At 68.9% G+C, this 57037-nt stretch carries 52 protein-coding genes and 1 pseudogene (1 of these 53 cut by a window edge); 37 read left to right on the forward strand and 16 right to left on the reverse strand.

Annotated features, from left to right (window positions below; all coding sequences use genetic code 11):
* Positions 1–287, forward strand: a pseudogene (locus E3O42_RS18335) (HNH endonuclease signature motif containing protein); the annotation flags it as partial.
* Positions 288–340: 53 nt separating this feature from the next.
* Here the strand turns inward: E3O42_RS18335 and E3O42_RS12230 are convergent.
* From E3O42_RS12230 to fdhA, 4 genes are all read right to left on the reverse strand, one after another.
* Positions 341–943 (reverse strand): NADPH-dependent FMN reductase, encoded by a 603-nt coding sequence (locus E3O42_RS12230; protein WP_134454208.1) that lies wholly within the window; start codon positions 941–943, stop codon positions 341–343.
* A 129-nt stretch (positions 944–1072) separates the two neighbouring features.
* Positions 1073–2266: a molybdopterin molybdotransferase MoeA gene (locus E3O42_RS12235; RefSeq protein ID WP_134454209.1), complete on the reverse strand. Its 1194-nt coding sequence runs from the start codon at positions 2264–2266 to the stop codon at positions 1073–1075.
* Positions 2267–2401: 135 nt separating this feature from the next.
* Entirely contained in the window at positions 2402–3145 is a 744-nt protein-coding gene (mobA, locus tag E3O42_RS12240) for a molybdenum cofactor guanylyltransferase (protein ID WP_134454210.1), read from the reverse strand.
* Between the two features lie 139 nt (positions 3146–3284).
* Complete coding sequence (gene fdhA / locus E3O42_RS12245; RefSeq protein WP_134454211.1) at positions 3285–4502, reverse strand: formaldehyde dehydrogenase, glutathione-independent; 1218 nt, start codon at positions 4500–4502, stop codon at positions 3285–3287.
* 281 nt (positions 4503–4783) lie between these two features.
* Between fdhA and E3O42_RS12250 the strand changes: the two genes are divergently transcribed.
* A complete protein-coding gene (locus E3O42_RS12250; protein WP_134454212.1) occupies positions 4784–5908 on the forward strand; it encodes an AI-2E family transporter in 1125 nt (374 codons plus the stop codon).
* Positions 5909–5931: 23 nt separating this feature from the next.
* Here E3O42_RS12250 and E3O42_RS12255 read toward each other — a convergent pair whose 3' ends face one another.
* Complete coding sequence (locus E3O42_RS12255) at positions 5932–7512, reverse strand: Na+/H+ antiporter (RefSeq protein ID WP_241984810.1); 1581 nt, start codon at positions 7510–7512, stop codon at positions 5932–5934.
* A gap of 128 nt (positions 7513–7640) precedes the next feature.
* Here E3O42_RS12255 and E3O42_RS12260 point away from each other — a divergent pair, with 128 nt between their 5' ends.
* The 5 genes from E3O42_RS12260 (at position 7641) to E3O42_RS12280 (ending at position 11863) form a co-directional block, all read left to right on the forward strand.
* On the forward strand, positions 7641–8498 hold the full coding sequence (locus E3O42_RS12260) for a class II fructose-bisphosphate aldolase (protein ID WP_134454213.1): 858 nt from the start codon (positions 7641–7643) through the stop codon (positions 8496–8498).
* 1 nt (position 8499) lies between these two features.
* Complete coding sequence (locus E3O42_RS12265) at positions 8500–9288, forward strand: HAD-IA family hydrolase (RefSeq protein WP_134454214.1); 789 nt, start codon at positions 8500–8502, stop codon at positions 9286–9288.
* Positions 9285–9974 carry a dihydroxyacetone kinase subunit DhaL gene (gene dhaL / locus E3O42_RS12270; RefSeq protein WP_134454215.1) on the forward strand — a complete coding sequence of 230 codons (690 nt, stop codon included), beginning with the start codon at positions 9285–9287 and terminating at the stop codon, positions 9972–9974. Before E3O42_RS12265 ends, dhaL begins: the two co-directional genes overlap by 4 nt.
* 71 nt (positions 9975–10045) lie before the next feature.
* Positions 10046–11041: a dihydroxyacetone kinase subunit DhaK gene (dhaK, locus tag E3O42_RS12275; RefSeq protein WP_134454216.1), complete on the forward strand. Its 996-nt coding sequence runs from the start codon at positions 10046–10048 to the stop codon at positions 11039–11041.
* A gap of 144 nt (positions 11042–11185) precedes the next feature.
* On the forward strand, positions 11186–11863 hold the full coding sequence (locus E3O42_RS12280) for a maleylpyruvate isomerase N-terminal domain-containing protein (protein ID WP_134454217.1): 678 nt from the start codon (positions 11186–11188) through the stop codon (positions 11861–11863).
* Positions 11864–12304: 441 nt separating this feature from the next.
* On the opposite strand, the gene E3O42_RS12285 is transcribed toward E3O42_RS12280, so the two are convergent.
* Positions 12305–17749 carry a DUF4011 domain-containing protein gene (locus tag E3O42_RS12285; protein WP_134454218.1) on the reverse strand — a complete coding sequence of 1815 codons (5445 nt, stop codon included), beginning with the start codon at positions 17747–17749 and terminating at the stop codon, positions 12305–12307.
* A gap of 213 nt (positions 17750–17962) precedes the next feature.
* Here E3O42_RS12285 and rpsO point away from each other — a divergent pair, with 213 nt between their 5' ends.
* From rpsO to E3O42_RS18760, 5 genes are all read left to right on the forward strand, one after another.
* On the forward strand, positions 17963–18232 hold the full coding sequence (gene rpsO, locus E3O42_RS12290; protein ID WP_066594293.1) for a 30S ribosomal protein S15: 270 nt from the start codon (positions 17963–17965) through the stop codon (positions 18230–18232).
* Positions 18233–18434: 202 nt separating this feature from the next.
* Positions 18435–19247 (forward strand): fructosamine kinase family protein, encoded by an 813-nt coding sequence (locus E3O42_RS12295; RefSeq protein WP_134454219.1) that lies wholly within the window; start codon positions 18435–18437, stop codon positions 19245–19247.
* A 137-nt stretch (positions 19248–19384) separates the two neighbouring features.
* On the forward strand, positions 19385–20923 hold the full coding sequence (locus E3O42_RS12300) for an amino acid permease (protein WP_134454220.1): 1539 nt from the start codon (positions 19385–19387) through the stop codon (positions 20921–20923).
* Between the two features lie 217 nt (positions 20924–21140).
* A complete protein-coding gene (locus tag E3O42_RS18055) occupies positions 21141–21302 on the forward strand; it encodes a hypothetical protein (protein ID WP_166787991.1) in 162 nt (53 codons plus the stop codon).
* Between the two features lie 67 nt (positions 21303–21369).
* A complete protein-coding gene (locus E3O42_RS18760) occupies positions 21370–21504 on the forward strand; it encodes a hypothetical protein (protein ID WP_255455075.1) in 135 nt (44 codons plus the stop codon).
* A 139-nt stretch (positions 21505–21643) separates the two neighbouring features.
* Here the strand turns inward: E3O42_RS18760 and E3O42_RS12305 are convergent, their stop codons facing one another.
* The gene (locus tag E3O42_RS12305) at positions 21644–23350 is read right to left on the reverse strand and encodes a glycoside hydrolase family 13 protein (protein ID WP_134454285.1); all 1707 of its coding nucleotides are present in this window, start codon (positions 23348–23350) and stop codon (positions 21644–21646) included.
* 279 nt (positions 23351–23629) lie between these two features.
* Here E3O42_RS12305 and E3O42_RS12310 point away from each other — a divergent pair, with 279 nt between their 5' ends.
* The 5 genes from E3O42_RS12310 to E3O42_RS12330 all read left to right on the forward strand — a co-directional run bounded on the left by E3O42_RS12310 (position 23630) and on the right by E3O42_RS12330 (position 30320).
* Positions 23630–24826: an LLM class flavin-dependent oxidoreductase gene (locus E3O42_RS12310; protein WP_134454221.1), complete on the forward strand. Its 1197-nt coding sequence runs from the start codon at positions 23630–23632 to the stop codon at positions 24824–24826.
* A 2-nt stretch (positions 24827–24828) separates the two neighbouring features.
* Positions 24829–25470, forward strand: coding sequence for an FMN reductase (locus E3O42_RS12315; RefSeq protein ID WP_134454222.1), 642 nt, complete (start codon positions 24829–24831; stop codon positions 25468–25470).
* Positions 25471–25638: 168 nt separating this feature from the next.
* The gene (locus E3O42_RS12320) at positions 25639–26640 is read left to right on the forward strand and encodes a dihydroorotate dehydrogenase (protein ID WP_198414135.1); all 1002 of its coding nucleotides are present in this window, start codon (positions 25639–25641) and stop codon (positions 26638–26640) included.
* 179 nt (positions 26641–26819) lie between these two features.
* Complete coding sequence (locus E3O42_RS12325) at positions 26820–27767, forward strand: iron-sulfur cluster-binding protein (RefSeq protein ID WP_134454223.1); 948 nt, start codon at positions 26820–26822, stop codon at positions 27765–27767.
* A gap of 264 nt (positions 27768–28031) precedes the next feature.
* Positions 28032–30320: a polyribonucleotide nucleotidyltransferase gene (locus E3O42_RS12330; RefSeq protein ID WP_134454224.1), complete on the forward strand. Its 2289-nt coding sequence runs from the start codon at positions 28032–28034 to the stop codon at positions 30318–30320.
* Positions 30321–30440: 120 nt separating this feature from the next.
* Here E3O42_RS12330 and E3O42_RS12335 read toward each other — a convergent pair whose 3' ends face one another.
* Entirely contained in the window at positions 30441–30920 is a 480-nt protein-coding gene (locus E3O42_RS12335; protein ID WP_134454225.1) for an Lrp/AsnC family transcriptional regulator, read from the reverse strand.
* Between the two features lie 161 nt (positions 30921–31081).
* Between E3O42_RS12335 and E3O42_RS12340 the strand changes: the two genes are divergently transcribed.
* Complete coding sequence (locus E3O42_RS12340; protein WP_134454226.1) at positions 31082–31744, forward strand: VOC family protein; 663 nt, start codon at positions 31082–31084, stop codon at positions 31742–31744.
* 29 nt (positions 31745–31773) lie between these two features.
* On the opposite strand, the gene E3O42_RS12345 is transcribed toward E3O42_RS12340, so the two are convergent.
* Positions 31774–32277 carry a glutathione peroxidase gene (locus E3O42_RS12345; protein ID WP_134454227.1) on the reverse strand — a complete coding sequence of 168 codons (504 nt, stop codon included), beginning with the start codon at positions 32275–32277 and terminating at the stop codon, positions 31774–31776.
* Positions 32278–32510: 233 nt separating this feature from the next.
* Here E3O42_RS12345 and E3O42_RS12350 point away from each other — a divergent pair, with 233 nt between their 5' ends.
* The 3 genes from E3O42_RS12350 to E3O42_RS12360 all read left to right on the forward strand — a co-directional run bounded on the left by E3O42_RS12350 (position 32511) and on the right by E3O42_RS12360 (position 35712).
* Positions 32511–33617 carry an aldo/keto reductase gene (locus tag E3O42_RS12350; protein WP_241984811.1) on the forward strand — a complete coding sequence of 369 codons (1107 nt, stop codon included), beginning with the start codon at positions 32511–32513 and terminating at the stop codon, positions 33615–33617.
* 65 nt (positions 33618–33682) lie between these two features.
* The gene (locus E3O42_RS12355) at positions 33683–35050 is read left to right on the forward strand and encodes a M16 family metallopeptidase (protein ID WP_134454229.1); all 1368 of its coding nucleotides are present in this window, start codon (positions 33683–33685) and stop codon (positions 35048–35050) included.
* A 59-nt stretch (positions 35051–35109) separates the two neighbouring features.
* On the forward strand, positions 35110–35712 hold the full coding sequence (locus tag E3O42_RS12360; protein WP_134454230.1) for a histidine phosphatase family protein: 603 nt from the start codon (positions 35110–35112) through the stop codon (positions 35710–35712).
* 31 nt (positions 35713–35743) lie between these two features.
* Here the strand turns inward: E3O42_RS12360 and E3O42_RS12365 are convergent, their stop codons facing one another.
* Together E3O42_RS12365 and E3O42_RS12370 are read right to left on the reverse strand one after the other, a co-directional pair.
* Positions 35744–36118, reverse strand: a complete 375-nt coding sequence (locus tag E3O42_RS12365; protein WP_134454231.1) for a nuclear transport factor 2 family protein — start codon at positions 36116–36118, stop codon at positions 35744–35746.
* A 62-nt stretch (positions 36119–36180) separates the two neighbouring features.
* The gene (locus E3O42_RS12370; RefSeq protein ID WP_134454232.1) at positions 36181–36672 is read right to left on the reverse strand and encodes a GNAT family N-acetyltransferase; all 492 of its coding nucleotides are present in this window, start codon (positions 36670–36672) and stop codon (positions 36181–36183) included.
* 60 nt (positions 36673–36732) lie between these two features.
* Here E3O42_RS12370 and dapB point away from each other — a divergent pair, with 60 nt between their 5' ends.
* Together dapB and E3O42_RS12380 are read left to right on the forward strand one after the other, a co-directional pair.
* Positions 36733–37548: a 4-hydroxy-tetrahydrodipicolinate reductase gene (gene dapB, locus E3O42_RS12375; protein WP_134454233.1), complete on the forward strand. Its 816-nt coding sequence runs from the start codon at positions 36733–36735 to the stop codon at positions 37546–37548.
* The gene (locus tag E3O42_RS12380; RefSeq protein ID WP_134454234.1) at positions 37545–37988 is read left to right on the forward strand and encodes a tetratricopeptide repeat protein; all 444 of its coding nucleotides are present in this window, start codon (positions 37545–37547) and stop codon (positions 37986–37988) included. Before dapB ends, E3O42_RS12380 begins: the two co-directional genes overlap by 4 nt.
* 243 nt (positions 37989–38231) lie before the next feature.
* Here E3O42_RS12380 and E3O42_RS12385 read toward each other — a convergent pair whose 3' ends face one another.
* The 5 genes from E3O42_RS12385 to E3O42_RS12405 all read right to left on the reverse strand — a co-directional run bounded on the left by E3O42_RS12385 (position 38232) and on the right by E3O42_RS12405 (position 41891).
* Entirely contained in the window at positions 38232–39212 is a 981-nt protein-coding gene (locus E3O42_RS12385) for a hypothetical protein (protein WP_134454235.1), read from the reverse strand.
* 296 nt (positions 39213–39508) lie between these two features.
* Positions 39509–40393, reverse strand: coding sequence for a TIGR01777 family oxidoreductase (locus tag E3O42_RS12390; protein ID WP_134454236.1), 885 nt, complete (start codon positions 40391–40393; stop codon positions 39509–39511).
* 18 nt (positions 40394–40411) lie between these two features.
* Positions 40412–40837 carry an OsmC family peroxiredoxin gene (locus E3O42_RS12395; RefSeq protein ID WP_134454237.1) on the reverse strand — a complete coding sequence of 142 codons (426 nt, stop codon included), beginning with the start codon at positions 40835–40837 and terminating at the stop codon, positions 40412–40414.
* Between the two features lie 98 nt (positions 40838–40935).
* Positions 40936–41421, reverse strand: coding sequence for a DUF4395 domain-containing protein (locus E3O42_RS12400; RefSeq protein ID WP_134454238.1), 486 nt, complete (start codon positions 41419–41421; stop codon positions 40936–40938).
* On the reverse strand, positions 41418–41891 hold the full coding sequence (locus tag E3O42_RS12405) for a TlpA family protein disulfide reductase (RefSeq protein WP_134454239.1): 474 nt from the start codon (positions 41889–41891) through the stop codon (positions 41418–41420). The genes E3O42_RS12400 and E3O42_RS12405 overlap by 4 nt, the downstream gene beginning before the upstream one ends.
* 113 nt (positions 41892–42004) lie before the next feature.
* Between E3O42_RS12405 and dapA the strand changes: the two genes are divergently transcribed.
* The 14 genes from dapA to miaA form a co-directional block, all read left to right on the forward strand.
* Positions 42005–42982, forward strand: coding sequence for a 4-hydroxy-tetrahydrodipicolinate synthase (gene dapA, locus E3O42_RS12410; RefSeq protein ID WP_134454240.1), 978 nt, complete (start codon positions 42005–42007; stop codon positions 42980–42982).
* An 85-nt stretch (positions 42983–43067) separates the two neighbouring features.
* Positions 43068–44744 (forward strand): ribonuclease J, encoded by a 1677-nt coding sequence (locus tag E3O42_RS12415; RefSeq protein WP_134454241.1) that lies wholly within the window; start codon positions 43068–43070, stop codon positions 44742–44744.
* 202 nt (positions 44745–44946) lie between these two features.
* Positions 44947–46011 (forward strand): permuted SH3 domain-containing protein, encoded by a 1065-nt coding sequence (locus E3O42_RS12420; RefSeq protein WP_241984812.1) that lies wholly within the window; start codon positions 44947–44949, stop codon positions 46009–46011.
* Positions 46008–46742, forward strand: a complete 735-nt coding sequence (locus tag E3O42_RS12425; RefSeq protein WP_134454243.1) for an ABC transporter ATP-binding protein — start codon at positions 46008–46010, stop codon at positions 46740–46742. The genes E3O42_RS12420 and E3O42_RS12425 overlap by 4 nt, the downstream gene beginning before the upstream one ends.
* Positions 46739–47965 carry an ABC transporter permease gene (locus tag E3O42_RS12430; RefSeq protein ID WP_134454244.1) on the forward strand — a complete coding sequence of 409 codons (1227 nt, stop codon included), beginning with the start codon at positions 46739–46741 and terminating at the stop codon, positions 47963–47965. The genes E3O42_RS12425 and E3O42_RS12430 overlap by 4 nt, the downstream gene beginning before the upstream one ends.
* Positions 47966–48109: 144 nt before the next feature.
* Positions 48110–51070 carry an FtsK/SpoIIIE family DNA translocase gene (locus E3O42_RS12435; protein WP_134454245.1) on the forward strand — a complete coding sequence of 987 codons (2961 nt, stop codon included), beginning with the start codon at positions 48110–48112 and terminating at the stop codon, positions 51068–51070.
* A gap of 3 nt (positions 51071–51073) precedes the next feature.
* A complete protein-coding gene (gene pgsA, locus E3O42_RS12440) occupies positions 51074–51676 on the forward strand; it encodes a CDP-diacylglycerol--glycerol-3-phosphate 3-phosphatidyltransferase (RefSeq protein ID WP_134454246.1) in 603 nt (200 codons plus the stop codon).
* A 56-nt stretch (positions 51677–51732) separates the two neighbouring features.
* Positions 51733–52257 (forward strand): CinA family protein, encoded by a 525-nt coding sequence (locus E3O42_RS12445; RefSeq protein WP_174844263.1) that lies wholly within the window; start codon positions 51733–51735, stop codon positions 52255–52257.
* 165 nt (positions 52258–52422) lie between these two features.
* Positions 52423–52731: a helix-turn-helix domain-containing protein gene (locus E3O42_RS12450; RefSeq protein ID WP_088455722.1), complete on the forward strand. Its 309-nt coding sequence runs from the start codon at positions 52423–52425 to the stop codon at positions 52729–52731.
* Positions 52732–52798: 67 nt separating this feature from the next.
* Positions 52799–53020 carry a DUF3046 domain-containing protein gene (locus E3O42_RS12455; protein WP_104162463.1) on the forward strand — a complete coding sequence of 74 codons (222 nt, stop codon included), beginning with the start codon at positions 52799–52801 and terminating at the stop codon, positions 53018–53020.
* A 336-nt stretch (positions 53021–53356) separates the two neighbouring features.
* A complete protein-coding gene (recA, locus tag E3O42_RS12460) occupies positions 53357–54499 on the forward strand; it encodes a recombinase RecA (RefSeq protein WP_134454247.1) in 1143 nt (380 codons plus the stop codon).
* A gap of 5 nt (positions 54500–54504) precedes the next feature.
* Complete coding sequence (locus tag E3O42_RS12465) at positions 54505–55134, forward strand: regulatory protein RecX (protein ID WP_134454248.1); 630 nt, start codon at positions 54505–54507, stop codon at positions 55132–55134.
* A gap of 59 nt (positions 55135–55193) precedes the next feature.
* Positions 55194–56873 carry a tRNA (N6-isopentenyl adenosine(37)-C2)-methylthiotransferase MiaB gene (gene miaB / locus E3O42_RS12470; protein WP_134454249.1) on the forward strand — a complete coding sequence of 560 codons (1680 nt, stop codon included), beginning with the start codon at positions 55194–55196 and terminating at the stop codon, positions 56871–56873.
* 6 nt (positions 56874–56879) lie between these two features.
* A protein-coding gene (miaA, locus tag E3O42_RS12475; RefSeq protein ID WP_134454250.1) for a tRNA (adenosine(37)-N6)-dimethylallyltransferase MiaA crosses the window boundary here: on the forward strand, positions 56880–57037 show its beginning. The gene runs 751 nt beyond the window's last position; 158 of the gene's 909 nt are visible here — the first part of the coding sequence; the start codon lies at positions 56880–56882; its stop codon lies off the right edge, out of view.

A 57037-nucleotide genomic window follows, 5' to 3' on the forward strand; every position in this document is an offset into this window, starting at 1 on the left:
ACATCGACCACACCACCGCATGGGAGCACGACGGACCCACCGATCACGACAACCTGGCCCACCTCTGCGCCTCCCACCACCGCCTCAAACACCAAACACTGTGGGACGTAGTCCAAGAACCGGGCGGGGTCCTGCGCTGGACCTCACCGGCCGGCCAAACCCACCGCACCAACCCCGAAACCACCCTCGGACCACCACCCACACTGACCCCGATCACACAGCCGCCGGCTCCGCCCGTGACACCGGCGGTGTCACAGGATCGGTCCGATGAACAGCCACCTTTCTAGGCGGTTTGCAGTCACCGGACCGTCTAGGAGTCACACGTTGGGACGGTGCTGGGTCACTTTCTGGAGTTGGGATCGTCGTCACCGATGTGTCCCGGCGCGTTTGCGGTGAGCACCCGTTGCACGAAAGCCGAATACTCCTCCATGTAGTGGCGAAGGAATGACCTGGTGGACTCGTCGGTGACCTCGCCGTTAGGACCGTATGCGGCAGCGTCGAAGTGGATATATGCCTCGGGTGAGTTGAGCTGAGGGGCATCGAGGAAGCTCAGGACACTGCGCATCGACGACTGCATGACTGCGGTGCCGATGCCGCCGGGGGACGCGCCGATAATGCCGGTGGGCTTGCGCGCGAAGGAGTTGCTTCCCCACGGCCTGGACCCCCAGTCGATCGCATTCTTCAGAGCGCCGGGGATCGAACGATTGTATTCAGGGGAGACGAAGAGGATGCCGTCCGAGGAGTCGATGGCCTCTTTGAGAGTGCGGCCAGCCGGCGGGAAGTCCGCGTCGAAGTCCGGGTTGTACAGTGGCAGGTTCCTGATCGGTATCTCGGTGAATTCGAGTTCCTCGGGGGCGAGAGCGATCAGCGCCGTGGAGAGGGTGCGGTTGATGGAGGTACTGCTCAGGCTGCCAACGAAGTAGCCGATCGTGTAGGTCGCCATGTCTATCCTCTTTCCCGAATATGTCGACAGGAAATCTGAAGTTGACGCAGTGGACCCACGGCCTCGATATCTGTCGATCCCTTTCGGTTTAGCACTCCGGCCCGGTGACCGACAGGGTCAGCACACCGGCTACCAGGGCAGCGGAAGCGTGGCGACGGGCTCGGGGGAGCACGCACCGCCGGGCGGCACCACGGCCACCCCGTCCGCCTCGGCGAGCCCGCGCAACATGCCGGAACCCTGACGTGCCGTGGGCACCGCGCCCTCGTCCGTGAACCGGTACGCCACCAGACGGGTCGACCCGCTCAGGTTGGCGATGTCGTGTGCGAGGGCCACCCGGCCCAGCGGCACCAGTGGGCGGCCGAGCATCCCGTCGATCAGTGGCATGCCGAGGCTGGCCAGGACCAGCATTGCGGCCAGGGGATTGCCGGGCAGGCAGAGCATCAGTCGCCCGTCGGCCAGCCGGGCGAGCATCACGGGATGGCCGGGACGCATCCGTACGCCGTCGATGAGCACAGTGGCCCGGAGCGCGGTGAGCGCGGCGCGCAGGTGGTCGGCCGGACCGCGGGCACTGCCACCGGTGCTGATCACCAGCTCGGCGGTGCTCGACCGGATGGCGTCGATGGTCTGCTCGAGGTCGTCGGGCAGCCGCCGCAGGTCGCTCAGCCGCACACCCAAACCCCTCAGCAGGGCCGGGAACTCGGGGGAGTATGCGTCACGCACCTGTCCGGGACCGGGGATGCCGGACTCGATCACCTCGGTGCCGAGCAGCAACAGCTCCACGGCCGGCGGTGTCGTCACGGTGAGGGTGTCGTGGCCAGTCACCGCCGCCAGCGCGACGCGCGGAACGGTGAGCACGCAGCCGGGCTCGAGCATCCTCTCGTCGAGCCCGCACTCCTCGCCGCGGGCGCGCACGTGCTCGCCGAGTGCCGGCTCGTGCGCGCCGGTGTGCGCCGAGCGGATGAGCGTGGGCACGGTGACGGCCGCAGACGCCGACACGAGCTCACCCTTTTCAGAGCGCAGGATGCCGTGGGTGCCGGCCGGCACGCAGGCGCCGGTGGCGATGGGCCGCGCGGTCCCGGGCGCGAGGACCGTCATCGTCGGAGGGTCGCCCGCCAGGATCGGTTCGCCAAGGATCCACGGCTCATCGCCGCTGACGGCCCAGCCGTCCATAGCGGATGATGCGAAGCTCGGCAGCGCGGTCAGCGAGCGCACTGTGGTGGCGAGGGTGCGGCCGACGGCGTCCGTGAGTGCCACGAATTCGGTGGCACGCGGCATCTCCGCGCCCCGTCGATGCACGGTGGCCCTGGCCTCCAGCCACTCCATCAGAGGACCACGCGGATGGCCGCGTCGCTGATGCCGCGCGACCCGAATCGGACCGTTCGGCCGGTGTGGATCATGGGCATAGCGGGCTCCTCGAGGATCGTCGACGACAGTGTCGCCTGAGTCAAGGCTAGCCAGTCACGGTTCTTGCTGCGGGGTGCCCGGCGGTGCGGCGGAAGCGGGGATGACGATGCCGAGCCTGGCCGCGTCGGCCGGGGTGTCGACGTCGTCGCCGAGAGCGTCGGGAAGCCGCAGCTCCACGAGGGTGAGGGCGCCGATCAGGCTCGTCACCGAGAGGTTCTCCGCCGGCCGCATCGCCGCGGCGGAGACGAGCGCCGCACGCCGGTAGACGGCGAGCAGCGGCTGGCGCCGGCCGCCCGCATCGACGCTGATCAGGCCGTCGACGTCCGGGGAGGTCGAGAGTCGGTCGAGTTCGGCCAGAAGGAGAGGCACAGCGTTCTCCGCTCGGATGAGGTCGCCGGCGAGTACAACTATCCAGTCCGTGCCTGTGGCTGCGCCGCCGGATTCGCGGGCCAATGCCTCGAGGCCGGCCACGATCGCCGCGGCCGGGCCGCCCCATCGCGGTTGTTCAACGGCACGCAACACGCCAGCGGGGAGGCTTCTGTCCGATCCCACCACGCAGGTTCGCCGGGCGCCGGAAGCGGCGGCCAGTACTCCGTCGAGCAGGCTGCGGCCCCGCCAGACCAGAGCGGTTTTGTCGATACCGTCCAGCCGCCTGGCCCGGCCGCCGGCGACGATGATCGCGTCCCACTGGCGACCTGCACCCTCCCGACCGGCACCGCCCTGACCGGCACCGCCCTGACCGGCACCGCCCTGACCGGCGGCCGAAGCCGGCGTGGGATCGGTGTCGTGACGGGGCATCCTGCTGAGTCCTTGCGCTCGGGTCGCGAACAGGCGACCAGATCAGGCTACCCGGGCGTGGCGCAACAAACCGGGACCGGGCCGCATGATGCCGCCCGATCCCGGTTGCTGCCTACAGGCTGTCCAGGTCTGAGCTCAGTCAGTCCTTGAGGTAGCCGTTCGGGTTGAGCACGTACTTTGTTGCCGCACCGGCGTCGAATTCGGCGTACCCGCGGGGGGCATCCTCGAGGCTGATCGGCTGCGCGTGCACGGCCTTGGCGATCTGCACCTTGTCGTGCAGAATCGCCATCATCAGCTGACGGTTGTACTTCATCACCGGGCACTGGCCAGTGGTGAACGACAGCGATTTGGCCCAACCGGTTCCGAGGCTGAGTGACAACGAACCCACCTTGGCGGCTTCCGTCGCAGCTCCCGGGTCACCTGTGACGTACAGCCCGGGAATGCCGAGCGCACCGCCGGCCGCAGTGATGCTCATGAGCGAGTTCAGCACGGTTGCCGGCTTCTCAGTACCGGCATCCTTGCCGTGGCCGTGCGCCTCGAATCCGACGGCGTCGACCGCCGCATCCACCTCGGGCACACCCAGGATCTGTTCGATCTGATCCTGCGGCTCACCCTTGGTGAGGTCTACGGTCTCGCAGCCGAAGCTGCGGGCCTGCGCCAGCCGCTCCGGGTTGAGGTCGCCCACGATCACCACGGCGGCACCCAACAGCTGCGCCGAAACGGCGGCGGCGAGTCCCACCGGTCCAGCGCCGGCGATGTAGGCCGTGGAGCCCACGCCGATGCCGGCGGTGAAGGCGCCGTGGAACCCGGTCGGGAAGATGTCCGACAGCATGGTGAGGTCGAGGATCTTCTCCAGTGCCTGCTCGCGGTCCGGGAACTTCAGCAGGTTCCAATCCGCGTAGGGCACGAGCACGTACTGCGACTGCCCGCCGACCCAGCCACCCATGTCGACGTACCCGTACGCGCTACCCGGACGGTCCGGGTTCACGTTCAGGCAGACACCGGTCTTGCGTTCCTTGCAGTTGCGACAGCGACCGCAGGAGATGTTGAACGGGACGGACACGATGTCGCCGACCTTGATGAACTCGACGTCGCGGCCGACTTCGACAACCTCGCCGGTGATCTCGTGGCCGAGGACCAGGCCCATCGGAGCCGTCGTGCGTCCACGCACCATGTGCTGGTCGGAGCCACAGATGTTCGTGGTGATGGTTCTCAGGATGACGCCGTGCTGAACCTGGCGGCCGATATTCGCCGGGTTGACGCCGGGTCCGTCTTTCAGTTCAAAGGTGGGGTAGTCGATGTCGATAACGTCGACCTTGCCCGGACCTTCGTAAGCAACTGCTCTGTTTCCTGCCATTATTTGTATCCTCCTTGATACCTGTCGTGACACCTGAACCGGTTCGGTTCGCGCTTGTGGCGCCCGGCATCCCCAGTCGTGTTTCTCGGTGGTTCGCTCTCAGCAACAGAACGCGCTGGAACACCACCCATGGCACTCCACCACACTGGGAATTTCAAGGGTGTCGGCGAACGAAAACGTGTGTATCGTGTCAGTGTCGAACCCCAAAATTCGCCTAAGGCTGAGCACGAACTCACGTGTTTTATCGAGCTCTATCGTGAAACCTTGTTTAGGGTGGTCACATGCGAATTCCCGACAACACCGGCGCCCGCACGGCCGTGCCCCGCACCGACGGTCCTACGACGTTGCGCACCCTGCTGACCGACAAGCTGGGCTGGCTCGGCCTACGCAGTGCGCAGATCCTCCTCGCGCTCGCGCTGGTCGCGGTGGTCATCTTCGTCCTCGTGCAGGTGAAGCTCGTGGTGATCCCGCTGCTGATCGCGATCATTCTGGCGTCAGCGCTGAGCCCGGTGGTCGGATGGCTGCGCCGCCGGGGGCTCTCGCCCCTTGTGGCCACCTGGGTCACCCTGCTGACCGCCATCATCGTGTTCGGCGGCATCGTGACCCTGATCGTCGTCGCCGTCGAAAACCAGTGGAGCGAGCTGGCGACGAGCGCATCCGACGGTATCGACCAGTTGTCCACCTTCCTCACCGAGGGTCCGCTGGCCGTCGACGCCGCCCAGATCGAGGATGCCCGCAACGCCGGCATCGACTTCCTCACCAGCAGCCAGTTCGGCTCCGGCGCCCTCGCAGGGGTGTCGGTGGCGACGGAGATCATCACCGGCGCCGTGCTCGTCGTCGTGATCCTGTTCTTCTTCCTCAAGGACGGCGATGTCATCTGGAAGTTCTTCCTGCGTCCTTTCCGCGGCGAGCGCCTACAGCGCGGTCGCCGCATCGGCACCACCTCGGTGCGGGTGCTCGGCGGGTACGTGCGCGGAACGGCGGTCATCGCCTTCGTCGATGCCGCCGCGATCGGCATCGGCCTCGCCATCCTCGGGGTGCCGTTGGCGCTGCCGCTGGCGGTCATCGTCTTCCTCACGGCGTTCATCCCGCTGATCGGTGCGACAGTGGCCGGCATCCTGGCCGCCCTCGTGGCGCTGGTCGCCACCGACTGGATCACCGCCTTGATCGTCGTGGGCATCGTGGTGGTGGTCAACCAGCTCGAGGGCAACTTCCTGCAGCCCGTCGTGATGGCACAGTCGCTCAAGCTGCACCCGCTGGTGATCCTCGTCGCCCTGACCGCCGGCACGATCCTGGCCGGCATCATCGGTGCCGTGCTCGCCGTGCCCATCGCCGCCGTCGGCTGGGCCATCGTCAAGACCTGGGACGCCCCGCCGGAGCTCACCGGCCAGCCCAAGCTGGCCTAGCCGCTCCAGCGCTCCGGGCAGCCTCAGCCGTCGTGGTGCTTGGGCGATCCGGCCTTGAGCGCGGACTCCTCCACATCGATGAACGCCAGCGCCGAACGGATGGCCGGCTCCTGGTAGCGGCCCTCCACCCGGGCGGCCAGCACCGCCGCGCGCTCGGCCTCGATCATGGCCCGCCGCAGCCGGTTGTACGCGGCCGGCAGCGGCTCGGCGTCATCCGGAGCGGGGTTGTCCAGCGCGTTGGCGAGGAAGTGGGCGTTGGTGCGCAACCGGCCGATCACGCGGTCCTCGTCGGCGTCGGTCACCTCGGCGTCCAGCCGGGCCAGGCCGGCGGTCTGCGCCTCGGCCAGGAGCATCTGCGCCTCGATCCGCTCCTGTGTCCGGTCCGGCGGCGGCAGGCGCAACCGGCGGATGATCCACGGTAGCGCCAGCCCCTGCAACAGCGTGCCGACCACCACGACGAAGGCCAGCAGCTGCAGGAGCTCGCGCTGGGGCGTCTCGGGCGGCAGCAGGAAGACGGCGGCGAGGGTGACCACCCCGCGCATCCCCGCGAACGACACGGCCACCCCGGTGCGCCAGCTCCAGCCGCGCTCCTGTAGCCGCCGCGGTCCGTACCGATAGATCGACGTGGTGATGGCCATCCACACGAAGCGCGACACGAGCAGGGCGGCGAGGACCACCAGGGAGATCCGCACGGTGGCCCAGAAGCCGGTGCCGGTGAGCCGGACACCCTCGAGAATCGACTCCAGGTTGAGGCCGATGAACAGGAACACGGCGTTCTCCAGCAGGAACTGGATGGTGCGCCAGTTGATCGACTCGGCGATGCGGGCCTCCGCCGACTGGATCACCGGCGCGCGGTAGCCCAGGAACAGGCCGGCGATCACCACCGCCAGCACCCCGGACCCGTGCACCAGCTCGCCGAGGATGAACGCCAGGTACGGCGTCACCAGCGACAGGCTGGTGTCGAGCACCGGCGCGTGCAGCTGCCGGCGGATCACGGCCAGCACGTAACCGACCGCGAGTCCGACCCCCACCCCGCCGACGACAGCGACGACGAAGTCGCCGGTCACCGAGAGCGGGCTCACCGTGCTGAGAATGGCCGCGATCGCAGCGTTCAGGGCCACCAGAGCGGTCGCGTCGTTGAGCAGGCTCTCACCCTCGAGCACCGTGACCACCCGCCGAGGCAGGCCCAGCCGCCCGGCGATGGCCGTGATCGCCACGGCATCCGTCGGCGCGACGACCGCGCCGAACGCGAACGCGGCGGCGAGCGAAATCGCCGGCACCACCAGCCAGGCGGTCAGCCCCACGGTCACGACGGTGAAGGCCACCAGGCCCACAGACAGCAGCAGGATGCCGTCCCGCCGGGCCCGCACATCCACGACCGAGGTGCGGATGGCTGCCGCGAACAGCAACGGAGGCAACAGGCCGTAGAGCACCAGCTCCGGCTCGAGCTCGATCTGCGGCACCGACGGCAGGAACGACGCCGCCGCGCCGACTACCACCAGCACGAACGGCGCCGACCAACCGATCCGCCGGGAGAAACCGGTCACGATCACCGTGACCACGACAAACACGACAATCCAGACAATGGTGATGACGGGGTCCATAGCGACAATTATGCGCAACCGGGCGCCGCCGCGGGAGAGGCGGCGCGGCTGCATCCATCCACGGCCCATTGCCGGTTGGTGAGTTGACGCCTACGATCCCCAGAAACACGCGAGGAAGCGAGGCGCACATGGCCGTGAGCACTCTCAAAGAGATCGTCGATCGTGCCTACGCCGAGAAATACGGCGTTCCCGCGATCAACATCGTGAACGACCTGACGATGGAGGCGGTGCTCGCCGGGGCCGTCGAAGCCCGCTCGCCGGTGATCGTGCAAACCTCTGTGAAGACCGTCAAGTCGATCGGCTCTGACGTGCTCTTCGCCATGTGGTCGGCGATGACCGCAGGCATCGACGTGCCGGTGGCGCTGCACCTGGACCACTGCCCGGACCGGGACGTCATCACGGACTGCCTCGAGCGCGGCTGGAACTCTGTGTTGTTCGACGCATCCACCCTGCCTGTGGAGGAGAACCAGCGCCAGACCATCGAGGTGGTTCGACAGGCCCGTAGCTTCGGCGCTCACGTGGAGGGCGAAATCGAGTCGATCACCGGCGTCGAAGACGGCGTGGGCAGCGACACCGAAGCAGCCAGGCAGAGCCTCGCCGTGTCGCTCAGATTCCTCGAGGCCACCGGCGTGGACGTTTTCGCGCCGGCGATCGGCAACGCCCACGGGGTGTACAAGCGAGAACCCGTGCTCGACTTCCAGCGGGTGAGCGACCTCGTCGCCGCCCACCCGATCCCGATCGCCCTGCACGGCGGCAGCGGCATGACCGACGCCCAGTTCACCGACCTCATCGCACGGGGCTGCGCCAAGGTGAACATCTCCACGGCGCTGAAGATCACCTACATGAAATCCAACCTCTCCTTCCTCACGGATGCCCAGGCCCGCGACAAGTGGGACCCACCGTCGCTGTTCGCGAAGGTGCGCACCGACATCGTCAACCTCACCCGGGGACTGGCCGAACAGTTCGGCAGCGCGGGGAAGGCCTGAGATGCCGGCACTGATCTTCGACTGCGACGGGGTGCTCGCCGACACCGAACGGGACGGGCACCTGCCGGCGTTCAACCAGACCTTCGACGAGTTCGGGGTGCCCGTGCAGTGGAGTGACTCCGACTATGCCGAGAAGGTGAAGATCGGCGGCGGCAAGGAACGAATGCGGAGCATCCTCACCCCTGACGTCGTGCGCGAGCTGGGCCTGCCGGAGGACCCGGCGGCCTGGGACGAGACCATCCTCGCCTGGCACCGCCGCAAGACCGCGATCTACACCAACCGGGTCGCCGAGGGGGTGCTGCCGGCTCGCCCCGGCATCCGTCGCCTCACCGAGGAGGCTGCCGCGGCCGGCTGGACCCTCGCCGTGGCCTCGACCTCGGCCGAGGCGTCGGTGCGGGCTGTGCTCACCCACGCGGTGGGGCCGGAACTCTCCGCCGGGTTCCACGTCTTCGCGGGCGACATCGTGCCGGCGAAGAAACCCGCCCCCGACATCTACCTGCACGCCCTGCGCGAGCTGGGCGTCGACACGAGAGACGCGCTGGTGATCGAGGACAGCGAGAACGGGTTGCGGGCCGCGCTCGCCGCCGGGCTCGCGACCGTCGTGACCGTGAGCAGCTACACGGCTGAGGAAGACTTCGACGGGGCCACCCTCGTGGTCTCCTCGCTCGGCGACCCCACCGGGCCCGCCGCCGAGACCCTGGCCGACCCGACCGGCATCCACCCCGGCCCCTATGTGCGGCTGGCGGACCTTGTCACGATCCTCACCCGAACTGGAAGCGAGACACCATGACCAGCCTGGCCGACACCGAATTCGTCGTGCACAGCATCGCCCAGACGGCGGTCGACAACGAGAAGCAGTTCGGCGACCTGGACGCCGTCGTCGGCGACGGTGACTTCGGCTACTCGCTCGCCAGGGGCTTCGAAATCGTCCTCGCCGACTGGGACGAGTACGACCGCATCAGCCCGAGCGCGTTCCTGCAGAAGGTGGGCATGGTCATCTCCGGGCGCATCGGTGGGACCTCCGGGCCGCTCTGGGGCACCGCCTTCCTGCGCGCGTCCATCGCCGTCAAGGGTAAGGACGAGGTGAGCGGCACCGACGCCGTCGCGATGCTGCGCAGCGCGATCGACGGCATCAAGTCGCGCGGCAATTCCGACGTGGGCGACAAAACCCTGCTCGATGCCCTGGTTCCGATGACGGATGCCCTCGAGGAGGAGGTCGCGGCCGGCACCGATGCGCCCGGTACCCTGCACCGCATGGCCGCTGTAGCCCGGCAGGCCTCCGACCGGACCGCCATGATGCAGGCCAGACGCGGCCGGGCCAGCTACACCGGGGAGCGCAGCATCGGCTCGCCGGACCCCGGCGCGGTGGCGGTGGCCGTCATCCTTGAGCGACTCAGCGCCGAGTGGGATGCCCGGGTGGGCTCATCCGCGGCCACCCAGAACGACGCCGAACGGCCATCCAGCCACACAGACTGACGTGAATATCGAGCTGAGCGAGTGTGCTGCACGAGCATCCGACTGACCGAGCACCGCCAAGAGAGGGAGCCATGAAGAAATTCGTCAACGATCCGAAGCAGTACGTTCCGGAGATGCTCAAGGGCATCGCGCTGGCCAACCCCGACACGCTGAAGTACGTGCCCGCGTACAACTTGATCATGCGTGCCGACAGCCCCAACCCCGACCGGGTGTCGATCATCCAGGGCTCGGGCTCCGGGCACGAACCCGCGCACGTGATGACGGTCGGCAGGGGCATGCTCGACGCGGCCTGCCCCGGCGACGTGTTCTCGGCACCGCCGATGGACTACGTGTACGAGACCACCAAGCTGCTGGCCTCGCCCAAGGGCGTGCTGTTGCTGGTGAACAACTACACCGGCGACCGGATGGCCTTCGAGATGGCGCAGGAGCTCAGCGCTGCCGACGGCGTGAAGGTGAAGACCCTGTTCATCGACGACGACGTCGCCGTCCAGGACTCCACCTACACGGTGGGACGGCGCGGGGTGGCCGGAAACTTCTTCGTGATGAAGGCCGTCGGCGCTGCCGCCGAGCAGGGCGCGGACCTGGACGAGTTGGTCCGGATCGGGGAGAAGGTGGACAGCGTCACCCGCACCATGGGGATCGCCCTCACCTCCTGCACCCCGCCGGCGAAGGGATCGCCGCTGTTCGAGTTGGGCGAGGATGAGATCGAGGTGGGCGTGGGCATCCACGGCGAGCCCGGGCGGCGCCGGGCGAAGCTCACCACGGCGAACGAGATGACCGACGAGATGCTGGATGCCGTCGTGAAGGACCTGCCCTATGTGGCCGGCGACAGGGTGGCGCTGATGATCAACGGGCTCGGCGGCACCCCGATCAGCGAGCTGTACATCCTGTTCGGGCGGGCGCACGAACGGCTCACCGAGCTGGGGATCACGGTGGGACGCAGCTACGTGGGCGAATACTGCACCTCGCTCGACATGGCGGGGGCGTCGCTGACCCTGGTGCGGCTCGATGATGAGATCGAGGCGCTGCTGGAGGCGCCCGCGGAGATCGCGGTGCGAGTGTTCTAGCCGCGACGCTGGGTGTGGGCCGGGCCCGAGGTGCGGGCCCGGCCTACACTCAGGACGTCCAGCGCGGATGTCGGGCGCGGGTGTCCGGCGTGGACTTCAGGCCCGACTCCGCACGAGCGCACGCGGTGCCGCTACTCTGTGGGCATGAGTGAGACTCCCAGCGACTGGTCAGACACGGTTTTCGCCTTCGACACGGCCACCAGGTGGTTCGTCGCGGTGACCGCCGGCATCGCCGAGCGCGCCGCCGGAAATGCCGAGGTCTGGGGGCAGCTGGGCCTGGGCGAGTGGAGTGTGCGCGACCTCGTCGGGCACACCAGCCGGGCCCTCTCCACCATCGAGACCTACCTCGACCTCGCGGCGGAGGAGGACGCCGTCGGCGTGGCCGCCCCCATCGAGGTCACCTCGCCGGCGGCGTACTTCGAACGCGCGCTCGCCGCGGGAACACCCGAGGTGATCGCGCAACGCGGTCGGGAGACCGCCGCCACCCTCGGCGCCCAGCCCGCGGTCGCGGTCGCGGCGCTCGCCGCCCGGGTGCTGGCCCGGGTGGCCACCCTCGACGGTTCCGAGCCGGCCGACACGCCGGCCGGCCGCATCCGAATCGCCGAGTACCTGCCGTCGCGCACCGTGGAACTCACCGTGCACACCAGCGACCTGCTGCAGAGCCAGGGGGTGCCGGCCGCCGAGCAGACCGTGCCGGAACCCGCCGCCGCCGCGACCCTGCACGTGCTTTCCGACCTGGCCGCCCACAAGGGCCTGGCCGCGCCGTTGCTGCGTGCCGCCACCGGCCGCGCCCCGCTGCCCGCGGGTTTCTCCGTGCTCTGAGTTGAGTTGAGTTGAGTTGAGTTGCCGTGCGGTGCCGCGGCGTGCCCTGCGGTGCCGTGGCCTGCGCCTCGTCTCGTGGCGCAGGATGCTCCTGGCTGCGCAGGTCGTTTCTGGCGGCGCAGGTTAATCGGCTCACTAACCTGCGCCGTGAGCACTAACCTGCGCCGCGAGGCATCTGGTGCGCCGCGAGCGTGCGCGAGAGCTCACTTGTGGCGCCATCGGTAAGCCGCCCCACGGATGCCTCTGCGCGCGTCGCTGCCCGTGTCGGTCTCCGCGGCACGTGTTGTACTCGCCGGCACGCGTAAGAACACGTGCCGGCGAGTACAACACCTGCCGCGAGCGCTAACAGGTTCCGGCGGGACAAACACCTGCCGCGAGCCTTAAAACGTGCCGCGGGAGCAAAAATGTGCCGCCAGGGGAGGCCGGACCTCGGCGGCCCGGCTACGCCAGCGCGGCGGCCTCGTGCGCCTGGCGGGCGGCGTCGAGGGCGTCCAGCTTCTCGGCGAGGCGGTCCAGCACCGCGTCGCGGTCGCCGAGCCACTCGGGCAGCCACACCCGCTCCACCGCAGGCCAACCCATCAGCCTGGAGAGCACCTCGACGGGCAGGCCGTCCCGGTCGGAGACCGTGCGGCGGGCCGCCCAGGTGGGGCCGTCGAGCAGCACGGCCATCACCGGATGCCCGGGCGCCCCGGCCGTGGCCACGCTGAGGTCCACCCGGAAGTCGGACAGCCCCACATCCGCGTGCACCGCGAAGCCGCGCTCGCGCAGGGCCTCGGCGATCTCCTCCCGGTGCCGGTCCAGGGCCCCGGACTGGCGCAGCGGGCTGGCCAGACCGTCGGAGCCGCCGGCGGCGAGGTCGAGGTAGGCCCGCAGGTCCTTCACCCCGGCCGAGATGGTCTCCTCGGCGCGCAGGTCGGCGGGTGCGAAGCTGCTGAACACGATCACCTGGCGCCTGGCCCGGGTGATCGCCACGTTCAGGCGGCGCTCGCCGCCGGGCAGGTTGAGCGGACCGAAGTTCAACGGCAGCCGGCCGGAGGCATCCGCGCTGAACGCCGTGGAGAACAGGATGGTGTCGCGCTCGTCGCCCTGCACGTTCTCCAGGTTCTTCACGAACAGGCCGTCAGTGTCGGTGTCGAGGGCGTGCACGATGCGATCGTCGCCGCTGTCGCGGAGACTGCCCTCGATGAGGGCCCGCTGCTGCACGTTGAAGGTGATCACTCCGATGGACGGGGTGCCCTCGGGCTCGGCGGCGAACCGGGCCAGGATCTCGGCGACGATGGCCTGGGCCTCGACCGGGTTGGTGCGCAGGCTCTTGCCCGTGCCGCTGCGCAGGAAGGCCCCGTCGACCCGGCGGAGGCTCACTCCGTAGCCCGCGGAGCCGGTGCCGGCAGCCGAGCCGGAGCCCGTGCCGGCAGCCGTGCCCGCACCGTGATGCGGAGCCGGGAACGAGGACAACCGGTCACGGTAGTACGCGCGGTTGCTGAAGGCGATCAGCGATTCATCCTGGCTGCGGTAGTGCCAGGACAGCCACTTGCTGGGCACCTGGGCCTGCACGCACTCCGACAGGATCGACTCCTCGTCGCGGACGAACTCGAGGGTGTCGCCGTCTTCCTCGCCCGAGCCGATGGTCGACTCCGCGAACGAGGTGGGCGGCATCTGCTTGCTGTCGCCGACCACCACCACCGAGCGGGCCCGCCCCATGGCGCCGACGGCGTCGGATACCCGCACCTGGGAGGCCTCGTCGAAGACCACGATGTCGAAAAGGCCGGCCTGGGCGGGGAAAAACCTGGCCACCGACTCCGGGCTCATCAGCATGCACGGCAGGATGTCGGTGATCAGGTCACCGAACTCGTGCATGAGCTCACGCACCCCCATGCCGCCGCGCTGCCGGTCCAGCTGACGTTTGAGCAGGCCGAGCCTGGCAGCCGTCTCCGCGGCCGGGCTCCCGGTCGTTTCCCCGGCGGTGTCCGGGGCGGCGCCGATGGTGCGCCGCCGCAGCACGCTGTAAGGGATGAAGGTGGGCAGATGCCGGCGCACTGCACCGGATGACGTGGTGAAGCGGGTGATCGAGCGGTTCTGGGCGGCGGCGTCGAACTGGTCCAGGGTGGTGGCCTGTCCGCGTTCGGCGACGGATGCGGTGGCGAGCCCCTTCTCGAACGCCAGGCCGGCGTCGTCGGCGTCGACCTCGCCGCGGAGGACCGCCGTGTGCGCGGCCGTGAGCCCGAGCCGAGCCAGCGGTTCGAGGTGTTCGAGCAGGGCGATCCACCGGGTGAGGGTGGGCAACCCCGGCGCCTGCGCGTCGCGTTCCTCGAGGCCGCGGGACCAGACGGCGACCAGGCCGCCGTCCGCAGCCCACCCGGTGATGGCGGCCGGTCCGGCACCGGTGGCCGTCATCACGGCCTGCAGGGCGAGGAGCGCCCGGTTCAGCGCGGTGGCGAGAGCCGGATCCGGTTCGGCGGTGGCGTCGAGGTAGTCGCGCAGGGCGGCCACGAAGTCAGCGCCGAGGTCGCGGTGCTCTGACGCGACGACGCCACCGGCCCAGCGCAGCCATGCGAGGCGGGCGGCGAGCGCGTCCCGGCCGGCGCCGGCGAGGGGGTTCCAGTCGTCCGGAATACTCACGCCGTCGACGGCCCGCACCCCGGCCCGCAGGGCGTGCAGCTGGGCCTGGCTGTCGGCGAGCTGGCCGGTGACGGTGGAGAGGGAGCCGAGAGGCACCTTGGCCCCTGGCCGCACCTCGGCGGCCAGCCGCGCGAACACGGCCTTCCGGCGGCCACGGCGACCGAAGAAGCTTGAGGCATCCGCCGCCTGGGCGTCCCGGTGCAGAGACGCGGCGTCCAGCCGCAGGGCACCGGGCTCGAGCACGGTCAACGCCGGGTGCTCGGCCTGCGCAAAAGTGGTGGTGGACTGCTCGGCGGCCGCCGCGGCCGCGACCCAGGCCGGGGAGCGGGTGCTATCGAGAGTGGCCAGCGGCACCCGATCCGCGTCGGCGAGACTGCTCAGGGAGACGAGCTCGGTAGGGCTGGCCGCTGCGGCCACGACGCTCGGGGTGGCGGCGACCACCGCGGCGGCGCCAGACCCGGCCGTCTCGTCGGCGCGGGGGAGCGCGGCCAGGGCCTCGTCCAGCTCCAGCGCGGCGCGGGCAACGGTGGCCAGGTCGAGGGGGGTGGCGGGCGGCGCGGTGATGAACGCCCACGGATGCTGCGGCCGCGGCCGGGCCGGATCGGTCGCCTCTGGCAGGTCCCGCAGCGTCCGCCGCAGCTCGTCGAGCTCGTCGGCCGTGATGCGCGCGGGCAGGTCGGCCGGCACGGGCAGGGCCCGCACGTCGTCGTCGGCCGTGAGCTGTGCGGTGCGGGCGGAGTAGAAGGACAGGCCGGCGCCGTTCTGTTCGTGCAACCGGTCGGTGTACCTGGCCAGGCTGCGCCGGGCGGTGCCGAGCACGTCGAGGTCGTTCTTCAGCCCCTGGCCGTCCACCGTCACCTTGTGCTCGAGGGCCTGCCGGATCTGGGCCCGCACGGCGGCGGGCTTGCTGGCCTTGTCGTGCAGGTCCAGGGCGAACGGGCCCATGCCCACCTCGTTCAGCCGGGCCTGCACCACCTGCAGGGCGGCGCGTTTCTCGGCGACGAACAGCACCTTCTTGCCCTCGTAGACGGCGCGGGTGAGCAGGTTGGTGATGGTCTGCGACTTGCCGGTGCCGGGTGGGCCCTCGAGCACGAAGGTGCGCTCGGCGATGGCCTCGGCCACGGCGGCCAATTGCGACGAGTCACCGGGCACCGGGCACTCGGCGCCGAGCGCGTCGAGGTCGGCGGGCGCCGGCAGCGCCACCGGGTCGACGAACGGCTGGGTGGGGGTGTGCACGAGGTGGCTCACCAGGGAGTTCTCGGCCAGCGTCTGCCAGTTCTCGTCGAGGTCCTTCCAGAGCCGGAACTTGGCGAACTGCAGGATCGACAGGTCGAGGGTCTCCTCGACCCGGTAGGGCAGCCCGGCCGCCAACAGCGCCTCGCGGGTGGCGCGGAACGCGGCGGCCAGGTCGATGCCGGCGGTGTCGATACGGGCAGCGTCCCCGGCGGTGTCGGCGACAGGGGTCGCCAGGCCGTCGATCGTGAGGCCGTGCAGCTGCCGGAGCTTCTCGAGCAGGCAGTAGTTGGGCGTGGATGCCCCGGCCTCGTCGAGCCGCACCCTGTAGTCGCCGCCGCGGCCGGCCGCTTCGAGCACCACGGGAACGAGCACCAGTGGGCTGCGGAGTTCCCGGTCGTTCGCGGTCCAGACCAGCGAGCCGAAGGCCAGGTAGAGGTTGTTGGCGCCGGTCTCCTGCACCACGGTGCGGGCCTTGTAGGCCAGCGCCCGCAGCTTGGTGGCATAGGCGGCGTCGGTAACGTCGGCGTAGACGGCCTTCTTGTCGGCGAGCACCGCCACGAGCTGGTCGACGGGCAGGTCCCGGCCGAACCGGATGCCGCGCTCCCGGTCGGTCGTCGTCATCCGGTCGGCGGGCAGCAGGGTCAACCCGGTGCCGCCGGTCACGAGGTCTTCGACACCGGCCAGATGCTGGTCGGGCACCGTTAGTGCGAGGGCGCCGCGTTCGGTGAAGTTGATCAGCCGGTTACGCAGACTCAGGTCGAGCAGGGCGTTCTTCCACTGGGTGATTCGGGGCGGCGTACTACTGGGCGGCGTGCTCAGGGACGGGCTGGTCGGGGCCCCGGCGGCGCTCGCCGCATCCGCCCCGGACGCCGCGCCGGTGCCGCCGGGCGAGACGATCGCCGGCCGGTACTCGGTGACGACCACGGTGCCGTCGCCGGTCACGGTGCGGGCGGGCAGCGGCAGGATGTGCGTGCGCCGCGCCTGCACCACGTCGACCACGCCGATCACGGTGTCCAGATCGGCGAGCCACTCCAGGTAGGGGGAGCGCTGGGCCTGCGCGAAGGTGACCGGAGTGCCGGCGCCATGGTCGGTGACCTGGGTGGTCTCCACGAGCCGGATCAGGTCGAGGTCGATGAGGTTGATCACCTCGGCCACGTCGGTGAGCGCGGGCGCGCCGAGGGTCTCCTCTTCACGCCAGTAGCCGAGGAACGCGTGCCCGGCGACCACCCACAGCAGTGGATGCAGCCCGGCCTGCTCGAGGGCGGCGGCCATCACGACGACGGTGTCGAGGCAGGTGCCCACCCCGCCCACCCCGCCCGCCCCGCCCCGGTCGGCCGTGCCCAGCACCTCGCCGGGCGTGCGCACCTTCTGGCCGTCGTCGGACCAGCTGGCCGGCGGGGTGGCGTAGCGGATGCCGCGGGCCCGCATGGCCACGAACACCGACTCGACCACCTGGTCGACCCGGTCGGGGCCCGACTGGTAGCCGGGCATCGCTGCCGAGCCGGTGCGGGCCTCGAGCGCCGCGGCGGCCTCGTCCAGCAGGACCGCGATCTCGGGGTGGTTGGGCAGCACGTGCGCCGAGAGCATCTCCAGCGCCAGGTCCACGGGCTGGGCGATCCACTGTTGGGCGGCGAGCAACTGGATGGGCTCGCCGGCCTCGGCTACGACGATGCCGTCGATGAGCAGGCTGGCCCGGATCTCGGCCGGGCGCTGCTCCTCGATGAGCAGCATGGCGGCGGGGTCGACGGTGAGGGAGACATCCGTGAAGGTGGCGGTGCGCTCGGCGGCGAGGTCCACGAGCAGGTCACGTGCGCTGCCGAGGGTGTCGCCGGCACTGAGCACCTCGAGCCGTAGCACGGCCTCCCGCACGGCGGGACCGCGGTTGTCGACGCCCACCCGGCCGACCACGTTGATGCGGTTGTGCGCCAGGGCGTAGCTGAGCACCGGCGTCGCGGTCAGCGAGAGGGTGATCAGACCGGAACCGCGGATGGCTGACTCAGTGACAATCGAATCCAGCTCTGTCGATTCCATCGGGGCTCCTCAATATTGCCGTGCGGGTGCTGCGTGGTTCCCCTCGTTCGGGGCCCTTAAGTCAATCATCGGCGACGGGAGGGGGGACCACGACCCGCCAGGCTCGGCCCAACTCTGCTAAGCTCTTGAGGTTGCCGTTCAACGGCCGCGGATAAAGAGAGCTCAGGCATTCTGCCCCGAGCACCGCGCAGTGAGAGAAAGGGGATCCCATCTATGGCACTCGAAGCTAATGCTAAGAAGGCGATCATCGAAAAGTACGCTACCCACCCGGGCGACACGGGTTCCCCCGAAGTCCAGATTGCAATGCTCACGCAGCGCATTCTCGACCTCACGGAGCACCTCAAAGAGCACAAGCACGACCACCACTCGCGTCGTGGCCTGCTCCTCCTGGTTGGTCAGCGTCGCCGTCTGCTCGGCTACCTGTCCGACGTGGACATCAACCGTTACCGCTCGCTCATCGAGCGTCTCGGCCTGCGCCGCTAGGTAGTAGCCGAATGGTTCGCTGATAACGCGATCTTCTTCGAAACGGGCCGTCACCCCTGGGGTGGCGGCCCGTTTTGTGTACCCGGGGATGATCTCGCGAGCCGTGAGTTAAGCACCTTCCCGACGCCCGGGAGGGTGCTTTTCTCACGGCTCGCGACCGTTTCCCGTAGCGCCGGGCCGGGCAAGCGGCAAGAGTGGGGGGATGAACGACTTCGTCAGCTCACCCGGCGGTGACCCGCGCGGCTTCGACAAGCGGCATCACGGCGCACCCTCCGGCTTCTTCGAGGCCGAGGCCGCCGGCCTGGTCTGGCTGGCGGTACCCGGGGGAGTGCGTACGGCACAGGTGATCGGCCTCGAGCCGGGGCACATCGTGCTCGAGACCGTCGACGAGGTGCCACCCACCCGGTCGGCCGCCCGAGCCTTCGGCGCCGAGCTGTCGGTGACCCACTCGGCCGGCGCCTCGGCATTCGGCGCCCCACCCGACAACTGGAGCGGCCCGCTGTTCATCGGCAATCGCAGCCTCCCCACCGCCTATGAGAACAGCTGGGGAGTGTTCTACGCCCGCTACCGGGTGCTGCCATACCTGGACATCGCCGTCGACGTGGGCGGAATCACCGCCAGGCAGTCCGAGGTCGTGCACGCGGCCTGCGCACGCATCGAGGCCGGCGACTTCGACGACGGTGCCTCGCCGGCCCGGGTGCACGGGGACCTGTGGACCGGCAACGTGCTGTGGTCGGCCGACGGGGTCGTGCTGATTGACCCGGCCGCGCACGGCGGCCACCGCGAGACCGACCTGGCGATGCTCGCCCTGTTCGGCTGCCCGTACCTGGAGGAGATCGCCGCCGGCTACGAGTCGGCCTCGCCGTTGAAGCCGGGCTGGCGGGCGCGCACGCCGCTGCACCAGCTGCATCCGCTGGCCGTGCATGCCGCCGGGCATGGCGCGGCATACGGCCGGGCGCTGGCGCAGGCCGCCGAGGCGGTGCTCGAACTGCCCAGGACCGCCCGGTCCGGCTAGGCCGGCACACCGTTTCTGAGGCCAGGTCCCTGCCGGGCGCCCCGCGAACGTTTCGGGGTGTCCGGCAGGGACTTTCGGCCTGCCGCCGCCGAAGTACTGCCCTAAACTTGAGCTTTACACGGAACGGACACCCCCCCATGAGTCTCTGGCGTACGAAGAGCATCGAGTCATCGATCGAGGATTCCCTGGAAAAGGGGCACAGTCTCAAACGCACCCTCGGCACCTGGGACCTGATGATCATGGGAGTGGCGGTCGCCGTCGGCGCCGGCATCTTCTCCGTGGGCGCCAAGGCCGCCGGCAGCTACGCCGGGCCGTCCGTGACGCTCGCCTTCGTGCTCGCCGCGGTCACCTGCGCCCTCGCGATCATGTGTTACGCCGAGTTCGCCTCCGCGGTGCCCGTGGCCGGCTCCGCATACACCTTCACCTACGCCACTCTGGGCGAGCTGCTGGCCTGGATAATAGGCTGGGACCTGATCCTGGAGATGCTCACCGCCGCGGCCGTGATCGCCAAGTACTGGGGCATCTACCTCAGCAACGTCTTCGCGCTCTGGAACTGGGACATCCCCGCCACCATCAACGTGGTCGGCCTCGACGTGAGCTGGGGCGCGTTCGTGATCGTCGCCATCTTCACCACCCTGCTGGTGCTCGGCACCCAGCTCTCCGCCCGCGTCGCCAGCGTCTTCACCATCGTCAAGGTGGCGATCGTGCTCTTCGTCATCGTCGTCGGCGCCTTCTTCATCAACCCGGCCAACTACTCGCCGTTCATCCCCGAGGCCGTGCCCACCACGGATGGCGTCGGCAGCGACGTGTGGACCCAGTCCCTGTTCTCCTTCATGACCGGCGCCGCCCCGGCGCAGTACGGCATCTTCGGCCTGCTCGCCGGTGCCTCCCTGGTCTTCTTCGCCTTCATCGGCTTCGACGTGGTCGCCACCAGCGCCGAAGAGGTCAAGGATCCGCAGAAGACCCTGCCGCGCGGCATCTTCGCCGGCCTGGCCATCGTCACCGTGCTCTACGTCGGAGTGAGCCTCGTGCTCACGGGAATGGTGCCGTACACCGTGCTCGCCGACGACCCCAACGCGTCCCTCGCCACCGCCTTCATCGCCGTGGGCGCCGGCTGGGCCGCCCAGGTCATCTCCATCGGCATCCTGGCCGGCCTCACCACGGTGATCATGGTGCTGCTGCTCGGACTGTCGCGGGTGCTCTTCGCCATGAGCCGCGACGGCCTGCTGCCCCGCTGGCTCAGCGTCACCTCGGAGAAGCGCCGCACGCCGGTGCGCATCCAGATCATCACCGGTGCGGCCGTCGCGCTGATCGCCGGGCTCACCGACGTGGGCGTGCTCGAAGAGATGATCAACATCGGCACCCTCTCCGCGTTTGTGCTCGTGAGCATCGCCGTCGTGGTGCTGCGCAAGAAGCGGCCGGACCTCAAGCGCTCGTTCAAGGTGCCGCTGTCGCCGTTCCTGCCGATCCTCTCGGCCGTGCTCTGCTTCTGGCTGATGCTGAACCTCACCACGCTCACCTGGGCGCGCTTCGCAGTCTGGCTGCTGCTCGGTTTCATCGTCTACTTCGCCTACGGCCGTCGCCACTCGCTGGTGGGCATCAACGCCAAGCTTCTCGTCGACGCCACCCGTCGTGAGGAGATCGAACGCGAGGAGCGCGCCCTCAAGGGCAAGTAGCCGCGGAACTGTTCCCCGAACGGACATTTGCGTCCGGTGCGCCGGACGCAAATGTCCGTTGCGGCAACAGAAGGGAGCCGGCACCTGGGCCGAGGCCCTCGCGTTGACGGCGACGGCGGAGTGGCTTTTTGGCGGATGGCCCGTTCGCTGGGAATGGGCGTGTGCGTGCCTCGCCACCGGAGGGAGACCTCATGCACCGGCAGTCGGAGTAATCGCCATGACGGCGGCGCTCCTGCTGGCTCTCGACCTGGTCGCGGCGATTGTCACCGCCGGGGCGTGGATCGCCGCCGCGGTGCTCACCTCGGGACTCCCAACGCCGGGATCTCCTGCGGATGCCGCGCCCCGGCACGCCCGCACCCGGCACGCCCGCGCCCGATGAGCCCGCGCCGGATGAGCCCGCGCCGGCGCCGACGATCCGGCGTCGCGGCGCCTGGATCGTGATAGCCATGGTCGGGATAGGCCTGCTGGGCCTGGGTGCACAGCTGCTCTGCACCGCCCTGCTCGCCGATGGCGGCTGGTGGTTCGTGCAGGAGAAGGCGGTGTTCGCCCTGCCGGGGCCGTCGTCGCCTCGATCGCCGTGATCGTCCTCGCCGGCCCCAGGCCGCTGGGCGCTGCCGCGGCAGCTGCCCCGCTCTCGGCGCCCGCGGCCGCGCGGCCCTGGTGGGTGCTGCGGCGGCCGGCCTTGCCGGTATCGTGGCCCGCCTGGTGATCGGCTATCCGTTAGAGCCTGTAGAGGCGGGCCTCCCAGGGCCGGAGCGCCGCGGAACCGTCACCGGGGTAGTTGCCCAGCAGCAGCTCGGCGCCCGAAATGTCGTCGGGCAGCCACTCGCCGCGCACCGTCAACGGCTCATCTGACACGTTCGCCAGCACCAGCAGGGTCTGCCCGTCCAGCGTGCGGGTGAACGCGTACAGCCGTTCGTGGTCGGGCTCGATCAGCTCGAAGGCGCCGAGCGCGACGACGGGGTCCGCGTGCCGCAGCGCGATCAGCCGCTGGTAGAACGCGAACACACTGTGCGAAGCGGCCCGGTCGGCTCGCACGTTGATGGTGGGATAGTTCGGGTTGGCCGCGAGCCACGGGGTGCCGGTGGTGAACCCGGCGTGGGCGGTATCGTCCCACTGCATCGGTGTGCGCGCGTTGTCACGCCCCATGGCGTGCACCCCGGCCAGCACGCTCGCCGGAGACTGGTCGAACTGCTCCACGGCCTCCCGGTAGTGGTTGAGCGACTCGATGTCCCGGTAGTGGTCGATGGTGTCGAACTTCACGTTCGTCATGCCGATTTCTTCGCCCTGGTAGATATAGGGCGTGCCGCGGTGCAGGTGCAGCACCAGCGCCCACAGGGTTGCCGACTCGTAACGGAACTGCGTGTCGTTGCCGAACCGGGACACCAGCCGCGGCTGGTCGTGGTTGTTCAGGTACAGGCTGTTCCAGCCGGTCTGGGCCAGGCCGTCCTGCCAGCGGGCGAGGCTGCGCTTCAGTGGCACCAGGCTGCGCGGCAGCGGGTCGAACTTGTGCGTTCCCTGGTCGAGCGACACATGCTCGAACTGGAAGATCATGTCGACCTCGGCGCGGGCCGCATCCGTGAACAGCACGGCATCGGCGATGCTCACGCCGGGCATCTCTCCCACGGTCAGGTGCTCGTCGGGGCGGCCGGCGAAGACCATCCGGTGCATCTCCTGCAGATATTCGTGGATCTGCGCGCCCATCGGCGAACCACCATCGGTGGCCGCGGCCGGCCCGCTGACCAGCTCCACCTGCTTGGCGATGAAGTTGATCACGTCCATGCGGAACCCGTCGACGCCGCGGTCCAGCCACCAGTTCATCATCGTGTAGACCGCCTGGCGCACCTCGGGGTTCACCCAGTTGAGGTCGGGCTGTTGCGGCGCGAACAGGTGCAGGTAGTACTCGCCCGTCGTCTCATCCAGGGTCCAGGCCGGGCCGCTGAACGCGCTGCCCCAGCCGTTCGGTTCGGCGCCGGCCGCTCCGGGCCGGCGCCACCAGTACCAGTCGCGCTTGGGGTTGTCGATCGACGAGCGTGATTCGACGAACCACGGATGCTCGTTGCTGGTGTGGTTGACCACCAGGTCCATCACGATCTTGATGCCGCGCTCATGGGCCTCGGCCAGCAGAAGGTCGAATTCCGCCAGGCTGCCGAACACCGGGTCGATGTCCTGGTAGTCGCGGATGTCGTAGCCGTTGTCGTGCTGCGGGGACGGGTAGACCGGGGAGAGCCAGATGGCGTCGACGCCGAGCTCGGCGAGGTAGTCGAGCTTGCCGCGCACCCCGCCGAGGTCACCGATGCCGTCGCCGTTCGAGTCCGCGAAGCTGCGCGGATAGACCTGGTACACCACGGCCGTGGTCCACCACGGGGCGGCGGTGTGCGCACCGGCGTCAGTGCCGGAGTGTCCGGTGACGGTGCGGCTGTTCAGACTGGTCACGGGGTCCTCCCTTGCCGGGGTCCGGCGCGGGCGAGCGCGGGCCTTCCGGTGTCACGCGAATTGGCTAACTTACTGAATAAAGTCGTCCGTCCAATGTAGCGTCCGGTGCCCGAGTGGCACCACTGCGGGGGTGCTGCGAGGGTGCGGCGGGGGCGCGTGGCCGCGTGACTCCCCGCTCTCACCGCACTCGCACCGGGTCGGGAATAGGATCGGGCCATGTGCCGTTGACACCCATATACATGCAGACGCATTGAGTTTTGGAGGCTGGAAATGCAGTTCGGAATCTTCACGGTCGGGGACCTGACCACCGATCCCACCACGGGGCAGACGCCGACGGAGCACGCCCGCATCAAGGCCATGCTCACCATCGCGCAGAAGGTCGAAGAGGTCGGCCTGGATGTCTTCGCCACCGGCGAGCACCACAACCCGCCCTTCGTGCCCTCGTCGCCGACCACCATGCTCGGCTACATCGCGGCCAAGACCGAGCGGATCATCCTCTCCACCGCGACCACGCTGATCACCACCAGCGACCCGGTGAAGATCGCCGAGGACTTCGCAATGCTCCAGCACGTCGCCGACGGCCGGGTGGACCTCACCCTGGGCCGCGGCAACACCGGCCCGGTCTACCCCTGGTTCGGTCAGGACATCCGGCAGGGCATCCCGCTGGCGCTGGAGAACTACGCACTGCTGCGCCGGCTCTGGCGCGAGGACTTCGTCGACTGGGAAGGCCAGTTCCGCACCCCGTTGCAGGGCTTCCAGTCCACCCCGAGGCCGCTCGACGGTGTGCCGCCGTTCGTGTGGCACGGCAGCATCCGCAGCCCAGAGATCGCCGAACAGGCCGCGTACTACGGCGACGGCTTCTTCTCGAACCACATCTTCTGGCCGGCCTCGCACACCGCGAAGATGGTCAAGTACTACCGCAACCGCTTCGAGCACTACGGCCACGGCACGGCCGCGCAGGCCATGGTGGGCCTCGGCGGCCAGGTGTTCATGCGCAAGAACTCGCAGGACGCCAAGCGCGACTTCCGGCCGTACTTCGACAACGCCCCGGTCTACGGCAACGGCCCGAGCATGGAGGAGTTCACCTCGCAGACCCCGCTCACCGTCGGCAGTCCGCAGGAGGTCATCGACCGCACCCTCGGGTTCCGGGACTACGTCGGCGACTACCAGCGCCAGCTCTGGCTGATGGACCACGCCGGGCTGCCACTGAAGACCGTGCTCGAGCAGCTCGACCTCCTCGGTGAAGAGGTCGTACCGGTGCTCCGCAAGGAATTCGCGAAGAACCGGCCGGCCAACGTGCCGGATGGCCCCACCCACGAGTCCCTGGTGCTCGCCGCCGCCCAGGCGCCGGCTGCCGCCGCATCGGTCGGGCGCGATGACCTGGACACCTCCGCCGCCATCGCCCCGCACCGCCGGGCGAACGGTGCCGCGTTCGGCCTAGCCGGCGCCGGCACGATTGGAGCATAGAGATGACCGAGCGCACCCTGGCGGTCGTCTCCGCCGGACTCAGCCAGCCGTCCTCCACCCGGCTGCTCGCCGACAAGCTCGCCACGGCCACCGTGGCGCGGCTGGCCGACGAGGGCATCACCACCACGGTGCTGACCTACGAACTGCGCGACTACGCCCAGGACATCATGAACAACATGCTCACCGGGTTCGCCAACCCTCGGCTGGAAGAGATGATCGAGGCCGTCACCGCGGCCGACGGCCTGATTGCCGTCACCCCGATCTTCACCACCAGCTACAGCGGACTGTTCAAGACGTTCTTCGACGTGATCGACAACCGCTCCCTCACCGACCAGCCCGTGCTGATCGGCGCGACCGCGGGGACGCCGCGGCACTCGCTGGCCCTCGACTACGCGCTGCGGCCGATGTTCACCTACCTGCACGCCGTGGTGGTGCCCACCGCGGTGTTCGCCGCGTCGGAGGACTGGGGCACCGGCGACGGCGGCCGCGTGGACAGCCGGGTGCAGACCCTGCCGGCCCGGATCGAACGCGCGGCGGGGGAGCTCTCGGCGCTCGTCGCCCGCTCCGCCCGGTCCAGCCGGGTGCAGGATCCCTTCGAGCTGCCCGCCGGCTTCAACCCCGCCGGCATGTTCCCGCCCCGGTAGCAGGGCTAGTGCGTGCGGGTGGTGCCCCGGGACTCTCGCGTCCCCCACACTGTCGCGACATGCCTCTGAGGCTGCCCCGCCGGGACCTTCGGCTCTGATGACGGCAGAGCGGCGGGGACAGACTGGAACACGGTGCGCCGGAGAGAGTGCTTCCGCGAGACGGAAGCCGTGACAACCGCGCAGACAGGTCGTTCCGTGGTCGCCGTACGTGCAGACACAGAGTTCCCGGATGCCCGCGCCGCGTACGCCGCCGCCCCCGGTGCCGCCACTGTCGACCTCTCGGTGCGGATCGGCAGCCTCACCCTGCACACCCCGGTGATGCCGGCCTCCGGCTGCTTCGGCCCGGAACTGGGCGCACTCATCCCGGTCGCCGAACTCGGCGCCGCCGTCACCAAGACCGTCTTCGGTTCGGCGCGCGGCGGCAACCCGGTGCACCGGCTCACCGAGATCCCCGCGGGCATGGTCAACAGCGTCGGCATCCCCAGCCGAGGCCCGGTCGGCTACCTAGCCACCCTGCATCCGCGCTACGCGGCCCTCGACGTGCCCACGATCATCAGCGTCGGCGGCCACCGGCCGAGCGAATACGCTCCGGTCGTTGCGGCACTGGGCGAGAACGGTGCCGCCTTCGAACTCAACGTGTCCTGCCCCAACCTCGACCGGAACGGCACCGACATCGGCTCGGACCCTGCGGCAATCCGCGAGGTGGTCGCCGCCGTGCGCCTGGTCACGGACAAGCCGATCATCGTGAAGCTGCCGGTGCTGGTCGCCTCGATCGCAGACTGTGCCCGCGCCGCCGAGGAGGCCGGCGCCGACGCCGTCTGCGTGGCCAACTCCATCCCGGCGATGCCGCTGGATGCCCTCACCCGCCGGCCGATTCTCGGCAACGTCATCGGCGGGCTGTCCGGGCCGTCGATCAAGCCGATCGTGCTGCGGCTGGTCTGGCTGGCGTCACGGGCGGTGCAGATCCCGGTGATCGCCTGCGGCGGAGTCGAGACCGCCGACGATGCCCTCGACTACTTCTCGGTGGGGGCCAGCGCCGTGCAGGTGGGAACCGCCAGCTTCGCCCGGCCTTTCGCGGCGGTGGAGGTGGCGCGGGGGTTGCAGCAACGGTGCCGGGACGCCGAGGTGGGCACTATCCGGGAGCTGCTCGAGTTGGATGCTGCACTGTGAACCGGAACGTGTCCTCGGAACGCAACCATCCGTTGGTCGAGCCTGTCGAGACCCCGCGAGACACGTCACCGGGTCTACTTCGGCAAGCTCAGCACGGCGTCGACAAGCTCGACCAGCGGGATGGGGACGAACCGCAGGTTGAGTCACCCGCGCTCGACCAGCGAGGTGGGGACGACAGTATGCGGGCGACCGCCGCCGCCGCGGCTCGCCGCGAGGCCGCCGCCCGGGCGCGGGCGTTCGCCGAGGCGGATGCCCGGGCGCTCGACGGCCTGGTCTCGGTGCGACCGCGCCAGGCCGTGCCGCGCCCGCAACCCGTCTGGGACGACGCCGAGATGCTCGTGCACGAGCCGGCGGGGGAGCGCTATCGCCGCCTGGTCCTGGCCAGCAGCAGCATCGCGCACACCGCGCTGGCCGGCCAGTTCCTCATGATCACGGTGCCGCCGCACGCCGGCGACACGATTCTGCTGCCCCGGCCCATGGCCATCCACCGCCGCCGACCGGCGACCGCCGACCAGCCAGGCACCGTGGAACTGATCTACGGCGTCGTGGGCCGCGGCACCCGCGCCCTGGCCGCCGTTCCCGTCGGAGGCACCCTGCAGGTCACCGGGCCGCTCGGCCGCGGGTTCGAATTCGAAACCGGCACCCGTTCCGCCCTGCTGATCGGCCGGGGCGTGGGCATCTGCGGCGTGATGGGCGCCGCGGAGGATGCCCAGGCGGCGGGCATCCGCACGACCATGGTGCTCAGCGGGCAACGTCCTGAGCAGCTGCTCGGCCGCGCCGACTGCGCCGAACTGGGCGTGCGGGTGATCGCGGTCACCGACGACGACGGCTCCAGTGACCTGGTCACCCTCAGCGCCGGCCTGCGCGCCGAGTTCGACGGCGCCACGCCCGAGCGCACCCCGCCCGACGTGGTCATGGTCTGTGGAGCCGGGGTGCTCGCCCGGCTCGCCGCGGAACTCGGCGCGCACTGGGGGGTGCCCGTGCAGGCCTCGCTCGAGGCGCACATGGCCTGCGGGCTCGGCTACTGCCACGGCTGCGCCGCCCCGGTGCGCACCGACGCGAGCGTGGAAGGCCCCCTGGTCTGCGCCGACGGTCCGGTCTTCGACGCCCGCATCCCTGTCGATTAACCCCCGTTCTGCTACGCTTATTCAGGTGGATCTTCGGATCTACCCGCAGTACCCGGAGCAGACCTGCAGGACGCTGGTCCTCGGTGGTGGTTTCCCAACGCACAGGCCTGTAAAACGCAGTGCACCGTTGGTGAATTTCTACTGATGGCCAGCAATGTCAGCGCCCAACACATGTTCGGCAGATTGTTCTGCCTGTTCCTGCTCCGATGTCCCACTCGCGCGCCACACGGGCAAACGAGTCTAAACAAAGGAGAGAACCCCCATATGGAGGGTCCAGAAATCACGTTCGCCGAAACCGTTATTGACAACGGCAAGTACGGCAAGCGCACCATCCGTTTCGAAACCGGGCGTCTCGCCCAGCAGGCGCAGGGCTCAGCCGCCGCGTACATCGACGAAGAGACCATGCTTCTCTCTGCCACGAGCGCCAGCAAGCAGCCGAAGGACAACTTCGACTTCTTCCCGCTGACGATCGACGTCGAAGAGCGCATGTACGCCGCTGGCCGCATCCCGGGCAGCTTCTTCCGCCGCGAAGGCCGCCCGTCGACCGAAGCGATCCTCACCTGCCGTCTGATCGACCGGCCGCTGCGCCCGTCATTCGTCGACGGCCTCCGCAACGAGATCCAGGTTGTCGTGACCGTTCTGGCCATCGCGCCCGACGAGTACTACGACGTCCTGGCCATCAACGCCGCGTCCATGTCGACCCAGATCGCCGGCCTGCCGTTCTCCGGCCCGATCGGTGGCGTCCGCGTCGCCCTCATCCCCGACGACAACGGCTCCGGCCAGTGGGTCGCCTTCCCGAAGCACTCGCAGGTCGTTGACGCCGTGTTCAGCATGGTCGTCGCCGGCCGCGTTGTGACGGATGCCGATGGCAGCGAAGACGTCGCGATCATGATGATCGAGGCCGAAGCGACCGACAACGCCTGGACGCTGATCCAGGGCGGCGCCATCAAGCCGAACGAAGAGGTCATCGCCGAGGGCATCGAGGCGTCCAAGCCGTTCATCAAGCAGCTCATCGTCGCCCAGCAGCAGGTTGCCGCCGCGGCGTCCAAGCCCACCGGCAACTACCCGCTGTTCCCCCCGTACACCCCGGAGACCTACGACGCCGTCGCAGCCCTGGCGTACGAGGGACTGAAGGACGTCTACGTGATCGCCGACAAGATCGCGCGTCAGGATGCTGACGACGTGCTCAAAGCATCCGTCAAGACCGCCATCGCGGCCAAGGTCGAAGCCGGCGAGCTTCCCGCAGCCGCCAACAACCAGGTCGGCGCGGCGTACAAGTCCGTCACCAAGCTCGTCGTGCGCTCACGCGTTCTCAACGAGGGTGTTCGTATGGACGGACGCGGCCTGGCCGACATCCGCCCGCTCGACGCCGAGGTTGCGGTCATCCCGCGCGTGCACGGTTCGGCGATCTTCCAGCGCGGCGAGACCCAGATCCTGGGTGTCACCACGCTGAACATGCTCAAGCTCGAGCAGACCATCGACTCCCTGAGCCCGGTCACCAAGAAGCGCTACATGCACAACTACAACTTCCCGCCCTACTCCACCGGTGAAACCGGTCGGGTCGGCACGCCCAAGCGTCGCGAGATCGGCCACGGAGCGCTCGCTGAGCGTGCCCTGGTACCCGTGCTGCCGTCGCGTGAGGAATTCCCCTACGCCATCCGTCAGGTATCCGAGGCGCTCAGCTCCAACGGATCCACCTCGATGGGTTCCGTCTGCGCCTCTACCCTGTCGATGCTGAACGCCGGAGTGCCGCTGCGCGCCCCGGTCGCCGGCATCGCAATGGGCCTGATCTCCGACACCGTCGACGGTAAGACCCGCTACGCGGCTCTGACCGACATCCTCGGTGCCGAAGATGCCCTCGGCGACATGGACTTCAAGGTTGCCGGCACGAGCGAGTTCGTCACCGCGATCCAGCTCGACACCAAGCTCGACGGCATTCCCGCGTCGGTCCTGGCCGGCGCGCTGACGCAGGCGAAGGATGCTCGCACGACGATCCTCGCCGTGCTGAACGCCGCGATCGACGCTCCCGACGAGATGGCACCGACCGCGCCCCGCGTGATCAGCGTGCAGATCCCCGTCGACAAGATCGGCGAGCTCATCGGCCCGAAGGGCAAGATGATCAACTCGATCCAGGACGAGACCGGAGCCGACATCTCGATCGAGGAAGACGGCACCGTGTACATCGGCGCCGTCGATGGTCCCTCGGCCGAGGCCGCTCGCGCCATGGTCAACTCCGTCGCAAACCCTACCAACCCCGAGGTTGGCGAGCAGTTCCTCGGAACTGTCGTGAAGATCGCCGCTTTCGGCGCCTTCGTCTCGCTCCTCCCGGGCAAGGACGGCCTGCTGCACATCTCTGAGGTGCGCAAGCTCGCCGGCGGCAAGCGCGTGGAGAACGTCGAAGACGTCCTCGGCGTGGGCCAGAAGGTCCTCGTTGAGATCACCAAGATTGACGACCGTGGCAAGCTTTCGCTCGCCCCGGTCCTCCCCGATGAAGCCGACACGCACGGTCGTGACGCTGCATCCGAGGGACCCGAAGCTCCGGCCGAAGGTTAGTCACTAGTTCTGCCGGTCACCTCTCGCCAGGTGTGCCGGTCAGACGGAAGGCCCGTCCTGCTTCGGCAGGGCGGGCCTTTTCGCGTGTCCCGGCGGGTGCGGCCCCGGCGCCTGCGGGCGTTAAGCGGTGCGGGGCTGCACGCCGCGTTCGAGCAGCGGAACGATCCGGTACGGGATCAGCTCACCCATCGCCAGGGACGTCTCGGTGCGCTCGACGCCCTCACAGGCGAGGATCGTGCGATCGATCCTGAAAAGGTCTTCGGCGTCGGCGCAGGCCACCCGCACCAACAGATCGGCCGCACCGCTCATGCCGTGCGCCTGCACGATTTCGGGAATTCGGCTGAGCTCGCCGATGATCTCCGCGGCGCGCTTTTGCACGATGTGTACCTCGATGAACGCCGTCAGAGGATACCCGAGCACGGCGGGACAGACCCGGCGGTCGAACTCGAGGAACACCCGGGACTCCTCGAGCCGGGTCATCCGGGCCTGCACAGTGTTGCGGGAGAGCCCGAGCGTGTGGGCGAGCCCCACATAGGTGCTGTCAGGGGCGGCGCACAGCGCACGCAGTAACTCGAGATCGACTCTGTCCAAGTGGTGCATACTGCCTGACCGTAGCATGCACAGTGGCCCCAGAACAGGGCACAGTGCACGCCGTGACCCAGATCCGCTGCGCGAGCGGGAAGTCCTCACCGTCCAGGGGTCGGCAGCGTGACGCTCCGCCCAGGGTTGACCGGGTCGGCGCCGCGCGGAAGAGTGGTCGGATGGACGACACCCGCCAGACCCTGACTCCCATCCAAACCCGCTCGGTGCTCTCCGGGGGCGATTTCCTGCATCTGGAGGGAACGCTGTACGCCACCTACCGCACGGCGGATTTTGCCGCAGCCGTGCGCCTGGTCGATGCCGTCGCCGCCGACGCGGACGCCCAGAATCATCACCCCGACGTCAAACTGGGCTACGGGTCCGTGGAGTTCGAGCTGTCGAGCCACGATGTGGGCGGAATCACCGAACGCGATCTGCGGCTCGCGCTGCGCATCCAGGAACTCGCCGCCGAGCAGGATGCCCACGCCACCCGCCTGGTGCCCAGCCGCGCCGACGTAGCCATCGACTGCACCGACGCCGAGGCCGTGCGCCCATTCTGGCGGGTGGGGCTGGGCTACCAGGAGTCGGGTCCCGCGGACGACATCGAACTGCGTGACCCGCGCGGCGTCGGCCCCAAGGTGTGGTTCCAGCACATGGAGATCCAGCGCACGGAGCGCAACCGAATCCATCTCGACGTGTACGTGCCCGTTGCCGACTGCGAGGAACGGGTGGAGGACATCATCGACGTCGGGGGAGTGCTGCTCACCGACGAGCACGCTCCGGACTGGTGGGTGCTCGCCGACCCGGAGGGCAACGAGCTCTGCGTGTGCAGCTGGGACGCTTGACCGGCGCCGACTCAGGCACCGACTCCGGTTCAGGCTGCGGCGCGCGCCAAGGCCTTTTCGATCGCGGCGACGAGCTGCGGTGATTCAGGTTCCACCGTCGACGCGAACCTGTCGACGATCACGCCGTCGCCGTTCACCAGGAACTTCTCGAAGTTCCACTTGATCAACCCCGGCAGCACGCCCTTCCTGAACGCGGTGAGCTGGCTGTACAGCGGATGCTGGTGCGAGCCGCGCACATCCACCTTGGCCGTGAGCGGGAAGGTGACACCGAAGTTGACCTCGCAGAACTGCTGGATGTCCACTTCGCTGCCGGGCTCCTCGTTCATGAATTGGTTGCACGGCAGCCCGAGCACCACCAGGCCGTCGTCGGCGAAGCGTCGGTAGAGGGCTTCGAGACCCGCGTACTGGGGGGTGAAGCCGCACTTCGATGCCACGTTGACCACGAGCACGGTCTTGCCGGCGAACCGGCCGAACGTGGTCGGGGTGCCGTCGATCAGGGTGAGCGGGACGCCATAGAGCGGGGAATCGGACATGCCGAAAAGATTACTCCCCGACCCTTCGAGAGGCCTCGCAAGAGGTCAATTTCCGGCTAAACGGGGGGTCAAGCCACACATTTGTGTAACGCTTGCCGCGCGCCCCCAGCGGATTGTGAGGATCGGGTTATTCTCGGCTTACATGGGTCGGCGCGGGAGCCGCGCAGACCCGTCCGAGGGGCGGTGGAGGCATGAGAGGCAGCGTGGCGACGGGGCGTGTGGCGACGGGGCGTTTGGCAACGGACAACGTCAAGACAGAGGTAACCGCCGAGAGCCGCACAGAGCCGGCGTTGCACACCGGCAGCAATCCCGCAGTGCAGGCTGGCTCCCGGGTCGACGAACTCGTCCTGCAGACCCGCCCGGTCCAGGTGCAGCACACCGCTCCGGTTCAGCTGCCCGAACGCCCTCCCGCTGCAGCCCCGGACATCCGGCGCACAATCGGCGACACCGACCTCACCGTGCACCCGCTGGCGCTGGGCTGCAGCGTCTTCGGCTGGACCACCGACGGCGACACCGCCATGGCCATCCTCGACAGGCACTGGGAACTCGGCGGCAACTTCCTCGACACCGCTGACAGCTACGCCGCCGGGCGCAGCGAGGTGCTGATCGGATCGTGGATGCGCACCCGCGGAGTGCGCGACGACACGATCATCTCCACCAAGATCGGCCGCAACCGCGACAACCCCGGACTCTCGCCGCGCAGCATCGTCGGTGCGGTGCACGCCTCCCTCGAACGGCTCGGCACCGACCGAATCGACCTGCTGCACTTCCACTTCGACGATCTCGACGTGCCCCTGGAGGAGAGCCTCGGCGCCATGGAGACGCTCATTGCCAGAGGCACCGTGCGGCACCTCGCGGCATCCAACTTCACGGCGGAGCGCCTGATGGAGGCCCGGGTGCTCGCCGCCAATGGCCTGCCCAGGTTCGTGGCCCTCGAGACCCCGTACAACCTGATGAACCGGGTCTCATTCGAGTCGTCCCTGGCCCTTGTCACCCGGGCGCAAGGCGTCGCGGTGATGCCGTACTTCGCCCTCGCGCACGGATTCCTCACCGGCAAGTACCACTCCAAGGCCGACCTCACCGACACCATCCGGGCCGGCCGCGCATCGGCCTACCTGAATCGTGCCGGACTCAAGGTGCTTGGCGTGCTCGAACGCATCGCGGAGGACCACGGTGTGGCCCCGTCGACGATCGCGCTGGCCTGGCTGCTGGCCAAGGACGGCGTGGTGGCCCCGGTGGCCAGCGCGAGCCGGCCGGACCAGGTGGATGCCCTCGTGGCCGCGGCCGCCGTGCGGCTGGGCCGTGCCGACATGGTCGACCTCGACAAGGTGTCGGCCTAACCGGTGCGCTGGCCCGCCGCGTGCAGCCGGGCCAGGTCTCGCCGGTGTCGTAAGGTTGGACTGATATGAAAGGCGCCGTTGAATTTCCCCTTGACCTGACCGAACTCTCGTTTCGGGCCGCTGGTGAGTCCCTCGTCAGGCGCACCGTCCTGCCCAGCGGGGTGCGCATCGTCACCGAACAGGTGCCGGGCAGCCGCAGCCTCACCATCGGTTACTGGGTGGCCGTAGGATCCCGCGACGAGCAGCCGGGCCACTTCGGCTCCACGCATTTTCTTGAGCACCTGCTGTTCAAGGGCACCGCAGAGCGCTCGGCGCTGGACATCGCCATCGCCTTCGACGCCGTCGGCGGCGAGCACAACGCCATGACTGCCAAGGAATACACCTGCTACTACGCCAAGGTGCAGGACCGCGACCTCAACATGGCCGTCGAGGTGCTCACCGACATGATCACCTCGTCGTTGCTGGACCCCGCCGAGTTCGAAACCGAGCGCGGCGTCATCCTCGAGGAACTCGCGATGGCCGACGACGACCCGGCCGACGTCGCCAACGAACGCTTCTTCCAGGCTGTCATGGGCACGCATCCGCTGGGCCGCCCGATCGGCGGTAGACCGGACACCATCCGCGACGCCACGCGTGACGCCGTCTGGGAGCACTACCGGGCCAACTACCGGCCGCAAGACCTTGTCGTCACCGTTGCCGGAGCCGTCGACCACGACGTGCTCGTGGCCGCCGTCACCCGGTCGTTGTTGCAGGCCGGTTGGGACCTGGGCGAATACGCCGCACCGGTGGGACGCCGCTCCGGCACCGCAGCGGTGATCAACCAGGGCCAGCCCGTCAGCGTGGTGCACCGTCCGCTCGAGCAGGCCAACCTGCTTATCGGCGTGCCGGGCCTCGTCGCCGCCGACGACCGTCGCGTGGCGATGAACGTGCTCACCTCCATCTTCGGCGGCGGCATGTCGTCGCGGCTGTTCCAGGAAGTGCGCGAGAAGCGCGGCCTGGCCTACTCCGTCTACGCGTTCGCGCCCGGCTATTCGGATGCCGGCATCTTCGGCATGTACGCCGGCTGCACCCCAGCCAAGGCCGGGCAGGTCACCGAGATCATGCTCGACGAGTTGCACCGCCTCGCCGAGCACGGCGTGACCGCAAACGAGATGAAGCGGGCCTCCGGCCAGCTCTCCGGCGCATCCGCCCTGGCCCTCGAAGACTCCGACACCCGGATGTCCAGGCTCGGCCGTTCCGAGATCACGCTGGGGGAGTTCGTCGACCTCGACGAGGCCCTGCGACGACTTGCGCTGGTCACCGCGGACGACGTGCAGCAGCTGGCGGCGGACATGGTCTCCCGGCCGTTCTCCGTGGCCGCCGTCGGCGCCCTCGAGGAGGACGCCTTCGACGCCGTGCTGTCTCGCCGAACGGTGCCCCAACCGCCGAGCTGACCTCATCTTCACCGCGAGCCCCAGGCTCGACATTCCCCGACACAACCGAAAGGGCGATGATGCCCCAATACCTCTACCTCGTGCGACACGGCGAACAGCAGGATGCCGAATACGGCCTGCCGGACGGCCCGCTGTCGCCGCGGGGCAAGCGTCAGGCGCACCTCATCGCCGAACGCCTGGGCGGGGTGCCGTTCACCGGCGCCTGGCATTCGCCGCTGCAGCGCGCCGCGGAGACGGCCGCCATCATCGCCGAACGGCTGCCGTCGCTCACCTCCGAGCCATCACCGTTGCTGTTCGACTGTGTTCCCTCCGGCCGGGCGCCGGAAATGCCCAAGGCGTACGCGCCGTTCTTCAACTCCGTCAGCGAGGAGACCATCGAGGCCGGCCGCGCCCAGATGGAGGACGCCGTCGCCGAGTTCCTGCACCCGCACCGCGGCCCCAGACACGACCTGCTGATCACCCACAACTTCGTGATCGCCTGGTTCGTCCGTGAGGTGCTCGGCGCCCCGGACTGGCGCTGGATCAGCATCAACCAGGCCCACTGCGGCCTCACCGTGCTGCAGCAAAAGCCCGGCCGGCCGTGGTCGCTGGTCACCCACAACGACCTCGGCCACCTGCCGGTGGAGCTGCGCACCGGCCTGCCCGACCCGCTGCTGTTCTAAACCGCGAGGGTGCCCGCACCGCCGGGGCGCGCTAGTCGAGGATCTTCCAGAAGGAATCCTTGCGGCGAATCTTTCCTTCAGAATCGAATTCGAGCAGGTCCACTCCGCGCACCTCGAGCCGCTGGCCGGACACTGACGTGCCGGTCAGCGTCCACTCGGAGACACCGAGCTCATTCCCGCACACCCAGTGCCGGTCGTCGCCGTAATGCACGTCGGGGATGCCTGTGAATCGCGTCGCGAGCCCGGCCCGCACGTCAGCCTTGCCCCGGTAGTGATCGCCGCGAGGCTTCGCACCCCGGGGCATGTAGAAGACGCAGTCGTCGGCGAAATAGCCCATGATGGCGTCCAGGTCGTGGTTGTTGAACGCCGCCAGGAACCCGGCCAGCGTGTCACGTGTAACGGTCATGGCGACCGACCTCCTCCTGCGCTCCCGCGCCGCATGCTGTGAGAGTAGCCAGCATCGAGGGGTCAGGGGGTCGGTGCGAGTATCTTCCGGTACCAGTTCGTGGCGTTCGGATTGTCGTTGTACGGCGGCACATCCTCATACCCGGAGCGTTGGTACAGCGCACCGGCCGCCTCGAGGCTCGAGTTCGTGTCGAGCACCATCTCCGTGGCGCCGAACTGCCTGGCCCGCTTTTCAAGCTCGGCGAGCAGCAGGGTGCCCCAGCCGAGGCCGCGCACCTGCGGCTGCAGCCAGAGGTGCTTCGCCTCGAACCGCACCGCACCATCCGCACCGTCGTCGATGCGCCGGATGCCGCCGCAGCCCACGAAGGTGCGGGAGCCCGGTGCTTCGCTCACGAGCAGGAACTGGCCGCGCGGCGGGACGAACTGCTCGGGAGTCGGGAAGGTGGTGCGGTAGCCGCCGGCGTTGGGGAATGTGGACGCGCGATCGCTGAAGTACTGGGTGAGCAGGGTGATGGACCCCGCATCCGTGACGGAGACCGCAGTGAATTCGGGCATGCCCCTAGGGTACGTGCCTCGGTGCCGGGGGCAACCGCCACCGCTTGGTAGATTGGCAACATGACAACACGGGTGGCCATCGTCGGCGCAACGGGCAAGATGGGCCGCCTGGTCGGCGGCCTGGTCGAGAACACACCGGGGTATGAGGTGGTCGCCCGGCTCAATTCCGCCAGCGAACTGTCCGAGATGCTCGGCGCCGATGTGGCGGTCGACCTCACCGTGCCGGCGGTCAGCCAGGGCGTCGTCGACTTCGCCATCGACAACGGCATCCGGGTGCTCGTCGGCACCTCCGGCTGGTCCCAGGCCCGCGTCGACGCCCTCGGACACAAGCTCAAGGGCCGCACGGATGTCGGCGCCGTGATCATCCCCAATTTCTCGCTCGGCTCGGTGCTCGGCACGGCCTTCGCGGCCCTCGCCGCCCGATTCTTCGACTCCATCGAGATCGTCGAGGCGCACCAGGCCGGCAAGATCGACTCCCCGTCGGGAACCGCCGTGCGCACGGCCGAGCTCATGGCCGCCGCCCGCGCCGGCCTCGGCCCGGTCGCCGCCCCGCACGTCGACCAGCGTGCCCGCGGCCAGCAGATCGCCACGGTTCCGGTGCACAGCCTGCGCCTGGCCGGCGTGCTGGCCCGCCAGGACGTGATCTTCGGCGGCTCGGGGGAGACCCTCACGATCACCCACAACACGCTCTCCGCCGAGGCCTACGAGCGCGGCATCCTGGTCGCCCTGGCCGCCGCACGCGACTGCGTCGGTGTGACCGTCGGGCTCGACCAGCTGATCGACCTGGGGCTCACCGGTGAGGTGCTCGAGCCCGCCGCGGAGCCCGCCGGGCCCGCCGCCGGGCCCGAAGCCGCCGAGATGGAGCCCGGCGAATGAAGGGCCGCATCGCCGTCGTCGTGATGGCGCTCCTGCTCGTCTTCTACCTGGTTCTCGTCGGCTGGCGCGCCGTGCTCTTCGTTCAGAGCGGTGACCCCGTCGGCATCCTCATCGGCGTTGCGCTCATCGTGCTGCCGCTGATCGGCGCCTGGGCGCTGGTGCGCGAGATCAACTTCGGCGTCCACTGCGAACGACTGGTCAAGCAGCTCGACGCCGAGGGTGCCCTGCCCGTCAACGACCTGCCCAGCCGCCCGAGCGGCCGTCCCTACCGCGAAGCGGCCGACGCGCAATTCCCGCAGTACCGAGAGGCCGTGGATGCCGCGCCGAAAGACTGGCGGGCCTGGTTCCGCCTCGGCCTGGCCTATGACGCGTCGGGCGACCGCCGTCGCGCCCGCTCCGCCCTCCGCACCGCGATGGCCCTGGAGAAGTCCGCCGCCTGAGCCGCCCGCGTGCGCGCCGGCGTGCCCAGGTGCGCGAGCCGCTGCCCGGGTCCCGGAGCCGCTTTGCGGGTGCCGCGCCGTCATGCGGGTGCCGCGCCGCTATGCGGGTGGCGCGCCGTTATGCGGGTGCCGCGCCTTTATGCGGGTGGCGCGCCACCCGCACAACGGCGCCTGCCCCGCATACCTCGAGTTGCCCACCTCGCGGCCGGCAGCTCCGCGCCACATCGCGCCGCCGCGCCCCGCTCAGCGCTCGGCCAGCCGGGGGCGCCCCGGGGCCAGGCCCAGGTGTGCCAGCCGCGCCGTCAACCGCGGCACGCTCATCCCAGTGGCGTGGTCCCAGCGAACGAAGCCGCGCACCTGCAACCGAATGGCATCCTCGCGCAGCTTTTCCTCGTAGACCACCTCCGCCGGTGTACGCCCGGCGAGCATCGCGGGGTTGAAGTACTTCACCCGGCCGTCGCTCTCACCCACCCCACGCAGGTAGCGCCAGAAGAAGTCGGCGAAGACGGTGCGGTCCTCGATCACGAACGGATGCTGCAGCTCCGGTTCGGGCAGCCCGGCCAGCGCGATCGTCACGCGACTGCCCGACTCGTCGGGGGAGCCCGACAGAGGCGTGGCGAAGTCGATCACCGTACGGGCCCGCACCGAGCCGTGGAATGGCAGCATCCGGTGCCACGTTTCGAGGAGGGTTGTCCGGTCGGTGAGCGGCGGGGTGCGACCTGTCCGGTCCACTGCCAGAGCCCGATCGGCCGCGGCGACCGCCGACCGGAGGTCCACGATCGTCGCGAGCTCGACGACGGTGCGGGCTACCGAGGTGACGAGCACTCCGTCTTTCATCTGCACATCGCGGGCGTCGAATCCCACCGTGTGCTTGCGGATGCCCGGTTCCGAGCGGCCCCCGGCTGCCCTTTGGTCGAGGAAGTGAATATCATCGGGCCACGGTGCCAGCAGCGGCAGCTGCCAGAGCACCGCGGCAGACTGGTGGGAGAGCGGCAGCGCGCCTCCTCGGGCCAGCGAGGCCGCCCGCACCCTCAGCGCATACCGCTGGTCGCGGTCCAGGCCGGCCCAAACCGCTGCCGGGCAGTACTGTCCCCAGCCGATGCGGTGCAGGTAGCCGCGCTCGGCACCGCGTCGAAGGCGAAGGTCGGCGCCGAGGGCGCGCCGGTAGTCGGCGGCCAGGAGCACCTCGGGTGGAAAGGACGGCTGTTCTCGAGGAACGTTCATCGAATGAGTCTCGGCGCGAGGTGCCGCGGCTGCGGTTACCGCACCGGGTCCGTCCCAAACACCGGGCCGGAGCCCCTGTGGAGGACCGCCCAACCGAGCAGCGTGCGCGGGCCCAGCCGCTGCGTGGCGCGGCCATGCCGCCCCGAAATGCGGGCCAGGCGCCGTTATGCGGGTGGCGCGCCACCCGCATAACGGCGCGTTCCCCGCATAACGGGATGTGGTGCGCCGGATGCCTCGGCGTGGCCCACGCGGCACCGCGCGCACCGCACCGCACCGCGCACCGCGCCCCTAGGGGCCTAGCGCAGCATCCAAGTGACCGCTTCGGCGGCAGTGCGGTGGGTGAAGCGGAACCCGTCGGCCTGAAGCTTCGCCGAGCTCACCCGCTGGTCGGCGAGCAGCAGCTGCCTGGCGGCATCCTGCAGCACGAGCGTGAGCACCATCTCGGGCACCGGAAGGAAGTACGGCCGGCGCAGCGCCGAGGCCACGGCCCGGATCACGTCGCTGGCGGTCGCCGGGGTGGGGCCGGTGAGGTTCACCGGGCCGCTCAGCTCCGACGTGAGCAGGTGCACGATCGCGGCGGCCTCGTCGTGCAGGCTCACCCACGGCCACAGCTGGCTGCCACGCCCGAGCGGCCCGGCGAGGCCGAGGCGCACGATCGGCATCAGGGGCTTCAGCGCGCCGCCCTTGGCGAGCACCAGGCCGGTGCGCAGCATCACCACCCGGGTGCCTTCAGGGGCCAGACGGGCCTCCGCCTCCCAGGCCGTGACGACGGTCGCGAGAAAGTCGGAGCCCGGTGCGGACTCCTCGGTGAGTTCCTCGCCGGGCCGATTGCCGTAGATCCCCACGGCGGACGCGTTCAGCAGCACGGTCGGCGGCGTGCCGGCCCGGCGCATGGCGTCGGTGAGGGTGCGCGCGGCCTGCACACGCGATTCCATGATCTGGCGCCGGTAGGACTTCGTCCAGGGCAACCGCCCGATCGAGGCCCCGGACAGGTTGATTACCGCATCCACGCCGTCGAGCGCGGCGGGATCGAGGGTCAGCGTCGCCGGGTCCCAGCGAATCTCCGACCTGGACCGCGGCGGGCGCCGGACGAGGCGCAGCACGGTGTGCCCGGCAGCTTCCAGCTGGCGGGTCAGTTCGCTACCGATGAGCCCGGAAGCTCCGGAGATGAGTACGCGCATGGGGTTGCCGACCGCCCCTCAGGCCAGCTCGGCTTCGATGGTGATCGGGATGCCCGCCAATGCCTGCGAGATCGGGCAGTTCACCTTCGCGTCCTGCGCGAAGGCCTCGAACTCCTCCTCGGTGACGCCGGGAACGTTGGCGCTGACGAGCAGGTGGCTGCCGGTGACGCCGGTTCCGGCGACGAAGGTGACCGCCGCGGTGGTCTGGATATTCGTGGGGGTGTGCCCTGCGTCGGCCAGGATCTTGGCCAGCGCCATCGAGAAGCAGGATGCGTGCGCCGCGCCCAGCAACTCCTCCGGGTTGGTCATGTTGGCGGTGCCTTCGGCCCTGGCCTTCCAGTTCACCGGGAACGACCCGTTATGCGAGGAATCGAGCGTGACGGTGCCGGATCCCGTCATCAGGTCGCCGGTCCATACGGTGGTTGCTTCGCTGGTCAGGGCCATGGTGATACCTCCTGGAAGTGGAGCACCAGCCTATCCGCCGGGCCTGGACTGTTCACAGGAAATCCCCGAGCGAACGGCAAGGTGGCAACGCCCGCCGGTCAGGGCGCCGCCGGGCTGCGACCGAGGACCCCGGCTCGCACCAGCAAAAGGTACAGCTGGCAGCCCAGGCAGTAGTCGAAGGCGGCATTCAGGAAAGCCGCAACGAACGCGGCCGCAGCCGCGATGGGCACGGCCGCGGTCACCCCGGCCAGGCCGAGCACCACCCCGATCAGGGCGACCAGCAGGCCGACACCCTGGGCGAAGGTGGGCGGCGCCGGGTCTTCGAGTTCGGCCGGCGGGCCGAGCCGCGGGCGCACGAGAGTCTTGTAGAGCAGCCCGTACGGATGCCGGGCGACGCTCGCGAGGGCGCCCCAGGCGAACACCGCGGTCTGCGCGGCGAGCAGCGCCAGGGCAACACCGGATGCCCCGACCAGCGCGAGGAAGATCACCGCGAGCAGCACGACGGCCGTGACGGCCGCACCGAACCGGGGGCCGCGGGGGTCGATACCCGCCCGCTTCGGGGCGGCGGGGCCTGGTCGGGTCATGGGAACTCCTGAACGTCGAGGGCAAGGTCGTCGAGGTGGGCATGCAGTGCCGCCCGGTTCGGCACGCCGCCCACGCGGGCGCGCACCCGGCCGGCCCGGTCGAGCACCAGGGTGGTGGGCGTCTGCAGAACGTTGAACCGCCGGGCGAGGTCGGCGCGATGGGTGAGGTCCACGTCCACGTGCCGCACGCCGATGCGGGCATCCGCCACCTGGCCCAGCAGCACGCTCGTGCCGGGGCAACGGGCGCAGAACTCGGTGGAGAACTGCAACAGCGTCGCCTCGGAGCCGAAGACCGGCGGGGAACTCGACGCGGACAGGCCCAGTTGCGCGGCCGTGACGACATCCGCCGAGTCGTCAGAGACCGAGACCGAGACCGAGACCCGGCCCTGCCGACGGCGCCAGACCAGTCCAAGCACCGTGGTCAGCGCGACCAAAAGCACCAGGACAAGCATGGCGGCGGCGGGATTCATGAAGGCGAGGCTACGCTGCGGCGGCCCTCAGACGCCCCGTATGACGGCAGATGACGCGCGAGAGGCCCGGCGTGAAGGCGCGAGAGGGCGCGCTAGACGATACCCTGTAAACCGTGTCTACTCCTTTCAACCCTTTCGGGCAGGTCCTCGTCGCCCTGGTGACACCATTCACCGCTGACGGAGAGGTCGCCTGGGCCGATGTGGAGAAGCACATCGACGACGTCATCACCGCCGGGGCCGACGGCATCGTGGTCACCGGCACCACCGGCGAGACCTCCACCCTCACCGACCCCGAGAAGATCCGGCTCGTCGAGGTCGGCAAGGACGTCGCGGCCGGTCGCGCCAAGATCATCACCGGCGGCGGCTCGAACGAGACCGCGCACGCCATGCAGCTCGCCAAGCAGAGCGAGAAGGCCGGCGCCGACGGCAACATGATCGTCACGCCGTACTACAACAAGCCCACCCAGGCCGGCGTGCTCACGCACTTCCGCATGATCGCGGATGCCACCGACCTGCCGGTGATCCTCTACGACATCCCGGGTCGCACGGGCATCCCGATCACCTACGAGACCATCCTGCGCGCCGCGAAGCACCCCAACATCCTCGCCGTGAAGGACGCCAAGGGCGACCTGGCCCAGGTCAGTCGAGTGCTCAACCAGACCGACCTGCTCTACTTCTCGGGTGACGACCCCAATGTGCTGCCGCACCTCTCGATCGGCGCCACCGGCCTGATCGGCGTCACGGCGAACATCGCCGCCACCCCGTACCGCCAGATGGTGGATGCCGTCAACGCGGGTGACCTCAAGGCGGCCACGCTGGCGCACCAGCAGCTCGAGCCCCTCGTGCGCGCCGTGATGACCCACGTGCCCGGCACCGTCGCGGCCAAGTACATCCTGCACGGGCTGGGCCGCATTGGCAGTCCCCGCGTGCGCCTGCCCCTGGTCGGCCCCGAGGAATCAGAGGCCGCCATGATCGAAGACGAAATCGACCTCGTCCGGAACATCCCCGGCGTCGACTTCACCAACTTCCGCCCCGACCGCAACGCCGCCGCAGGTGGAGCATTGCCCAAGGTCGCCGGAACCACACGCTAAAAGATAAACGCACCCCGAACCAGAGCGCCGCTAACTTCACGCACCACTAACTTCACGCACCATCAACTCCACAATAGGAGGGCTTATGCCCAACGACGTATACGCACCGCCCGCGCTTCCCAAGGGAACACTTCGCGTCACGCCCATCGGCGGACTCGGCGAAATCGGCCGGAACATGACCACCTTCGAGATCAACGGCAAAATCCTGATCGTCGACTGCGGCGTGCTGTTCCCCGAGGAGCACCAGCCCGGTGTCGACCTGATCCTGCCGGACTTCACCCCGATCAAGGACCGCCTCAAAGACATCGTCGGCGTTGTGCTCACGCACGGCCACGAGGACCACATCGGCGCGGTTCCCTACCTGCTCAAGCTGCGCCAGGACATCCCGCTGATCGGCTCCGGCCTGACGCTGGCGTTCATCGAGGCCAAGCTCAAGGAACACCGCATCACCCCCTACACCCTGCAGGTGAAAGAGGGCCAGAAGGAGCGCCTCGGCCCGTTCAACCTCGAGTTCATCGCGGTCAACCACTCCATTCCGGATGCCCTGGCCGTGGCCATCAAGACCGAGGGTGGCAGCGTGCTGCACACCGGTGACTTCAAGATGGACCAGCTGCCGCTGGACAACCGCATCACGGACCTGCGCGACTTCGCGCGCCTGGGCGAAGAGGGCATCGACCTGTTCCTGGTCGACTCCACCAACGCCGACGTGCCCGGCTTCACCCCGTCCGAGCGCGCCATCGGCCCGGTCCTGGAAGACGTCATCGCCCGCGCCCCGCGCCGGGTGGTCATCGCCAGCTTCTCCAGCCACGTGCACCGTGTGCAACAGGTGCTCGACGCCGCCCACGCCAACGGACGCCGAGTGGCGCTGCTGGGCCGCTCGATGGTGCGCAACATGACCATCGCCGCCGACCTCGGCTACCTCAAGGTGCCGGACGGCGTGCTGATCGACTTCAAGAAGGCCGGGAACATCCCGGACAACAAGATCGTCTACATGTCCACGGGTTCGCAGGGCGAGCCGATGGCCGTGCTCAGCCGCATCGTCAACAGCGAGCACCAGATCGAGGTCGGCCCCGGCGACACCGTCATCCTGGCCTCCAGCCTGATCCCCGGCAACGAGAACGCGGTCTACCGCATCATCGACGGCCTCACCAAGCTCGGCGCCAACGTCGTGCACAAGGGCAACGCCAAGGTGCACGTCTCCGGACACGCCGCCGCCGGCGAGCTGCTCTACGTGTACAACGTGCTGCGCCCGAAGAACGTGCTGCCCGTGCACGGCGAGTACCGCCACCTGGTGGCCAACGCCAAGCTCGCCGTGCAGAGCGGTGTGCCCGTCGAGCGGGCGATCCTCGCCGAGGACGGCACCGTGCTCGACCTGCGCAACGGCGACGTGAAGAAGGTCGGCCAGCTCGACCTCGGTTACGTGTACGTGGACGGTTCCACCGTCGGCGAGATCACCGAAGCCGACCTCACCGACCGTCGCACCCTGTCCGAGGAAGGCTTCATCTCGATCATCGTCGTGGTCGACAAGTCCACCGGAAAGGTCATCGTCGGCCCGGAGATCCACGCCAAGGGCTTCGCCGAAGACGACTCGGTCTTCGACTCCGTCCGGCCCAAGATCGAGGCCGCCCTGGCCGAGGCCGCCCAGAACGGCACCCACGACACCTACGCGCTCACGCAGGTCGTGCGTCGTACCGTCGGCCGCTGGGTGCAGGCGTCCTTCCGCCGCCGCCCGATGATCGTCCCGATGATCATCGAGGCGTAACCGCCCGCTGCACCGCACATCCGTCAACCCCCGGCCGCCCTCGGCGCCGGGGGTTGCCGCGTTCTCCGACCCCGCCGCCGCAGGGTCATCCTAGAGGAGGATCTTGCCCGAAAGCCGCTCTGACGGCCGGTAACTGCCCCTAGGCTCGAGCCAGCCGACACCGTCAGGTGCGATGCGAGCACGGGGGAATTCAGTGAATGTGATGCGCAAATGGGTCTTTCCGATCCTCCGTTTGCTCGTGGTCGCCGCCATCGCGGTGGCCCTGGTGAAACTGGCGTTCTTCGCCGACGAAGCCTCGGCCCAGGACCCGGCCCAGCCCACCGGGCAGATCGTGGAACCCCAGATCCCGGTGGCCCTGGGCACGATCACCAACGATGTGACACTGCCCGGAACCGTGTCGGCGGATGCCGCCGTGCCGGTGAAGGCCGTCGCGGCCGGCACCGTCGATGAGATCTTCTTCGCCGCGGGAGAGACCGTCGCCGCCGGCGACAAGATCTACGACATCAAGGTCGAAACCGTGCGCGACCCGGTTGAGACGACGGACGCCGCCACAGGCATGGTCGCCATCACCCAGCCGAAGCCCGCGGTCACGTTCGAGAAGGTCTTCGCACCCGCCGACGGCGTGCTCAGCGCCCTCACCGTCATCCACGGCCAGTCGGTCGCCATCGGCGACACCACCGGCCAGGTCGCGCCGCCCAGCTACTCCGTGAGCGGATCGCTCAGCCCCGAGCAGCAGTACCGGCTCGTCACCCAGCCCACCGATGCCTCCATCGCCATCACCAACGGCCCGGCCCCGTTCACCTGCACGGGCCTGCGTATCAGCACCCCGCTGGCCGGGGCGGATGCCGGCGGCACCGGCGGCGGTGCCGATCCGGCCCCCGGAACAGGAACCGGCACCGGCGGGGCGTCCGGCACCACCGTCAGCTGCGCCATCCCGGCCGAGGTCACAGTCTTCCCGGGCCTCGCCGCCCAGATCACCATCGCCGGCGGCAAGGCCGAGAACGTGCTCGTGGTGCCCACCACGGCCGTGAAGGGCTCCGCCGAGACCGGGGTCGTCTGGTTCGTGCTGCCCGACGGCAGCACCGAGGAACGCCCGGTGACGCTCGGCATGAACGACGGCACCTCGGTGCAGGTTCTCGGGGGCCTGGCCGAGGGCGACCTGGTCAACCAGTTCGTGCCCGGCGCCGTCGCGGTGCCGGCCGACGGCTGCGTCACCGCCCCCGACGGCAGCGAGGTCTGCTCCGAGCCCGGAATGACCCTCCGGTGACGCTCCTGCACCTGGCCGGCGTCACCCGCACCGTCCAGCTCGTCGACGCCCCGCCGCTGACGATCCTCTCCGGCGTCGACCTGGACGTCGCGGTGGGGGACCGGGTTTCCATCGTGGGACGCAGTGGTTCGGGCAAGTCCACCCTGCTCAACCTGCTCGGCCTGCTCGACAACCCCACCACGGGCGACCTCGAATTCGGCAGCCGACCGGTGAAGTCGTTCTCCTCGGCCGAACGCGACAGGGTACGCGGACGCGACGTGGGCTTCATCTTCCAGCAATTCAACCTGCTGCAGGGCCGCACGGCGCTCGAGAACGTGATGACCCCGCTGCTCTACGCGCAGGGCAAGCAGTTCTGGCAACGTGCCCGCATCGCCAGCGAGATGCTTGAGAGGGTCGGCCTCGGCCACCGGCTGGGCGCCATGCCCGACAGGCTCTCCGGCGGTGAACAGCAGCGGGTGGCCATCGCCAGGTCGCTGGTGCGCGGCCCGCGGCTGATCCTGGCCGACGAACCCACCGGCGCCCTGGACCTCGAGACCGGTGCAGACGTGATGGCGCTGCTCGACGAGGTTGCCACCGCCTCGGGAGCCGCCCTCATCACCATCACCCACGACCCCGCCATCGCGGCGCTGGCCAGCCGGCACCTGCGCCTGGACCACGGCGTGCTCACGGTCGCCGGCGCCCCGGCCGCCCCGGTTCTGCACGACACCGAGTTCGCTGCGGTGCCCGCATGAACCGCCTGCTCAGCAACGTGGTCGGCTCGTTCGTCGAGGCCTGGCAGGAGCTGCGCATCCACAAGACCCGGGTGATGCTCTCGCTGATCGGGGTGGCCGTCGCGGTGTGCGCGATCACCTCGGTGGTGGGACTCGGCGCCGTGGCGCAGCAGGCCCTGCAGGAGCAGAACGAACAGCAGGGCGGCCGGGCGGCGACCCTGTCCCTGTACGTGGCGAAGTACGACGGCACGGCCATGGATCCGGAGGTCATGCAGGATCTCTGGACCACCTCCCTGGACCGGTACGGCATCGAGTACGCCAGCCGGATCGTGAACTCCAGCCAGACCGTGCAGTTCGCGGATGGCGCGGTGCCGGTGCGCGTCACCGCCGTCGACCAGGCGTACGGCACGATGCACCGCGTCAAGCTCACCGAGGGCGGGTGGTTCACGGCCGAGGACGCCGATAGGCTCGCCCCCGCGGTGCTGGTGAACCAGGTCTATTACGACCGGCTCGGCCGGCCCGACCTGGCGACGCATCCCACCACCATCCTGCTCGGCGACCGGCCGACGACCGCCGTGATAACCGGCGTCTACCCGGTGAGCACCTGGGACACTGAGCCCGCCATGTATATGCTCACCGACACCCTGACCGGTCTGAGTTCGCCGGAGCAGCAGACGGCCAACGGGGTGGTGCCCAACTATGAAATGTGGGTGCCGACGGACCTCAGCGAAGACCTGACGACCGCCATCCAGCGGGATTTCACGGCAGCAATCGGCAAGGGAACCAACGTGTCGGTGAGCCGGCAGGACTACGCCGCGTTCAACGAGGACCCTTTCGCGTCGATCAAACTGCTCGTCGGGGGAGTGGCCGGCCTGGTGCTGCTGCTTGGCGCCCTCGGCCTGGTGAACATCGCCCTGGTCACGCTCAAGCAACGCATCCGCGAGATCGGGGTGCGGCGCAGCTTCGGCGCCACCGCCGGGCGGGTGTTCTTCTCGGTGATGATGGAGAGCATCGTGGCGACTCTGGTGGCCGGCGTGGTGGGCGTGATCGGCGCCGTGCTCATCGTCACCAACCCCATGCTGCAGGAGTTCATCAGCCAGGGCATGGTCACCGACTTCCCGCCGTTCCCGGTGGAGGCCGCCATCCTCGGCCTGGTCTGCGCCACCGTCGTCGGCGCCCTCGCCGGCCTGCTGCCGGCCCTGGTAGCGGTGCGCGTCAAGGTCATCGACGCCATCCGGTACTGATGTTCCCCACGATCGCCGCCATTCGCTGGTCGAGCCTGTCGAGCCCAGCTGAGACACCCCTTCGCCGTGCCCGCCGGGGCGGTTGCCGGGGCAATTGGGCGTGGGCTCACGCCGATGTCGGCGCTCGGCGGTACCGTGGAACACATGGCTACGAGCACTAAGTCGACCGGGCGTGCCCGCAGCACGCCTGCGCGCGGCACCGGAACGACCGCGCGAACCAAGGCCGGCAGCACCGCGACCCAGAAGACCGTAAAATTCACCCCGACCGTGACCAAGCCGGGCATCGCCGTACGCATCTGGATGGGACTGGCCCACGTCAGCGGCGGCGCCGCCCGCGCGCTCGGCCCCGAGCAGCTCTCCAGGGAGGAACGCCGCGACGGCCTGCCCTTCTTCCTCGTGCTGCTGTCCATCGCCGGCGCCGTGATCGAGTGGTTCCTGATCAACGACCCTGTGGCCCAGACCCTGGACGCCTGGACCTTCGGTGGGCTCTTCGGCCGGGTGGCCTTCGCCCTTCCGGTGATAATGCTGCTCTTTGCGATCTGGCTGTTCCGCAACCCCAGCTCAGTGCACGACAACGGCCGTATCGGCATCGGGCTGTCCCTGCTGCTGGTCACGGTGTCCGGGCTCTGCCACATTTTCGGCGGACAGCCGGCGCCCAGCCAGGGCATGGAGGTCCTGGCCCTTTCCGGCGGCGTGATCGGCTGGATGATCGCGGCCCCGCTGATCTACCTGATGACCACCGTTGGCGCGGCCATCGTCGTGATCCTGCTGCTCATCCTCAGCCTCTTCATCATCACCAAGACCCCGCCGAACAAGATCGGTGATCGCAGCCGCGAACTCTACGCGTGGCTGTTCGGTGCACCGCTGCCGGCCCCCGAGGAGCGCGCCGCCGCCAAGGAGATCCGCCAGGAGCGCATCCAGGCCCTCAAGACCAAGCAGATCGAACTCGACGGCCTCGACCCGGCCCACGACGACGAGACCGACGAGGGCGCCCTGCCCTGGTGGCGACGCAACACCAGCAAGCGCGAGGAAGACCCCGACTTCAGCAGCGCCGTCTCCACTAATTCAAACGGCACTAATTCAAACGGCACTAATTCAAACGGCACCAATCCAAACGGCACCGACCATGAGGCTGACCCGCCGGCGGCAGATCCGCTCAGCATGCTGCTCAACCACGGCGCGGATGCGGCCAAGGGCGGCTTCGACACCGCCCTCGAGTCACCCCAGCCGCCCGCTTCCCAGGACCACTACGGCACCGAGGTGCTCGAAGACCTGCTCAAGGCCGAGGAGGCCATCAAACGCTTCACCGGTGAAGTCGACGCGGTGCCGCACGCGACGGGCCTTCAAGCCGACGACCCGGTCGGCCTTACCGAAGTGCTGCCGGGCCTGGACGACCTCGACGAGGCGGCCACGGCGGTAGACCGGTCCGCGACCGACCTCGCCTTCGGCGAGCAGCCGAACCTGCCCTACGTGCTGCCCTCGTCCACGACCCTCACCGCCGGTCCGCCGGCCAAGGCCCGTTCCGCCGCCAACGACGAGATCGTCAAGTCCATCACCGAGGTGCTCAGCCAGTTCTCGGTGGATGCCCGCGTCACCGGCTTCTCCCGCGGCCCGACGGTCACCCAGTACGAGATCGAACTCGGCCCCGGCGTCAAGGTCGAGCGGGTCACCGCCCTGAGCAAGAATCTCTCCTACGCCGTCGCCTCCAACGAGGTGCGCATCCTCTCGCCGATCCCCGGCAAGAGCGCCATCGGCATCGAGATCCCCAACACCGACCGCGAAATCGTCACCCTCGGCGACGTGCTGCGCTCGACCACGGCGACCAACAGCACCCATCCGATGACCATCGGCGTGGGCAAGGACGTCGGCGGCGGCTTCGTCATCGCCAACCTCGCCAAGATGCCCCACCTGCTCGTGGCCGGATCCACCGGCTCGGGTAAGTCCAGCTTCGTCAACTCGATGATCACCAGCCTGCTCATGCGGGCCAAGCCCAGCGACGTGCGCATGGTCCTCATCGACCCCAAGCGCGTCGAACTTGCCGCGTACGCCGGCGTGCCGCACCTGATCACCCCCATCATCACGAACCCCAAGAAGGCCGCCGAAGCGCTGCAGTGGGTCGTGAAGGAGATGGACATGCGTTACGACGACCTGGCCAGCTTCGGTTTCAGGCACATCGACGACTTCAACAAGGCCGTGGTCAACAACGAGATCGTGCTACCCGCCGGCAGCGCCCGCAAGCTCAAGCCCTACCCCTACCTGCTGGTGGTCGTCGACGAGCTCGCCGACCTCATGATGGTGGCTCCGCGCGACGTCGAAGACTCGATCGTGCGCATCACCCAGCTCGCTCGCGCCTCCGGCATCCACCTGGTGCTGGCCACCCAGCGGCCCAGCGTCGACGTGGTCACCGGCCTGATCAAGGCCAATGTGCCCTCCCGGCTGGCCTTCGCGGTGACCAGCGTCACCGACTCCCGGGTCATCCTCGACCAGCCAGGCGCGGACAAGCTGATCGGCCAGGGCGACGCGTTGTTCCTGCCGATGGGCGCCTCCAAGGCCCTGCGCGTGCAGGGCGCCTGGGTCAACGAGGCCGAGATCGAACGGGTCGTCAAGCACGTCACCCAACAGGCCCGGCCCGACTACCGGCCCGACGTCTCCGCCGAGGCGCCGCGCAAGGAGATCGACTCCGACATCGGCGACGACCTCGAGGTGCTGCTCGCCGCCGCCGAACTCGTGGTGTCCACACAGTTCGGCTCCACCTCGATGCTGCAGCGCAAGCTCCGCGTGGGCTTCGCCAAGGCCGGCCGCCTGATGGACCTGCTCGAATCCCGCGAGATCGTCGGCCCGTCCGAGGGCTCCAAGGCCCGCGACGTGCTCGTCACCGCCGAACAGCTGCCGAGCGTCCTGGCCAAGCTGCGCGGCTCCGACGCCGAGCACCACGCCGCCACCGCCCGCTCGCAGTTCGAGGAGTCCCAGCGGGCGCAGGCGCACGAGCCGGCAACGCCCGACCCGCGCTACGCCGACGACCCGGTGGCGAAGATGAGCGAAGGGTACGCTGAGGACGAGGGCGACTCGGACGAAGACGCCTGGCAACTCACCGACAGGGAATGACCCATGGCTACACCGCGCGACCCGGCCACGCCGTCCAACTGGAACCTGCCGAACATCATCACCATCGTGCGCATCCTGCTCGCGCCGCTGTTCTTCTTGATGCTTCTGTCCGACAACGGCGCCGACGGCGCCCTGCGCTGGTGGGCCGCCGTGCTCTTCATCGTGGCCATCGCCACCGACGGCGTCGACGGGGCCATCGCCCGCCGGTACAACCTGGTCACCGACCTGGGCAAGCTGCTCGACCCGATCGCCGACAAGATCCTCACCGGCGCCGCGCTGATCGGCCTGTCCATCCTCAACGAGTTGCCCTGGTGGGTCACCCTGGTCATCCTGGTGCGCGAGATCGGCATCACGGTCTTCAGGTTCGCCATGCTGCGCGACCGGGTCATCCCGGCGTCCCGCGGCGGCAAACTCAAGACCCTCGCGCAGTCTGTGGCGATCTCTCTGGCCCTGTTGCCGCTCTGGCTGGTCTTCGGCGACTGGATCAACTGGGTCAACACCATCACCATGACCCTCGCCCTGGTGCTCACCGTGTACACCGGCATCGAATACCTCGTCGCCGCCCGCCGGGAGAACCAGCACGTCAAGCCGCCCGAAAATGCCTGAGTCGATTCGTGCGTGAGTCGATTCGTGCGTGAGTCGATTCGTGCGTGAGTCGATTCGTGCGTGAGCCGACGGCCCGCCCGGATGCGGCGGCCGCCCTGGTCGCCGCCCTCACCGCCCGGCACCTCACCATCGCCGTGGCGGAGTCCCTGACCGGCGGGCTGCTCGTGGCCGAGCTCGTACGCATTCCCGGAGCATCCGCCGTCGTCAACGGGGGAGTGGTGGCCTACCAGACCCCGATCAAGCACACGCTGCTGGGCGTGGACGACGTGCTGCTGGCCGAGCATGGCGCCGTGCACCCCGAGGTCGCCAGGCAGATGGCCACCGGGGTGCGCACCGCGTTGGCGATCGAGGGGCGCCCGGCCGACATCGGCATCTCGACGACCGGGGTGGCCGGCCCGGACGAACAAGACGGCCAGAGTGTCGGCACGGTCTACCTGGGGCTGTCTTTCGGGGATAAAGTGCGGGCAATATCGGTCAGTCTCACCGGTGACCGCTCGGAGATCCGGGCGCAAACCGTCGCGTGCGCGATCGAAGCTGTGTGTCAGCTGATTGAAACCACAAAGCGCCGGATCGCGGAATAGTTCCAGTTACCGGTGGGTTACAGAACACATATTCACAAGAAAAGTCCAGTCATCCTCGATAATCTGAGGTGTCGGATGGATAGAGTACTGTTGGCCATCCGCCACACAAAACTGACCGGTTGAGTGGGCCCCAGCAGACTAGACAGCACGAAGAAGGAGGTTCCGATGATTCTTGTTCGTCAGGAAATCGGCGATGTGCTCAGGGACTTCCGCCTGCAGAAGGGTCGCACCCTGCGCCAGGTTGCGAGCAAGGCAAGTGTGGCCCTCGGCTACCTGTCTGAAGTGGAACGCGGTCAGAAGGAAGCCTCATCCGAGATTCTTGCTTCGGTCGCTGACGCGCTGGATACACCGATTTCGGTGATCATGCGCGAGGTCGGCGATCGGCTGGCCGTCATCGAGGGAATCGATCGTTTCCCCGACACCGTACCCGACGAGCTGGTTGCCAAGTTCGACGCCAGCATGATGATGCGCTAATCGGCCGTCTCCACGGCATTGCCGAACCGCGTATCGCCCGAATAGGTATTGCCCGAGTGAGCACCGCATGCGATTGAGTGAGTTCCGCCAGGCTCTGAAAGACGAGTTCGGCGAGGGCTACGGCCGGGTGCTCACCCGGGATCTGGTCCTGGGTCCGCTCGGCCGGACCGCCGACCAGGCCCTCGCGGGCGGAGTCCCCGCCCGCGACGTCTGGTTGGCCCTCTGTGCCGAAACGGATGTTCCGCAGGGCCGCCGTCACGGCGCCGGGCTTCCTCCGGCCCGCAGCTGATCCGGTCGCGCCAGCAGCACCCAGACGGAAGCAAACCATGAGCCACCAACGGCCCGGCCCTCCAGCCGGGCCGTTGCTCGTTTCTGGAGAAGATTCCGACACACCGCACGATCGTCGAATGCGTGTTCGGTTCTTGGTAGGCTCCTCCACAGTAGTAGTCGAAGACGGATTGTCCACCGTCGCGGTGTCTCCCGGCCAGTGTCGGGGGTGCTGCGTACAGTCGCATTCGTCAACGACAACAGCGCACCTGCCTTGTCGAGAGCGGTCGCCGGGGTCCTCCCGGTGGCCGAAACGACAGCCTATAGGCGCCACGCGCACGACCCAAAGGAGCACACCATGGCATCAGCAGCAGACCGCGAGAAGGCACTCGACACCGCGCTCGCCCAAATCGACCGCCAGTTCGGCAAGGGCTCGGTCATGCGCCTCGGCAGCGACGAGCGCGCCCCCGTCGAGACCATCTCCACCGGGTCGATCGCTTTGGACGTCGCGCTCGGCATAGGCGGACTGCCCCGCGGCCGGATCGTGGAGATCTACGGCCCGGAGTCCTCGGGTAAGACCACGCTCACCCTGCACGCCATCGCGAACGCGCAGAAGAACGGCGGCATCGCCGCGTTCATCGACGCCGAGCACGCCCTCGATCCCGAATACGCCAAGAAGCTCGGCGTCGACATCGATGCCCTCCTTGTCTCCCAGCCCGACACCGGTGAGCAGGCGCTAGAAATCGCCGACATGCTCGTGCGAAGCGGCTCGATCGACCTGATCGTCATCGACTCCGTCGCCGCGCTCGTACCGCGCGCCGAAATCGAAGGCGAGATGGGTGACTCCCACGTGGGCCTGCAGGCCCGTCTGATGTCACAGGCGCTCCGCAAGCTCACCGGTGGGCTCAGCCAGACCAACACCACCATGATCTTCATCAACCAACTGCGCGAGAAGATCGGCGTGATGTTCGGCAGCCCGGAGACCACCGCCGGCGGCAAGGCGCTGAAGTTCTACGCCTCGGTGCGACTGGACATCCGCCGCATCGAGACCCTCAAGGACGGCACCGAAGCCGTCGGTAACCGCACCAGGGTCAAGGTGGTCAAGAACAAGATGGCGCCGCCGTTCAAGCAGGCCGAATTCGACATCATCTACGGCGTCGGCATCTCCCGCGAGGGCAGCCTGATCGACTTCGGAGTCGACCAGGGCATCGTCAAGAAGTCCGGCGCCTGGTACACCTACGACGGCGACCAGCTCGGCCAGGGCAAGGAAAACTCCCGCAACTTCCTGCTGCGCAACGCCGACATGGCCAACGAGATCGAAACCAAGATCAAGAACAAGCTCGGCGTGGGCGCCGAGGGCAAGGCCGCAAAGAAGGCCACCGACGACGCCGCCACAGCGGCAGCGGCAGCTGCGGCCGCGGCAACGGGTGCGGCTACCGGCACCGACGGTGCCAAGGTCCCGTCCATCGCGTCCAAGGCCGCCGCACGCAAGGGCGCCTAGCCGTCATGGTTCACTTCGAACCCTCGCGCGGTAAAGCCGGTGCCGGCTCGGCGGCCGACCGGGAAAGCCTCGCCCCGGTGACGTACCTGCCGGGGGCGAGCCCCGCGGAGCAGGCCGATGACGCCGCGGACGACGCAGCCGAGGAGCGCGAACACGCGGAGAAGCTGCTCCTGCGGCGGCTCCGCGGCCGGTCCCTCTCGATCGTCGAGGCCCAGAAGCTGCTGCGGTCCACCGAGATCGACGAGGTGGCCGTGCAGGAGATCCTCGAACGCTTCACCGAGCTGCACTACCTCGACGAGGAGAAGCTCGCCGACCAGATCATGCACAGCCACCACGAACGCAAGGGCCTGGGCCGCAGCGGCGTGGGCGCCGAGATGCGCCAACGCGGGCTCGATGCCGAGTTGATCGCCGAGAAGCTCGAGGAGATGCCGGACGACGAGGCCGAACGGGCGACCGAACTGGCGCTCAAGCGCGTGCAGCAGCTGGACAGGTTCGACGATGCCACCATCGATCGCCGGCTCACCGGATTCCTGATGCGCAAAGGGTACGCCTCCTCGGTGGTGCGCGACGCCGTCAAGGCCGCTCTCGCGTCCCGGCGGGGTTCCGGCCGCGCGTCCACCGTGCGGTTCCGGTAACTGTGGGGTTCTTCGCTTCAGGTGAGACCGGTCGCGCGCACGCGTAAGCTGAGGTAACTATGAGCAGCGTCACCGCACCGTCCCTCGCCACCCCGTCATCCCTCGACCCGTCGCCGCACAGCGCGACAGTGATCGCACCGTCCTCGGCGGCGAGGGATGACGAGGGCCGGGCCCGCACCTACGAGGTGCGCACCTTCGGCTGCCAGATGAACGTGCACGACTCCGAGCGGCTCAGCGGCTCCCTCGAGGCGGCCGGCTACGTCTCGGCGGCCGGCGCCGAGGCCGACATCGTCGTGATCAACACCTGCGCGGTGCGGGAGAACGCCGACAACAAGCTCTACGGCAACCTCGGTTACCTCGCCTCGGTGAAGCGCAAGCACGCCGGCATGCAGATCGCGGTCGGCGGCTGCCTGGCCCAGAAGGACAAGGCCACGATCCTGGCCAAGGCCCCGTGGGTGGACGTGGTGTTCGGCACCCACAACATGGGGTCGCTGCCCAGCCTGCTCGAGCGCGCCCGGCACAACGGCGAGGCCCAGCTGGAGATCCTGGAATCCCTGGAAACCTTCCCGTCCACCCTGCCGACCAAGCGCGACTCGAGCTACAGCGGCTGGGTCTCCATCTCGGTCGGGTGCAACAACACCTGCACCTTCTGCATCGTGCCCGCACTCCGGGGCAAGGAGAAAGACCGCCGCCCCGGCGAAATCCTCGCAGAAATTCAGGCCCTCGTCGACGACGGCGCCATCGAGGTGACCCTGCTCGGCCAGAACGTGAACTCCTACGGGGTGGAGTTCGGCGACAGGCTCGCGTTCGGCAAGCTGCTGCGCGCGGCCGGCCAGATCGAGGGACTCGAACGCATCCGCTTCACCAGCCCGCACCCCGCCGCGTTCACCGACGACGTCATCGATGCCATGGCCGAGACCCCCGCCGTGATGCCCCAGCTGCACATGCCGCTGCAGTCCGGCTCCAACAGGGTGCTCAAGGCCATGCGCCGCTCCTACCGGTCCACCAAGTTCCTCGGCATCCTCGAGCGCGTGCGGGCGCAGATGCCCGACGCGGCGATCAGCACCGACATCATCGTCGGCTTCCCCGGCGAGACCGAGGAGGACTTCCTCGAGACCATGCGGGTCGTCGAGGAGTCAAGATTCGCCACGGCCTTCACTTTCCAGTACTCCATCCGGCCGGGCACCCCGGCGGCCACCATGGCCGACCAGGTGCCCAAAGCCGTGGTGCAGGACCGCTACGAACGGCTGATCGCCCTGCAGGAGCGGATCTCCTGGGAAGAGAACCGCGCCATCATCGGCCGCGAGGTCGAACTCCTCGTCGCCAACGGTGAGGGTCGCAAGGATGCCGACACCCACCGGCTCAGCGGGCGCGCCCCCGACAGCCGGCTCGTGCATTTCGACGTGCCCGCCGGCTCCGGCCTGCCCCGTCCCGGCGATATGGTCACAGTGACCGTCACCCAGGCCGCACCGTTCCACCTCATCGCCGACTCCGTCGACCAGGCGCCGCTGCGCATCCGCCGCACCATTGCCGGGGACGCCTGGGACCGGGAGCAGGCCGAGTCCTGCGGGGTGCCCGCCTCGGCGGGGACGACCGGCAGCGCGGTCTCGTTGGGCCTGCCGACACTGCGGGTGGGCGGGCCCAGCCTCACCCTGTCCAACCTCAGCCAGCACGCCGCTACCGGGCACGGCGGCGCCACGACGATCCCGATCTACCCGGTCGACGACGCGGAACGCTAGGACCCGGTGCTCGTTGTCATCGTCGGACCGACCGGTACCGGCAAATCCGAGCTGTCCCTGGACATCGCCGAACGGCTGATCACGGCCGGCCGGCCGGCCGAGATCGTGAACGCCGACGCGATGCAGCTGTACCGGGGCATGGACATCGGCACCGCCAAGCTCGC

The organism is Cryobacterium adonitolivorans, from assembly GCF_004402695.1.
Lineage (GTDB): Bacteria > Actinomycetota > Actinomycetes > Actinomycetales > Microbacteriaceae > Cryobacterium > Cryobacterium adonitolivorans.

Bases quoted from the DNA above. Each gene is read 5' to 3' on its own strand.
- E3O42_RS12360 (WP_134454230.1), top strand. From the start codon at position 35,110: ATGCCCCAATACCTCTACCTCGTGCGACACGGCGAACAGCAGGATGCC.
- E3O42_RS12250 (WP_134454212.1), top strand. From the start codon at position 4,784: ATGCGAATTCCCGACAACACCGGCGCCCGCACGGCCGTGCCCCGCACC.
- E3O42_RS12310 (WP_134454221.1), top strand. From the start codon at position 23,630: ATGCAGTTCGGAATCTTCACGGTCGGGGACCTGACCACCGATCCCACC.
- E3O42_RS18055 (WP_166787991.1), top strand. From the start codon at position 21,141: ATGACGGCGGCGCTCCTGCTGGCTCTCGACCTGGTCGCGGCGATTGTC.
- E3O42_RS12345 (WP_134454227.1), bottom strand. From the start codon at position 32,277: ATGTCCGATTCCCCGCTCTATGGCGTCCCGCTCACCCTGATCGACGGC.
- E3O42_RS12395 (WP_134454237.1), bottom strand. From the start codon at position 40,837: ATGGCCCTGACCAGCGAAGCAACCACCGTATGGACCGGCGACCTGATG.
- E3O42_RS12400 (WP_134454238.1), bottom strand. From the start codon at position 41,421: ATGACCCGACCAGGCCCCGCCGCCCCGAAGCGGGCGGGTATCGACCCC.
- E3O42_RS12355 (WP_134454229.1), top strand. From the start codon at position 33,683: ATGAAAGGCGCCGTTGAATTTCCCCTTGACCTGACCGAACTCTCGTTT.
- E3O42_RS12420 (WP_241984812.1), top strand. From the start codon at position 44,947: ATGCGCAAATGGGTCTTTCCGATCCTCCGTTTGCTCGTGGTCGCCGCC.
- dapB (WP_134454233.1), top strand. From the start codon at position 36,733: ATGACAACACGGGTGGCCATCGTCGGCGCAACGGGCAAGATGGGCCGC.
- E3O42_RS12300 (WP_134454220.1), top strand. From the start codon at position 19,385: ATGAGTCTCTGGCGTACGAAGAGCATCGAGTCATCGATCGAGGATTCC.
- E3O42_RS12325 (WP_134454223.1), top strand. From the start codon at position 26,820: ATGCGGGCGACCGCCGCCGCCGCGGCTCGCCGCGAGGCCGCCGCCCGG.
- dhaL (WP_134454215.1), top strand. From the start codon at position 9,285: ATGACCAGCCTGGCCGACACCGAATTCGTCGTGCACAGCATCGCCCAG.
- rpsO (WP_066594293.1), top strand. From the start codon at position 17,963: ATGGCACTCGAAGCTAATGCTAAGAAGGCGATCATCGAAAAGTACGCT.
- E3O42_RS12365 (WP_134454231.1), bottom strand. From the start codon at position 36,118: ATGACCGTTACACGTGACACGCTGGCCGGGTTCCTGGCGGCGTTCAAC.
- E3O42_RS12465 (WP_134454248.1), top strand. From the start codon at position 54,505: ATGGTTCACTTCGAACCCTCGCGCGGTAAAGCCGGTGCCGGCTCGGCG.
- E3O42_RS12255 (WP_241984810.1), bottom strand. From the start codon at position 7,512: ATGGACCCCGTCATCACCATTGTCTGGATTGTCGTGTTTGTCGTGGTC.
- E3O42_RS12415 (WP_134454241.1), top strand. From the start codon at position 43,068: ATGCCCAACGACGTATACGCACCGCCCGCGCTTCCCAAGGGAACACTT.
- E3O42_RS12370 (WP_134454232.1), bottom strand. From the start codon at position 36,672: ATGCCCGAATTCACTGCGGTCTCCGTCACGGATGCGGGGTCCATCACC.
- fdhA (WP_134454211.1), bottom strand. From the start codon at position 4,502: ATGGCAGGAAACAGAGCAGTTGCTTACGAAGGTCCGGGCAAGGTCGAC.
- dhaK (WP_134454216.1), top strand. From the start codon at position 10,046: ATGAAGAAATTCGTCAACGATCCGAAGCAGTACGTTCCGGAGATGCTC.
- E3O42_RS12450 (WP_088455722.1), top strand. From the start codon at position 52,423: ATGATTCTTGTTCGTCAGGAAATCGGCGATGTGCTCAGGGACTTCCGC.
- mobA (WP_134454210.1), bottom strand. From the start codon at position 3,145: ATGCCCCGTCACGACACCGATCCCACGCCGGCTTCGGCCGCCGGTCAG.
- E3O42_RS12430 (WP_134454244.1), top strand. From the start codon at position 46,739: ATGAACCGCCTGCTCAGCAACGTGGTCGGCTCGTTCGTCGAGGCCTGG.
- E3O42_RS12340 (WP_134454226.1), top strand. From the start codon at position 31,082: ATGGACGACACCCGCCAGACCCTGACTCCCATCCAAACCCGCTCGGTG.
- pgsA (WP_134454246.1), top strand. From the start codon at position 51,074: ATGGCTACACCGCGCGACCCGGCCACGCCGTCCAACTGGAACCTGCCG.
- E3O42_RS12385 (WP_134454235.1), bottom strand. From the start codon at position 39,212: ATGAACGTTCCTCGAGAACAGCCGTCCTTTCCACCCGAGGTGCTCCTG.
- E3O42_RS12285 (WP_134454218.1), bottom strand. From the start codon at position 17,749: ATGGAATCGACAGAGCTGGATTCGATTGTCACTGAGTCAGCCATCCGC.
- E3O42_RS12315 (WP_134454222.1), top strand. From the start codon at position 24,829: ATGACCGAGCGCACCCTGGCGGTCGTCTCCGCCGGACTCAGCCAGCCG.
- E3O42_RS12405 (WP_134454239.1), bottom strand. From the start codon at position 41,891: ATGAATCCCGCCGCCGCCATGCTTGTCCTGGTGCTTTTGGTCGCGCTG.
- E3O42_RS12235 (WP_134454209.1), bottom strand. From the start codon at position 2,266: ATGGAGTGGCTGGAGGCCAGGGCCACCGTGCATCGACGGGGCGCGGAG.
- E3O42_RS12295 (WP_134454219.1), top strand. From the start codon at position 18,435: ATGAACGACTTCGTCAGCTCACCCGGCGGTGACCCGCGCGGCTTCGAC.
- recA (WP_134454247.1), top strand. From the start codon at position 53,357: ATGGCATCAGCAGCAGACCGCGAGAAGGCACTCGACACCGCGCTCGCC.
- E3O42_RS18760 (WP_255455075.1), top strand. From the start codon at position 21,370: ATGGTCGGGATAGGCCTGCTGGGCCTGGGTGCACAGCTGCTCTGCACC.
- E3O42_RS12435 (WP_134454245.1), top strand. From the start codon at position 48,110: ATGGCTACGAGCACTAAGTCGACCGGGCGTGCCCGCAGCACGCCTGCG.
- E3O42_RS12330 (WP_134454224.1), top strand. From the start codon at position 28,032: ATGGAGGGTCCAGAAATCACGTTCGCCGAAACCGTTATTGACAACGGC.
- miaB (WP_134454249.1), top strand. From the start codon at position 55,194: ATGAGCAGCGTCACCGCACCGTCCCTCGCCACCCCGTCATCCCTCGAC.
- E3O42_RS12335 (WP_134454225.1), bottom strand. From the start codon at position 30,920: ATGCACCACTTGGACAGAGTCGATCTCGAGTTACTGCGTGCGCTGTGC.
- E3O42_RS12390 (WP_134454236.1), bottom strand. From the start codon at position 40,393: ATGCGCGTACTCATCTCCGGAGCTTCCGGGCTCATCGGTAGCGAACTG.
- E3O42_RS12230 (WP_134454208.1), bottom strand. From the start codon at position 943: ATGGCGACCTACACGATCGGCTACTTCGTTGGCAGCCTGAGCAGTACC.
- E3O42_RS12265 (WP_134454214.1), top strand. From the start codon at position 8,500: ATGCCGGCACTGATCTTCGACTGCGACGGGGTGCTCGCCGACACCGAA.
- E3O42_RS12455 (WP_104162463.1), top strand. From the start codon at position 52,799: ATGCGATTGAGTGAGTTCCGCCAGGCTCTGAAAGACGAGTTCGGCGAG.
- E3O42_RS12280 (WP_134454217.1), top strand. From the start codon at position 11,186: ATGAGTGAGACTCCCAGCGACTGGTCAGACACGGTTTTCGCCTTCGAC.
- E3O42_RS12260 (WP_134454213.1), top strand. From the start codon at position 7,641: ATGGCCGTGAGCACTCTCAAAGAGATCGTCGATCGTGCCTACGCCGAG.
- E3O42_RS12380 (WP_134454234.1), top strand. From the start codon at position 37,545: ATGAAGGGCCGCATCGCCGTCGTCGTGATGGCGCTCCTGCTCGTCTTC.